The sequence below is a fragment of the Rhizobium sp. KNZ14-9A genome (assembly GCF_056755015.1).
Genome location: NZ_JBPGXB010000002.1, coordinates 508851 through 564188, shown reverse-complemented (window position 1 = coordinate 564188; position 55338 = coordinate 508851). Strand labels below are relative to the sequence as shown.

At 60.1% G+C, this 55338-nt stretch carries 59 protein-coding genes and 1 pseudogene (2 of these 60 running past the window's edge); 34 read left to right on the top strand and 26 right to left on the bottom strand.

The window, feature by feature from the left end:
• Positions 1–687, bottom strand: partial view of a LysR family transcriptional regulator gene (locus ACR9ZQ_RS08880; RefSeq protein WP_113325105.1) — the 5' portion only. 219 nt of this gene lie to the left of the window's left edge; the window shows 687 of its 906 coding nt (coding positions 1–687); it begins with the start codon at positions 685–687; its stop codon lies off the left edge, out of view.
• Positions 688–797: 110 nt separating this feature from the next.
• Here ACR9ZQ_RS08880 and ACR9ZQ_RS08875 point away from each other — a divergent pair, with 110 nt between their 5' ends.
• Positions 798–1790, top strand: a complete 993-nt coding sequence (locus tag ACR9ZQ_RS08875) for an aldo/keto reductase (RefSeq protein WP_481427569.1) — start codon at positions 798–800, stop codon at positions 1788–1790.
• Positions 1791–1842: 52 nt separating this feature from the next.
• On the opposite strand, the gene ypfJ is transcribed toward ACR9ZQ_RS08875, so the two are convergent.
• Positions 1843–2775 (bottom strand): KPN_02809 family neutral zinc metallopeptidase, encoded by a 933-nt coding sequence (gene ypfJ, locus ACR9ZQ_RS08870; protein ID WP_481427568.1) that lies wholly within the window; start codon positions 2773–2775, stop codon positions 1843–1845.
• Between the two features lie 85 nt (positions 2776–2860).
• Positions 2861–3349, bottom strand: a complete 489-nt coding sequence (locus tag ACR9ZQ_RS08865; RefSeq protein WP_439016009.1) for a DUF2306 domain-containing protein — start codon at positions 3347–3349, stop codon at positions 2861–2863.
• A gap of 85 nt (positions 3350–3434) precedes the next feature.
• Here ACR9ZQ_RS08865 and ACR9ZQ_RS08860 point away from each other — a divergent pair, with 85 nt between their 5' ends.
• The 4 genes from ACR9ZQ_RS08860 to ACR9ZQ_RS08845 all read left to right on the top strand — a co-directional run bounded on the left by ACR9ZQ_RS08860 (position 3435) and on the right by ACR9ZQ_RS08845 (position 10279).
• Positions 3435–4205, top strand: a complete 771-nt coding sequence (locus tag ACR9ZQ_RS08860) for a LytTR family DNA-binding domain-containing protein (RefSeq protein ID WP_481427567.1) — start codon at positions 3435–3437, stop codon at positions 4203–4205.
• Positions 4206–4282: 77 nt separating this feature from the next.
• A complete protein-coding gene (locus tag ACR9ZQ_RS08855) occupies positions 4283–5311 on the top strand; it encodes a zinc-dependent alcohol dehydrogenase family protein (protein ID WP_481427566.1) in 1029 nt (342 codons plus the stop codon).
• A gap of 171 nt (positions 5312–5482) precedes the next feature.
• Positions 5483–8968 carry a carbamoyl-phosphate synthase large subunit gene (carB, locus tag ACR9ZQ_RS08850; RefSeq protein WP_310387058.1) on the top strand — a complete coding sequence of 1162 codons (3486 nt, stop codon included), beginning with the start codon at positions 5483–5485 and terminating at the stop codon, positions 8966–8968.
• A gap of 120 nt (positions 8969–9088) precedes the next feature.
• A complete protein-coding gene (locus ACR9ZQ_RS08845) occupies positions 9089–10279 on the top strand; it encodes a T6SS phospholipase effector Tle1-like catalytic domain-containing protein (protein WP_310387055.1) in 1191 nt (396 codons plus the stop codon).
• 22 nt (positions 10280–10301) lie between these two features.
• Here ACR9ZQ_RS08845 and ACR9ZQ_RS08840 read toward each other — a convergent pair whose 3' ends face one another.
• Positions 10302–11747, bottom strand: coding sequence for a UdgX family uracil-DNA binding protein (locus tag ACR9ZQ_RS08840; RefSeq protein WP_481429288.1), 1446 nt, complete (start codon positions 11745–11747; stop codon positions 10302–10304).
• Positions 11747–12979 carry a putative DNA modification/repair radical SAM protein gene (locus ACR9ZQ_RS08835; protein WP_481427565.1) on the bottom strand — a complete coding sequence of 411 codons (1233 nt, stop codon included), beginning with the start codon at positions 12977–12979 and terminating at the stop codon, positions 11747–11749. Before ACR9ZQ_RS08835 ends, ACR9ZQ_RS08840 begins: the two co-directional genes overlap by 1 nt.
• 249 nt (positions 12980–13228) lie before the next feature.
• Here ACR9ZQ_RS08835 and greA point away from each other — a divergent pair, with 249 nt between their 5' ends.
• Genes greA through ACR9ZQ_RS08820 form a run of 3 tightly spaced genes read left to right on the top strand, consistent with a single transcriptional unit; the run spans position 13229 to position 15623 of the window.
• On the top strand, positions 13229–13705 hold the full coding sequence (greA, locus tag ACR9ZQ_RS08830) for a transcription elongation factor GreA (RefSeq protein WP_113325123.1): 477 nt from the start codon (positions 13229–13231) through the stop codon (positions 13703–13705).
• Between the two features lie 31 nt (positions 13706–13736).
• A complete protein-coding gene (locus tag ACR9ZQ_RS08825; protein WP_310387050.1) occupies positions 13737–14786 on the top strand; it encodes a glycosyltransferase family 4 protein in 1050 nt (349 codons plus the stop codon).
• A gap of 45 nt (positions 14787–14831) precedes the next feature.
• Positions 14832–15623, top strand: a complete 792-nt coding sequence (locus tag ACR9ZQ_RS08820; protein WP_310387048.1) for a hypothetical protein — start codon at positions 14832–14834, stop codon at positions 15621–15623.
• Positions 15624–15726: 103 nt separating this feature from the next.
• On the opposite strand, the gene ACR9ZQ_RS08815 is transcribed toward ACR9ZQ_RS08820, so the two are convergent.
• Positions 15727–16194 (bottom strand): Lrp/AsnC family transcriptional regulator, encoded by a 468-nt coding sequence (locus ACR9ZQ_RS08815; RefSeq protein WP_007824299.1) that lies wholly within the window; start codon positions 16192–16194, stop codon positions 15727–15729.
• A gap of 67 nt (positions 16195–16261) precedes the next feature.
• The gene (locus ACR9ZQ_RS08810; protein WP_310387043.1) at positions 16262–16426 is read right to left on the bottom strand and encodes a hypothetical protein; all 165 of its coding nucleotides are present in this window, start codon (positions 16424–16426) and stop codon (positions 16262–16264) included.
• Between ACR9ZQ_RS08810 and trxB the strand changes: the two genes are divergently transcribed.
• Positions 16425–17399 carry a thioredoxin-disulfide reductase gene (gene trxB, locus ACR9ZQ_RS08805; protein WP_481427564.1) on the top strand — a complete coding sequence of 325 codons (975 nt, stop codon included), beginning with the start codon at positions 16425–16427 and terminating at the stop codon, positions 17397–17399. The two genes, ACR9ZQ_RS08810 and trxB, sit on opposite strands and share 2 nt — an antisense overlap.
• A gap of 22 nt (positions 17400–17421) precedes the next feature.
• Positions 17422–18318: a LysR family transcriptional regulator VtlR gene (locus ACR9ZQ_RS08800; protein ID WP_112543602.1), complete on the top strand. Its 897-nt coding sequence runs from the start codon at positions 17422–17424 to the stop codon at positions 18316–18318.
• Between the two features lie 28 nt (positions 18319–18346).
• Here the strand turns inward: ACR9ZQ_RS08800 and ACR9ZQ_RS08795 are convergent, their stop codons facing one another.
• Positions 18347–18721, bottom strand: a complete 375-nt coding sequence (locus tag ACR9ZQ_RS08795) for a hypothetical protein (protein WP_477920056.1) — start codon at positions 18719–18721, stop codon at positions 18347–18349.
• 154 nt (positions 18722–18875) lie between these two features.
• Here ACR9ZQ_RS08795 and ACR9ZQ_RS08790 point away from each other — a divergent pair, with 154 nt between their 5' ends.
• The 4 genes from ACR9ZQ_RS08790 (at position 18876) to ACR9ZQ_RS08775 (ending at position 22358) form a co-directional block, all read left to right on the top strand.
• Entirely contained in the window at positions 18876–19169 is a 294-nt protein-coding gene (locus ACR9ZQ_RS08790; protein ID WP_113325116.1) for an ArsR/SmtB family transcription factor, read from the top strand.
• A 2-nt stretch (positions 19170–19171) separates the two neighbouring features.
• The gene (locus ACR9ZQ_RS08785) at positions 19172–20338 is read left to right on the top strand and encodes an MFS transporter (RefSeq protein WP_481427563.1); all 1167 of its coding nucleotides are present in this window, start codon (positions 19172–19174) and stop codon (positions 20336–20338) included.
• A gap of 24 nt (positions 20339–20362) precedes the next feature.
• Positions 20363–21487 carry an alkene reductase gene (locus ACR9ZQ_RS08780; RefSeq protein WP_439016023.1) on the top strand — a complete coding sequence of 375 codons (1125 nt, stop codon included), beginning with the start codon at positions 20363–20365 and terminating at the stop codon, positions 21485–21487.
• 73 nt (positions 21488–21560) lie between these two features.
• Positions 21561–22358, top strand: coding sequence for an aminoglycoside phosphotransferase family protein (locus ACR9ZQ_RS08775; protein WP_481427562.1), 798 nt, complete (start codon positions 21561–21563; stop codon positions 22356–22358).
• Here ACR9ZQ_RS08775 and ACR9ZQ_RS08770 read toward each other — a convergent pair.
• Positions 22355–23380: an NAD(P)H-binding protein gene (locus ACR9ZQ_RS08770; RefSeq protein ID WP_481427561.1), complete on the bottom strand. Its 1026-nt coding sequence runs from the start codon at positions 23378–23380 to the stop codon at positions 22355–22357. The two genes, ACR9ZQ_RS08775 and ACR9ZQ_RS08770, sit on opposite strands and share 4 nt — an antisense overlap.
• A gap of 89 nt (positions 23381–23469) precedes the next feature.
• Between ACR9ZQ_RS08770 and ACR9ZQ_RS08765 the strand changes: the two genes are divergently transcribed.
• Positions 23470–24378 carry a LysR family transcriptional regulator gene (locus tag ACR9ZQ_RS08765; protein ID WP_439016027.1) on the top strand — a complete coding sequence of 303 codons (909 nt, stop codon included), beginning with the start codon at positions 23470–23472 and terminating at the stop codon, positions 24376–24378.
• 36 nt (positions 24379–24414) lie between these two features.
• Here the strand turns inward: ACR9ZQ_RS08765 and ACR9ZQ_RS08760 are convergent, their stop codons facing one another.
• Entirely contained in the window at positions 24415–24696 is a 282-nt protein-coding gene (locus ACR9ZQ_RS08760; RefSeq protein ID WP_132653681.1) for a DUF2188 domain-containing protein, read from the bottom strand.
• Positions 24697–24935: 239 nt separating this feature from the next.
• Here ACR9ZQ_RS08760 and ACR9ZQ_RS08755 point away from each other — a divergent pair, with 239 nt between their 5' ends.
• Positions 24936–26030: a calcium:cation antiporter gene (locus ACR9ZQ_RS08755; protein WP_481427560.1), complete on the top strand. Its 1095-nt coding sequence runs from the start codon at positions 24936–24938 to the stop codon at positions 26028–26030.
• Between the two features lie 125 nt (positions 26031–26155).
• Here the strand turns inward: ACR9ZQ_RS08755 and ACR9ZQ_RS08750 are convergent, their stop codons facing one another.
• Positions 26156–27358 carry a pyridoxal phosphate-dependent aminotransferase gene (locus ACR9ZQ_RS08750; RefSeq protein ID WP_481427559.1) on the bottom strand — a complete coding sequence of 401 codons (1203 nt, stop codon included), beginning with the start codon at positions 27356–27358 and terminating at the stop codon, positions 26156–26158.
• Positions 27359–27743: 385 nt separating this feature from the next.
• On the opposite strand from ACR9ZQ_RS08750, the gene ACR9ZQ_RS08745 reads away from it, so the two are divergent.
• The 3 genes from ACR9ZQ_RS08745 (at position 27744) to ACR9ZQ_RS08735 (ending at position 29633) form a co-directional block, all read left to right on the top strand.
• Entirely contained in the window at positions 27744–28043 is a 300-nt protein-coding gene (locus ACR9ZQ_RS08745) for a hypothetical protein (RefSeq protein ID WP_481427558.1), read from the top strand.
• Positions 28033–28368, top strand: a complete 336-nt coding sequence (locus tag ACR9ZQ_RS08740; RefSeq protein ID WP_113322079.1) for a sortase — start codon at positions 28033–28035, stop codon at positions 28366–28368. Before ACR9ZQ_RS08745 ends, ACR9ZQ_RS08740 begins: the two co-directional genes overlap by 11 nt.
• Positions 28369–28478: 110 nt before the next feature.
• Positions 28479–29633: a PQQ-dependent sugar dehydrogenase gene (locus tag ACR9ZQ_RS08735; RefSeq protein ID WP_481427557.1), complete on the top strand. Its 1155-nt coding sequence runs from the start codon at positions 28479–28481 to the stop codon at positions 29631–29633.
• Here the strand turns inward: ACR9ZQ_RS08735 and ACR9ZQ_RS08730 are convergent.
• Together ACR9ZQ_RS08730 and ACR9ZQ_RS08725 are read right to left on the bottom strand one after the other, a co-directional pair.
• Positions 29630–30079: a hypothetical protein gene (locus ACR9ZQ_RS08730; RefSeq protein ID WP_442206968.1), complete on the bottom strand. Its 450-nt coding sequence runs from the start codon at positions 30077–30079 to the stop codon at positions 29630–29632. The two genes, ACR9ZQ_RS08735 and ACR9ZQ_RS08730, sit on opposite strands and share 4 nt — an antisense overlap.
• A complete protein-coding gene (locus ACR9ZQ_RS08725) occupies positions 30052–30615 on the bottom strand; it encodes a DUF1176 domain-containing protein (protein WP_481427556.1) in 564 nt (187 codons plus the stop codon). Before ACR9ZQ_RS08725 ends, ACR9ZQ_RS08730 begins: the two co-directional genes overlap by 28 nt.
• Positions 30616–30725: 110 nt before the next feature.
• On the opposite strand from ACR9ZQ_RS08725, the gene ACR9ZQ_RS08720 reads away from it, so the two are divergent.
• The 3 genes from ACR9ZQ_RS08720 (at position 30726) to ACR9ZQ_RS08710 (ending at position 32921) form a co-directional block, all read left to right on the top strand.
• Positions 30726–31616 (top strand): DMT family transporter, encoded by an 891-nt coding sequence (locus ACR9ZQ_RS08720; RefSeq protein WP_481427555.1) that lies wholly within the window; start codon positions 30726–30728, stop codon positions 31614–31616.
• A 489-nt stretch (positions 31617–32105) separates the two neighbouring features.
• Positions 32106–32321: a cold-shock protein gene (locus ACR9ZQ_RS08715; protein WP_007824341.1), complete on the top strand. Its 216-nt coding sequence runs from the start codon at positions 32106–32108 to the stop codon at positions 32319–32321.
• A gap of 144 nt (positions 32322–32465) precedes the next feature.
• On the top strand, positions 32466–32921 hold the full coding sequence (locus ACR9ZQ_RS08710) for a BA14K family protein (protein ID WP_481427554.1): 456 nt from the start codon (positions 32466–32468) through the stop codon (positions 32919–32921).
• 63 nt (positions 32922–32984) lie between these two features.
• Here ACR9ZQ_RS08710 and ACR9ZQ_RS08705 read toward each other — a convergent pair whose 3' ends face one another.
• The gene (locus tag ACR9ZQ_RS08705; protein ID WP_481427553.1) at positions 32985–33857 is read right to left on the bottom strand and encodes an oxidoreductase; all 873 of its coding nucleotides are present in this window, start codon (positions 33855–33857) and stop codon (positions 32985–32987) included.
• A 97-nt stretch (positions 33858–33954) separates the two neighbouring features.
• Between ACR9ZQ_RS08705 and ACR9ZQ_RS08700 the strand changes: the two genes are divergently transcribed.
• Positions 33955–34335 (top strand): winged helix-turn-helix transcriptional regulator, encoded by a 381-nt coding sequence (locus ACR9ZQ_RS08700; protein ID WP_442206972.1) that lies wholly within the window; start codon positions 33955–33957, stop codon positions 34333–34335.
• On the opposite strand, the gene ACR9ZQ_RS08695 is transcribed toward ACR9ZQ_RS08700, so the two are convergent.
• From ACR9ZQ_RS08695 to ACR9ZQ_RS08680, 4 genes are all read right to left on the bottom strand, one after another.
• Entirely contained in the window at positions 34332–35708 is a 1377-nt protein-coding gene (locus tag ACR9ZQ_RS08695; protein ID WP_481427552.1) for an ATP-binding protein, read from the bottom strand. The two genes, ACR9ZQ_RS08700 and ACR9ZQ_RS08695, sit on opposite strands and share 4 nt — an antisense overlap.
• A gap of 25 nt (positions 35709–35733) precedes the next feature.
• The gene (locus ACR9ZQ_RS08690) at positions 35734–36435 is read right to left on the bottom strand and encodes a response regulator (protein ID WP_007824352.1); all 702 of its coding nucleotides are present in this window, start codon (positions 36433–36435) and stop codon (positions 35734–35736) included.
• Entirely contained in the window at positions 36436–36927 is a 492-nt protein-coding gene (locus ACR9ZQ_RS08685; RefSeq protein WP_310386998.1) for a MarR family winged helix-turn-helix transcriptional regulator, read from the bottom strand. It abuts the gene before it with no gap.
• 132 nt (positions 36928–37059) lie between these two features.
• Positions 37060–37317, bottom strand: a complete 258-nt coding sequence (locus tag ACR9ZQ_RS08680) for a hypothetical protein (RefSeq protein WP_481427551.1) — start codon at positions 37315–37317, stop codon at positions 37060–37062.
• Between ACR9ZQ_RS08680 and ACR9ZQ_RS08675 the strand changes: the two are divergent.
• Positions 37282–37554 (top strand): annotated as a pseudogene (locus ACR9ZQ_RS08675) (aminotransferase class IV); the annotation flags it as partial. The gene ACR9ZQ_RS08680 and the pseudogene ACR9ZQ_RS08675 overlap by 36 nt on opposite strands.
• Before the next feature lie 106 nt (positions 37555–37660).
• On the opposite strand, the gene ACR9ZQ_RS08670 reads toward ACR9ZQ_RS08675, so the two are convergent.
• On the bottom strand, positions 37661–37927 hold the full coding sequence (locus ACR9ZQ_RS08670; protein WP_113323654.1) for a hypothetical protein: 267 nt from the start codon (positions 37925–37927) through the stop codon (positions 37661–37663).
• Positions 37928–38102: 175 nt separating this feature from the next.
• Entirely contained in the window at positions 38103–38720 is a 618-nt protein-coding gene (locus ACR9ZQ_RS08665; RefSeq protein WP_113323653.1) for a DUF1236 domain-containing protein, read from the bottom strand.
• 278 nt (positions 38721–38998) lie between these two features.
• On the opposite strand from ACR9ZQ_RS08665, the gene ACR9ZQ_RS08660 reads away from it, so the two are divergent.
• A complete protein-coding gene (locus tag ACR9ZQ_RS08660; RefSeq protein WP_310386993.1) occupies positions 38999–39643 on the top strand; it encodes an MBL fold metallo-hydrolase in 645 nt (214 codons plus the stop codon).
• Between the two features lie 11 nt (positions 39644–39654).
• Positions 39655–40215: a DUF1349 domain-containing protein gene (locus ACR9ZQ_RS08655; protein WP_481429287.1), complete on the top strand. Its 561-nt coding sequence runs from the start codon at positions 39655–39657 to the stop codon at positions 40213–40215.
• Positions 40216–40312: 97 nt separating this feature from the next.
• Here the strand turns inward: ACR9ZQ_RS08655 and ACR9ZQ_RS08650 are convergent, their stop codons facing one another.
• From ACR9ZQ_RS08650 to ACR9ZQ_RS08635, 4 genes are all read right to left on the bottom strand, one after another.
• A complete protein-coding gene (locus tag ACR9ZQ_RS08650) occupies positions 40313–40654 on the bottom strand; it encodes a tRNA-binding protein (protein ID WP_439016043.1) in 342 nt (113 codons plus the stop codon).
• An 11-nt stretch (positions 40655–40665) separates the two neighbouring features.
• Positions 40666–41493 (bottom strand): pyrroline-5-carboxylate reductase, encoded by an 828-nt coding sequence (proC, locus tag ACR9ZQ_RS08645; RefSeq protein ID WP_481427550.1) that lies wholly within the window; start codon positions 41491–41493, stop codon positions 40666–40668.
• A 3-nt stretch (positions 41494–41496) separates the two neighbouring features.
• Positions 41497–41997, bottom strand: a complete 501-nt coding sequence (locus ACR9ZQ_RS08640) for a type III secretion system chaperone family protein (protein WP_113323648.1) — start codon at positions 41995–41997, stop codon at positions 41497–41499.
• A gap of 401 nt (positions 41998–42398) precedes the next feature.
• Positions 42399–42659, bottom strand: coding sequence for an accessory factor UbiK family protein (locus ACR9ZQ_RS08635; protein WP_113185736.1), 261 nt, complete (start codon positions 42657–42659; stop codon positions 42399–42401).
• A gap of 192 nt (positions 42660–42851) precedes the next feature.
• On the opposite strand from ACR9ZQ_RS08635, the gene lgt reads away from it, so the two are divergent.
• The 6 genes from lgt (at position 42852) to ACR9ZQ_RS08605 (ending at position 48868) form a co-directional block, all read left to right on the top strand.
• Complete coding sequence (gene lgt, locus ACR9ZQ_RS08630; protein ID WP_481427549.1) at positions 42852–43703, top strand: prolipoprotein diacylglyceryl transferase; 852 nt, start codon at positions 42852–42854, stop codon at positions 43701–43703.
• Between the two features lie 19 nt (positions 43704–43722).
• Entirely contained in the window at positions 43723–44823 is a 1101-nt protein-coding gene (locus tag ACR9ZQ_RS08625; RefSeq protein WP_439016046.1) for a class I SAM-dependent methyltransferase, read from the top strand.
• A 107-nt stretch (positions 44824–44930) separates the two neighbouring features.
• On the top strand, positions 44931–45725 hold the full coding sequence (pgeF, locus tag ACR9ZQ_RS08620; RefSeq protein WP_481427548.1) for a peptidoglycan editing factor PgeF: 795 nt from the start codon (positions 44931–44933) through the stop codon (positions 45723–45725).
• A 5-nt stretch (positions 45726–45730) separates the two neighbouring features.
• On the top strand, positions 45731–46882 hold the full coding sequence (locus ACR9ZQ_RS08615; protein WP_481427547.1) for a M24 family metallopeptidase: 1152 nt from the start codon (positions 45731–45733) through the stop codon (positions 46880–46882).
• A 102-nt stretch (positions 46883–46984) separates the two neighbouring features.
• On the top strand, positions 46985–47830 hold the full coding sequence (locus tag ACR9ZQ_RS08610) for a hypothetical protein (protein ID WP_481427546.1): 846 nt from the start codon (positions 46985–46987) through the stop codon (positions 47828–47830).
• Between the two features lie 105 nt (positions 47831–47935).
• The gene (locus ACR9ZQ_RS08605) at positions 47936–48868 is read left to right on the top strand and encodes a ribose-phosphate pyrophosphokinase (protein ID WP_007824382.1); all 933 of its coding nucleotides are present in this window, start codon (positions 47936–47938) and stop codon (positions 48866–48868) included.
• A 318-nt stretch (positions 48869–49186) separates the two neighbouring features.
• Here the strand turns inward: ACR9ZQ_RS08605 and ACR9ZQ_RS08600 are convergent, their stop codons facing one another.
• Positions 49187–50728: a hypothetical protein gene (locus tag ACR9ZQ_RS08600; RefSeq protein ID WP_481427545.1), complete on the bottom strand. Its 1542-nt coding sequence runs from the start codon at positions 50726–50728 to the stop codon at positions 49187–49189.
• A 168-nt stretch (positions 50729–50896) separates the two neighbouring features.
• Positions 50897–53686 carry a bifunctional diguanylate cyclase/phosphodiesterase gene (locus tag ACR9ZQ_RS08595; protein ID WP_310386968.1) on the bottom strand — a complete coding sequence of 930 codons (2790 nt, stop codon included), beginning with the start codon at positions 53684–53686 and terminating at the stop codon, positions 50897–50899.
• Positions 53687–54100: 414 nt separating this feature from the next.
• On the opposite strand from ACR9ZQ_RS08595, the gene ACR9ZQ_RS08590 reads away from it, so the two are divergent.
• Both ACR9ZQ_RS08590 and ACR9ZQ_RS08585 read left to right on the top strand, forming a co-directional pair.
• On the top strand, positions 54101–54712 hold the full coding sequence (locus ACR9ZQ_RS08590) for a 50S ribosomal protein L25/general stress protein Ctc (RefSeq protein ID WP_113324366.1): 612 nt from the start codon (positions 54101–54103) through the stop codon (positions 54710–54712).
• A gap of 186 nt (positions 54713–54898) precedes the next feature.
• On the top strand, positions 54899–55338 hold the start of the coding sequence (locus tag ACR9ZQ_RS08585; protein ID WP_113324367.1) for an EAL domain-containing protein. 1918 nt of this gene lie beyond the right edge of the window; only the first 440 of its 2358 coding nucleotides appear in the window; the start codon lies at positions 54899–54901; its stop codon lies off the right edge, out of view.

The window sequence follows — 55338 nt, the reverse complement described above, 5'->3', positions numbered from 1 at the left end:
CTCCACAGCATTGGCGATGATGGGACCGGATGGCGTAATCACGAGCACTTCGTCACCCCGTTCGAATTCCCAGGCAAGCGAAGCGCCGCTGATGAAGCGATGGCGGATGCAGCTATGCTCCAGCAGATCCCGCGGATGTTGTGGCATGCCCCACTTTTCCAGATAGGCGGGAGCAGCCGCCGTCACATAGCGCTGCCGGCGCGGACCGATCGGCACGGCAATCATGTCGCGCTCCAACCGCTCGTCATAACGAATGCCGGCATCGAAGCCGGCGGCCAGCACATCGATGAATGTATCTTCGGCAATGATCTCCAGCGTGATCTGCGGGTAGAGCGCCAGAAACCGCACGGCGAGATCGGCCATGAAGAGCTTTACGACGATACCAGGCACGTTGAGCCTGAGCGTGCCCGCCGGACTGTCACGAAAACTGTCGAGCTGACCGAGCGCGGCCGCCACTTCCGCAAGCGCCGGCGAAAGCCTCTCGAGCAATCGCTGGCCCGCCGCCGTCAGCGTGACGGAGCGCGTCGTACGATTGAGAAGCCTGACACCGAGCCGCTCTTCGAGGCGCCGCAGGGAGTCGCTCAGCGACGACGCAGAAACCTCGCGCTTGCGGGCTGCAGAGCGGAAGCTGCGCTCTCTTGCAATTGCGGCAAAGGCATCCAGATCACTGAGGGGAAGGTCGTCCATTGTGCATTTTCCCGTACAGCCCGTTCGAGACTATCCGGATTATCGCACAAAATCGGCTGCGGTAAAACAGCATCCGAAGACGCCGTCGGGCGCCGCTGAAGGAGAAGAAAATGCAGACCTATCGTTTGGGAAAAACCGGTCCAGAAGTCTCGGCTATCGGCCTTGGCTGCATGGGCATGTCGGGCATGTACGGTCCGTCTGATCGCGCTGAAAGCATTGCGACCATCCACGCAGCGCTCGATGCCGGCGTCAACCTGCTCGACACAGGCGACTTCTATGGCATGGGCCATAATGAAATGCTGATCGGTCAGGCGCTCAAGGGCCGCAAGCGCGAAGACGCCATCATCAGCGTCAAGTTCGGCGCCTTGCGTGATCCCGCCAATGGCTGGAACGGCTACGACGCCCGCCCGATCGCCGTGAAGAACTTCCTTGCCTATACGCTGCAGCGCCTAGGCGTCGATTATATCGACATCTACCGCCCTGCCCGCCTCGATCCGAATGTGCCGATCGAGGAGACGGTCGGCGCGATATCAGATCTCATCAAGGCTGGTTACGTCCGCCATGTCGGGCTGTCCGAAGTCGGCGCCGATACGATCCGCCGGGCCGCTGCCGTCGTACCGATTGCCGACCTGCAGATCGAATATTCGCTGATCTCCCGCGGCATCGAAGGTGAGATCCTGCCCGCGACCCGTGAGCTCGGCATCTCCATCACCGCCTATGGCGTGCTGTCGCGCGGCCTCATCAGCGGCCACTGGCAGAAAGGCCAGCAGGGCGCGGGCGATTTCCGGGCCGTCAGTCCGCGCTTCCAGGAAGGCAATATCGATGAAAACCTTGCTTTGGTGGAAGAACTCCGGAAGATCGCCACCCTCAAGGGCGCCTCGGTCGCACAAGTCGCGATCGCCTGGGTAACGGCACAGGGCAAGGATATCGTACCGCTGGTCGGCGCCCGCCGCCGCGACCGGCTGACGGAAGCGCTCGGCTCCCGCGCAGTGGAACTCACCGCAGACGATCTCTCCGCCATTGAACGCGCCGTGCCGAAGGGGGCCGCCAAGGGCGCCCGTTATCCTGAAGCTCAGCTCAAGCACATGGACAGCGAAAAGTAAGCTGCCCGGCTGACCGGCACCCTGCCTTCGGGCAGGGTGCCGAATATCCTGATCAGATCGGGTTGGAGAAAGTATCGCAGGCCGAAAGCTGTCCGCTATCGAAGCCACGCTTGAACCAGCGCATGCGCTGCGCCGACGTGCCGTGGTTGAAACTCTCAGGCACGACATAGCCCTGCGAACGCTTCTGCAGCGTATCGTCGCCGATCTGCTGCGCAGCGTTCAACGCCTCCTCCAGATCGCCGGCGTCGAGAATGCCTTTCTGCTGCGTATACTTGCCCCAGATGCCGGCAAAGCAATCTGCCTGCAGTTCGACGCGGACCGACATCTTGTTGGCATCGGCCTCGCTCATGCTCTGGCGCGCCTGATTGAACTTCGGCAGGATGCCGAGCAGGTTCTGCACGTGATGGCCGACCTCATGGGCGACCACATAGGCCTCGGCGAAATCGCCTGACGCGCCGAACTGATCGGAAAGTTGCTGGAAGAAAGCCGTGTCGAGATAAACTTTGTGATCACCGGGGCAATAGAAGGGACCGGTCGCGGCCGAGGCGAAACCGCAGGCTGATTGCGTCTGGCCAGAGAAGAGAACCAGCCGCGGTTCTTCATAATCCTTGCCCTGCGACTGGAAGATGCCGTGCCAGGTATCTTCGGTTTCGGCGAGAACAGTGCGCACGAAGGCGGTCATCTCGTCATTGGCAGGCGCTTGTGGGGAAGACTCGCTCTGCGAATATCCGGAATCGCCCATCGAGCCGCCGCCGCCATCCATCACCTGCATCAGGTCGATCCCCATCGCCTTGAAGATCAGGTAGATGACCACGAGAAAGATGATCGTGCCAATGCTGAGCCCGCCACCCCGCCGGCCAACGCCGCCGCCTGATGGAAAGCTGAAGCCGCCGCCACGGCCGAAGGGATTGCGTCCCATGCCACCGGATGGATCGCTACGGCGATCCTCGATATTGTCGGACTGACGCCGGCCTTTCCATTCCATGATCGATCTCCCCGGCGATGCGCCTCATGCATGCTCACAGGAGTCAGTTATATATCCGCCGCGAGGACGAATTCCAGCCGCTTCCTCACGCGACCCGGCTGCGGCGCGGACGAAACCCGATGGCCGCGCCGATCGCAGCGGTGACCAGCCCAAGCAGCGCCAGGGCCAGCCAGCTATTGCCGGAGAATGTGACCGCATGCATCAGCCGGCCCGGCAGCAGTGTCGCAAGGCCGGCAACGACGATGCCGCCAAAATACATGCCCGATACGATCCGCCGATGTGTACGGATATCATGCCGCCGCGCGGCAAGAACCGCCCGCCAGCTTCCGGCCAGCACGAGGACGGAAAGAAGATGGATTGGGCTGAAGCCATAGACGAGATTGATCTGGTGGATGAAGAAGCTCGACAGAGCCGTCACCACCATCAGCACCATCCAGATTTTGCCGAGCAGACGATGCCGTGGCGTGCCCTTCGGCCACGCGAGCAGATAGGCGCCGAGGATAGCCGCCGGCACCACGGCGGCAACGTGGACCTGAATGGCAACAGGGGCATTAAGCAGAGGTTCCAGGGTCATGAGCGGCTCCGGTTGAATTCGTCCCCCGTTTCCGGCATGACTGCATTCCTCTCAACAAACATGGCGTAGACGGCGGGAAAACTTCGTGGATCACCCATCCTTGCAATCCACGCTTCGCGAATTGCAGGTCTTCTGGCGCGCGCCGCGCTTCTGGGGAACCTTCCTCGCCATCGTCCTGATCTTCGCGATCACCGGCCCCTATGGGACGATGGAAAGCATGGCGGCCGGCGAGCGCTTAGCCTACTGGCTGATCCTGCACGCCGTCGCCTGGTCCATCGCCATCCTGTTTTCGGTTCTTGCCGATGCGCTGCTGCGCAAGGTGCTGGACCGCATGTTCTGGCGCATGATGATCGGCTCACTGGTCGCAGCCCTGCCGATCGGCTTTGCAATCGGCCTCGTCGACTATGCCTTCACTGGCAATCCGGCCGCGCTTGGCAGCAGCTTCGCAAGGGCGCTCTTCGCGCTGCCGCTCTGCGCCCTCTTCTGCTTTTTGACCTACCTCGCCATGCATCGGCAGATCGAGCAGGCAACGGCGCAAACACCTCCGGGAGCCTCCGTCCTCGACCGGCTGAAGCCGCAGAACCGCGGCGCCCTGCTCCGCCTATCCGTGCAGGACCATTATACCGAGGTTGTCACCAGCCGCGGCCGCGAGCTGGTGCTCCTGCGCTTTTCCGATGCGCTGCGCGAGATCGGAGAAACGCCAGGGCTTCAGGTGCACAGGTCGCATTGGGTGGCCGATGCCCATGTCGAATCCCTGAAACGCGATAACGGCAAGATCCTGATCCTCACCCGTGACGGCACGCAGATCCCGGTCAGCCGGAGTTTTGCCGAGGAAGCCCGCAAACGCTTCGGCTGAAGAAATGCCGGCAAATGCTTGACGCGACTCCTGCTTTCCCGCTTCCTGATGATGAGGAGACCTGGAGGAGAATGCCGATGAAAGCGGTGCGCCTGGAAGCGACCGGAAAGCTGTTTATGCGCGAGGTCGAAAAGCCCGTTGCCGGACCCGGCGACCTGCTGGTGCGCGTGGAAGCCTGCGGCATCTGCGGCACCGATCGGCATCTTTTCCTCGGTGAGTTCCCCTCCCACCCACCGGTGACGCTCGGCCACGAATTCGCGGGCATCATCGAAGCGGTAGGCCCCGAGGTCACCGGCTTCCACCCCGGGATGCGGGTCACGGGCGATCCCAATATCGCGTGCGGGCGCTGCGAGGAATGCCACAACAGCCGCGTCAATCTCTGCCGGAACCTGCAGGCGATCGGGATCCATAAAGACGGCGGTTTTGCCGATTATGTCATCCTTCCGCAGAAACAGGCCTTCGCCCTGCCGCTTGCCCTCGATCCCCTGCACGGCGCCTTTTGCGAGCCACTCGCCTGCTGCCTGCACGGCGTCGATCTCGCCAACATCAAGACAGGCGCTTCCGTGATCGTGCTTGGCGGCGGTGTGATCGGCCTGCTTACCGTCCAGCTTGCCCGGCTAGCCGGTGCGACACGCATTCTTCTGGTCACCCGCAATGCCGAGAAACGCGCGCTCGCCGAAAGCTTAGGCGCCACCGCGAGCTTCGATCCATCACGGGCTGATGCAGTCAGCGGCATTACCGGAGAAGGTGGATTGCTGCCCGGCGGCGCCGATGTCGTCTTCGAATGTGCTGGCGTGCCGGAAACCATGATGCAGGCTCCCAGACTCGCAAGACGCGGCGGCACTGCCGTCATCCTCGGCGTCATGCCGCAAGGCGCAAAGATTGAGATCGAGCCCTTCGACCTGCTGCTTCGCGAAGTGAACCTCGTCAGCTCTTTCCTCAACCCTTTCACGCACGGGCGCGCCGCCGATCTCATCGCCTCAGGCGCAATCAAGGTGGAGCCGCTGATTTCGCGTCGGATCACACTCGAACAGGCGCCTGAAGCGATCGCCAATCCGGCGCTTGGCGGCGAGATTCGCACGCTCGTCGTGCCCGGCGGGCAATAGGCTTCCAAAGGCCGGTCCGAATTCCTGTCGATTCCATGATTTATGGGGTTCCGTTTGCAAAAACATTTGCCTATAAGCCGCTTCTAGCCTGAAAAGACCTCAATGCGCGACCCGACCCGGTGACCTCCCACCCTGGCCGGCTTTTTGCGCAGCTAGAAATGGATATCGCCCATGCCGAAGCGCCAAGACATCAAATCGATCCTCATCATCGGCGCGGGACCGATCGTCATTGGCCAGGCTTGCGAATTCGACTATTCCGGCACCCAGGCCTGCAAGGCGCTGAAGGAGGAAGGCTACCGCGTCATCCTCGTCAACTCCAACCCGGCAACGATCATGACCGATCCGGGCCTCGCCGACGCAACCTATGTCGAGCCGATCACGCCTGAAGTCGTCGCCAAGATCATCGCCAAGGAGCGCCCCGACGCGCTGCTGCCGACCATGGGCGGCCAGACGGCACTGAATACCGCTCTCTCGCTGAAGCGCATGGGCGTACTCGACCGCTACAATGTCGAGATGATCGGCGCAAAACCTGCCGCCATCGACATGGCTGAGGACCGCGCGCTGTTCCGCGAGGCGATGGCCCGCATCGGCCTTGAAACGCCGCGCTCGATGCTGGCCAACGCCACCGACATCAAGGACGCAGACCGCAAGACGCATGAAGCCGAGCGCACCAAGCTGCGCGAGAGCCTCTCCGGCCCCGATCTCGACAAGGCGCTCGACGAGCTGGAAAACCAGTGGAACCTCGGCGAGAGCGACCGCAAGCAGCGCTATATGAGCCATGCCATGGCAATCGCCGCCCAGGCGATCGACCATGTTGGCCTGCCCGCCATCATCCGCCCGTCCTTCACGCTCGGCGGCACCGGCGGCGGCATTGCCTATAACCGCTCGGAATTCTTCGAAATCGTCGGCAGCGGCCTCGATGCCTCGCCGACCACCGAAGTGTTGGTCGAAGAATCCGTCCTCGGCTGGAAAGAGTATGAGATGGAGGTCGTCCGCGACAAGGCGGACAACTGCATCATCATCTGCTCCATCGAAAACATCGATCCGATGGGTGTCCATACCGGCGACTCGATCACCGTTGCTCCGGCGCTGACGCTGACGGACAAGGAATACCAGATCATGCGCAACGCCTCGATCGCGGTGCTGCGCGAGATCGGCGTCGAAACCGGCGGCTCGAACGTGCAGTTCGCCGTCAACCCGAAGGACGGCCGCCTCGTCGTCATCGAAATGAACCCGCGCGTGTCGCGCTCGTCGGCGCTGGCCTCCAAGGCGACTGGCTTCCCGATCGCCAAGATCGCCGCCAAGCTCGCGATCGGCTATACGCTCGACGAGCTGGAGAACGACATTACCGGCGGCGCGACGCCGGCCTCGTTCGAACCGTCGATCGACTATGTCGTCACCAAGATCCCGCGTTTCGCCTTCGAAAAATTCCCGGGCGCATCCCCGGTTCTCACCACAGCCATGAAATCGGTCGGTGAAGTCATGGCGATTGGCCGTACCTTCGCGGAATCGCTGCAGAAAGCACTGCGGGGCCTCGAAACGGGCCTGACCGGCCTCGACGAGATCGAAATCCCGGACTCCGAAGAAGGCGAATCTAGCCACAACGCCATCCGCGCCGCGATCGGCACGCCGACGCCGGACCGCCTGCGTATGGTCGCCCAGGCGCTGCGCATGGGCCTCAGCATCGAAGAGGTTCATGAAGGCTGCAAGATCGACCCGTGGTTCATCGCCCAGCTCAAGAACATCGTCGAGATGGAAGCCCGCATCCGCGAGCACGGCCTGCCTGATGATGCAACCAACCTGCGCATGCTGAAGGCCATGGGCTTCTCCGACGCCCGCCTCGCCACCCTGACCGGCAAGCGCCCGAAGGAAGTGGCCGAGCTGCGCAACGCGCTCAACGTCCGCCCAGTCTTCAAGCGCATCGACACCTGTGCCGCCGAATTCGCCTCGCCGACCGCCTACATGTACTCGACCTATGAAACGCCTTTCGTCGGCGCTGCGCGCTCCGAGGCGCTGGTCTCCGACCGCAAGAAGGTGGTCATCCTCGGTGGCGGCCCGAACCGTATCGGCCAGGGTATCGAGTTCGACTATTGCTGCTGCCATGCCGCTTTCGCGCTGAAGGATGCCGGCTATGAAGCAATCATGATCAACTGCAACCCGGAAACGGTTTCCACCGACTACGACACCTCCGATCGCCTCTATTTCGAGCCGCTGACGGCCGAAGACGTGATCGAAATTCTGCGCGCAGAGCAGGAAAAGGGTGAAGTCGTCGGCGTCATCGTCCAGTTCGGCGGCCAGACCCCGCTGAAGCTCGCAGAAGCGCTCGAAAAGAACGGCATCCCGATCCTCGGCACCGCGCCCGACATGATCGACCTTGCCGAAGACCGCGACCGCTTCCAGAAGCTTCTGATGAAGCTCGATCTCAATCAGCCGAACAATGGCATCGCCTACTCGGTCGAGCAGGCCCGCCTCGTCGCCGCCGAAATCGGCTTCCCGCTGGTCGTGCGCCCGTCCTACGTGCTTGGCGGCCGCGCCATGCAGATCCTGCATTCCGAAGGCCAGCTGCAGACGTACCTGCTCGACACGGTTCCGGAACTGGTACCCGAGGATATCAAGCAACGCTACCCGAACGACAAGACCGGCCAGATCAACACCCTGCTCGGCAAGAACCCGCTGCTGTTCGACAGCTATCTCAGCCACGCCATAGAGGTGGACGTCGACTGCCTGTCCGACGGCACAGACGTCTATGTCGCCGGCATCATGGAACACATCGAGGAAGCCGGCATCCATTCCGGCGATAGCGCCTGCTCGCTGCCGCCGCGCACGCTCTCGCGCGAGATGCTCGACGAGCTGGAGCGCCAGGCGAAAGCCATGGCAAAGGCCCTCAATGTCGGCGGCTTGATGAACGTCCAGTTCGCCATCAAGGACGGCACGGTCTACGTGCTCGAAGTCAATCCGCGTGCTTCGCGCACGGTGCCTTTCGTCGCCAAGACCATCGGCGCGCCGATCGCCAAGATCGCCGCCCGCGTCATGGCCGGCGAGAAGCTGGATGCGACCTTTGCGGCTTACGGCGAGAAGCCCGATCCGCGTGCCCTGAAGCACATCGCCGTCAAGGAAGCAGTCTTCCCCTTCGCCCGTTTCCCGGGCGTCGATACGCTGCTCGGACCGGAAATGCGCTCGACCGGCGAAGTCATCGGCCTCGATACCGATTTCGCGCTGGCCTTCGCCAAGTCACAGCTCGGCGCCGGCGTCGAACTGCCGCGTGAAGGCACGGTCTTCGTTTCCGTGCGCGACGAAGACAAGCCGCGCGTTCTGCCGGCGATCCGCATCCTCGTCGAACAGGGCTTCAAGGTTCTCGCGACCGGCGGCACCGCCCGCTTCCTCGCTGAAAACGGCATCACCGCCGCGAAGATCAACAAGGTTCTCGAGGGACGTCCGCATATCGAAGACGCCATCCGCAACCGCCAGGTCCAGCTCGTCATCAACACGACCGACGGCAACAAGGCGATCTCGGATTCGAAGTCGCTGCGCCGCGCCACGCTGATGCAGAAGGTGCCCTATTACACCACGATGGCCGGCGCCGAAGCTGCCGCCCAGGCCATCAAGGCACTCAAGGCCGGCAATCTCGAAGTCCGCCCGCTGCAGAGCTACTTCTGATCCCGCGAAGAGGCATAGCCTCTTCGCGCTCGCGTCCTCGGCTCGTCAAAACTGCGACCCAAAATTGCAGACATGGATACTTGGTGTTAGCCTGCTCCCCGGCCGTATCGGGGAAGCAGCATGTCGAAGAATATCGTCATCCTGTTCGACGGCACGTCGAACGAGATAACTGCAGACCGCACCAATATTTTACGTCTGTTCGGAACGCTGAAGCGCTCCGACGAACAGATCGTCTATTACGACCCCGGCGTCGGCACGCTGGGTGCGTCAGACGCCTGGTCGCCCTTCTACCGCAAGTCTATCGAGGTCTGGGGCCTTACCACTGGTTGGGGTCTCGATGAAAACGTCAAAGGCGCCTACCGCTTCCTCGTCGAAAATTACGATGCCGGCACGCCCGACGATCACGGCGGCCATCCCGACAGGGATCGCATCTATATTTTCGGCTTCAGCCGCGGCGCCTATACGGCCCGCGTTCTCGCAGGTTTCATCCATGCTTTTGGGCTGTGTAGCAGATATCACCTGAACCTGCTCGATTACTCTTACAGAACCTATAAGGGCATTCCCGAACAGGAGCAGCGCGCCGATGGCGGGGATCCCTCATCGGCCTTCAAGAGCATGCGGCTCTACGAGCGCATGCTGCGCAACGACCGCCCGCCGATCAAGCTGCTCGGTCTCTTCGACACCGTCGCCTCTGTCATCGAAAAGGGCAAAGGACGCATTCAGTTCAAGACCCATCCCTTTACCCGAAAGAATCCCAGCGTCGAATATGTGCGCCATGCCATGGCGATCGACGAGCGAAGAACCATGTTCCAGCCGGAATTGTGGACGCCCGATCAGGATTATCGCGGTAATCCCTTCAAACCCGCAACCGCAAAACAGGACTTCAAGGAGGTCTGGTTTGCAGGTGTCCACGGCGATATCGGCGGCGGTTACCCGGAAGCCGAGAGCGCTCAGATCAAGATACCGCTTGACTGGATGATCCGTGAAACGGGGCCTGCAGGCCTGCTCTACGTTTCGCGTACGATCAACAACATCGTTCTTGGCAAGAGCGACAAGTACTATGTCGAGCTCAATGCGGCCGCACCGCTGCATGACTCGATGAGCGTAGGCTGGAAACTGCTCGAATATATTCCGCGGCGCGTGCCGGAAAACTCCTGGCGCAAGCGCGGCGACAGAAGGGGCATTTATCTGCCCCGCGAAGACAGGCGTTTCATCCCCGATGGCGCAAACCTGCATGAATCCGTGAGGGAGCGCATGGTGACCGGATATAACCCGCCGAACCTGCCGAAAGATCCCGTCTTCGTCCCCTGACGCATTGAATCGAATTCTGCATTCACGCAGCCAGGCCCTTGATCAGATTCATATCTTGCCGGAAGCGGGTCAGCTCTTGTGCCCTCCTCTCCTCGTCCGGAATTCGCAGCAGATAGGAGGGATGCACCGTGACGAAGAGCAACCGCCCCTCCTCCATCGCGATCGGGCGTCCGCGCAGATCCTCCAGCTTCCGCTTTTCGCCGGTCAGCGAATAGAGCGCCGTCGCGCCCATCGCCACGATCAATTTCGGCTTTACGAGATTGAGTTCCAGCTTCAGCCACCAGCGGCAATGCTGCACCTCGCCGAGATTGGGCTTCTGGTGGATACGCCGCTTGCCACGCGGCTCGTATTTGAAATGCTTGACGGCATTGGTGACATAGAGCCTCGACCGATCGATGCCGGCCTGCGCGATCGCTTCGTCGAAAACCTTACCCGCCGGCCCGACAAAGGGTCGACCTGCGAGATCCTCCTGATCGCCTGGTTGCTCGCCGACGAACATGATCTCGGCATCATCTGGCCCTTCGCCGAAGACGGTCTGCGTCGCCTTCGCATGCAGCGGGCATTGGCTGCAGACGGCGGCGGCCTCGCGCAATGCCTCCAGCGTTCCCGCAGGGGCCATCTGCGGGGCCGGCATGCGGGCTGCCGCCTCCTGGATCTTATTGTGATAGGGAAGCGGCATGGTCGCCTCGCGCTCGGCCATGGCGAGCACTTTTGCTTCGGCCTCGGCGATCAGGCCAGGGATGAGATCGGCTTCCGGCAGGTTCTTCCAGTATTTCTTCGGCATCTCTGCCTGCATGGCCTTCACCTTCAGCCGCGCCGGATTGAAGATGCTGGCATAATAGATGCGCCAGAGATCATCGGTCGCGTCACTGATGTCAGGCTTCTCGCAGGCCACATTGCTTGTCGTCAGCCGCTCGCCGTCCCAGGCAGCCGAACCCTTCGGCGTCGCGATCAGCCAGTCCATGTCGGTGAAGCGGCGTTGGAAGAAGGGCGCCTTGCGCGCGACGATATAATGATCCGGCTCGAACCAGGCTATGAATTTTCGCCGCCCGCCGGCAGGTGCCGCCACCTCCTTGAAGCGCACGAAGGCCGTCATCTTGTGGGCGTCGCGATGCAGGCTCTTCTGCATCAGCAGAGCACGCGACACCTCTTCATCGGACGCCAGATCCAGCAGGTTCCGGTTTTCCTGCAATCGCCAGAGCAGGCTATAGAGCAGCGAAAAACGCCTGGCATCGCTATGGCAGATCACGGCCTCGGCTAACGCCATGAAAGCCGGCGAAACGCTCATCGGCTTGGCGTCGGCAGGAGGATCAGGCGGCAAGGCGTCACGCTGGAAGGCAAAGCCCGGTTCGCTGCTCTTTTCATGCCAGTCGATCTCTTCTGGCAGAATCCCAGCTGCGGCAAAGGCGCGAGCGGCCTTGCGCCATTCCTCGAAATTGCCCCTACCCTCCAGAACCACCCGGCGCATCATAGCAGCGACAACTGTTCGGGTTTTGGCTCGAACATCGCGCGCAAGTCCGGCCGGTCGACAAGACGATGCGGCGTCCAGCCCTCGGCAGTGATGAAGGCCTGCACCTTGCGGATCGACACGCCGAGCCGCGGCAAGTCTTCAAGCCGCAGACGGCGTTGCCGCCGCTCAGTCAGGATCGCCTTTACCGTCTTGGTGCCGAGGCCCGGCACACGCAGCAGCTTCTCGCGATCGGCGCGGTTGACATCGACGGGGAAGTCCTCGCGATGGCCGAGTGCCCAGGCGAGCTTGGGATCGAGATTGAGATCCAGCATGCCGCCCTGCTGTGTCGAGGTGATTTCGTCGATGCCGAAACCATAGAAACGATAGAGCCAGTCCGCCTGATAGAGCCGGTGCTCGCGCATCAGCGGCGGCTTGATGAGCGGCAGGTTCTTCGAACTGTCGGGGATCGGGCTGAAGGCGGAATAATAGACGCGTTTGAGACCATAGCTGCTGTAGAGCTGGCCGCTGGTCGATAGGATCGTCGCATCATTGGCGCCGTCGGCGCCGACAATCATCTGTGTACTCTGGCCGGCCGGTACGAAGCGCTTGCGCCTCTTGGTCTGCAGCGTCGGCTCTTCCGCAGCCTCGATCTTCAGCCTGAGATCGCCCATCGACCGGCGGATACTGGCCGGCTTCTTCTCCGGCGCAAAACGGTTGATGCCGCTATCGGTTGGCAGTTCGATATTGAGCGACAGGCGATCGGCATAGAGCCCCGCCTCCTCGATCAGATGCGCGGAGGCCTCCGGAATGGATTTCAGATGGACGTAGCCGCGAAATTGATGCGTGACCCGCAACTCCCGCACGATGCGCACCATTTCCTCCATCGTGTGGTCGGACGAGCGGATGATGCCGGAGGAGAGAAACAATCCCTCGATATAGTTGCGCCGGTAGAATTCCAGCGTCAGCCAGACCACTTCTTCCGGTGTGAAGCGGGCGCGCTCGACATTGCTGGACGAGCGGTTGATGCAATAGGCGCAATCATAGATGCAGAAATTGGTGAGCAGGATCTTCAGAAGCGAGATGCATCGCCCATCCGGCGCATAGGCATGGCAAATGCCCGAGCCTTCGGTGGAGCCGAGCCCTCCAGAGGCAGCCGAATCCCGTTTGACTGTGCCGCTGGAGGCGCAGGAAGCATCATATTTGGCGGCATCGGAGAGGATCGCCAACCGTTCTTTAAGCGATTTCTTCATCGCAATGTTCACTAAATGTTCACGGCGGCAAAATCAAGACTAAGAAATGAGCCTCCATCCAACTTCCCTTCAAAAGCAGGCACTTCTGCGGGAAGCGGAAAGCTTCGGTAAGAATTTTATGGAAATCGCGCGTGCCGATCTGCTATAAGCAACGAACTAAGATTGTAGCACGGTTCCGAAGTTCCCTTCGGGACCTGTTTTCTTTTGTGTCTGCGAGAACTGCAGATGCGGGGAGAGAAGGACGAAAAAATGGTTGATAAGGTACCGATGACACAGGGTGGTTTCGTCAAGCTGCAGGAAGAACTGCGCTGGCGCCAGCAGGAGGAGCGCCCGCGAATCATCGAGGCAATCGCGGAAGCACGCGCCCATGGCGACCTTTCCGAAAATGCCGAGTACCATGCCGCCAAGGAAGCGCAGAGCCACAATGAGGGCCGCGTCGCCGAGCTCGAAGACCTGACGGCGCGCGCCGAAGTCATCGATCTCTCCAAGATGTCGGGCGACAAGATCAAGTTCGGCGCCAAGGTGAAGCTCGTCGACGAGGACACCGAAGAGGAAAAGACCTACCAGATCGTCGGCGATCAGGAAGCCGACGTGAAGCAAGGCCGTATCTCGATCTCCTCCCCGATCGCCCGCGCGCTGATCGGCAAGGAAGTCGGCGACTCCATCGAAGTCAACGCTCCCGGCGGTTCGAAGGCCTACGAAATCCTCTCCGTTTCCTGGGGCTGATCGCCCGCGCCTCCCTCTTCAAGAGCAGCCAGTGCCGGATATCAGTGACGTCGAGATCATCGCGCCCAACCTGAAACGCCGGCTCTCCGGCGTCACGTCGACGATCGTCCAGCTTATCCCCTGCCAGATCCGGCTGGGGATCAGGATCGCGGCTCTCGGCCCCGGCCTTCCGCCAGAACTTCCGCGCCTGAAATGGCCGCAGCTTGCTGGCCTCTGGCGTCCGCCCGCGGGACGGCGTCACCGGGTCTGGCACGCGCGCCGCAACAATGAGATGGCGGCCGGCATCTTCATGCGGCAGGTGCTGCGCATGCCGCTGAAGCTCGTCTTCACCTCGGCCGCCCAGCGCCGCCACACCTCCTATACGCGCTGGCTGATCCGCCAGATGGATGCTGTCATCGCCACCAGCAGCCGCTCCGGCTCCTTCCTCAAGGTGCCGCACACGGTCATCCAGCACGGCGTCGATCTCACGCTCTTCCATCCCCCCGAAGGGTCTGTCGACACGATCGCTGCCACCGGCCTGCCCGGCCGCTATCTCATTGGCTGCTTCGGCCGCGTGCGACATCAGAAAGGCACCGATCTTTTCGTGCAGGCGATGATCGCGCTGCTGCCGCGACATCCGGATTGGACGGCCGTGATTTCCGGTCGCGTCACCCCGGAACACACTGCATTCGCCGACAAGCTGAAAACCGACATCGCCGCAGCCGGCCTGACCGACCGCATCGTCTTCATTGGCGAAGTGCCAGATATCAAGGTCTGGTATCGCCGCCTGACGCTCTATGTCGCCCCCTCCCGTAATGAAGGCTTCGGCCTGACGCCGCTGGAAGCCATGGCGTCGAAGACACCTGTCGTCGCCTCCGATGCCGGCGCCTATGCCGAAATGATCGTAGCAGGCGAAAACGGCGTCATCGTACCACCCGGCGACGGCAGCGCACTGACGGCAGCCATCGCCACCTATCTCGCCGATCCTGCGCTGACCGTAGCACAGGGCGAAACGGCGCTCCGGCATGTGCGTGAAAATTTCGCGCTGGAAAAGGAAGCAACGGCGATCAACCGGATTTACCAGCAGCTTCTCGACGCTTAAGCCGAACCCAAGTGACAGACATATCAGGAAGGCAAAGTCTCGGAGATGTCGACCGCAAACAATAACGATCTGGTCAACGTGCTCTGCATGAAGTGGGGAACGCTCTACGGCCCCGAATATGTCAACAATCTCTATCGCGGCGTCAAAAGGCACCTGAAGCGCCCGCATCGTTTCGTCTGTTTCACCGACAATACGGAGGGCCTCGAGGCGGGAATTGAAACCTTCCCCCTACCCGAGCTCGGCCTGCCGGCGGGCTCCAAGGATCGCCGCTGGCAGAAGCTTGCGCTCTTCCGCCGCGAGCTTGCCGATCTCGAGGGCATTGCCCTCTTCCTCGATCTCGACCTCGTCATCGTCGATGATCTGGAACCGCTCTTCCAGCATCCTGGAGAGTTCCTCATCATCCGCGATGACGATCTCTTCCGCGCCAAGCCGCTGCGCAAACTCAATCCCGCTCGCGAGAAGTTCCTGGGCTCGGTCGGCAACAGTTCGGTCTTCCGCTACGAAATCGGCGCCCACGCTTATATTCTGGATACCTATGTCGCCGATCCGGTGGCGGCCATGTCCAAATACGAGATCTCCCAGCAGTTCCAGAGTGCACAGCTCGAGGCGCATGGACATCTGCAATACTGGCCGCGCGAATGGTGCGTGAGCTTCAAGAATGCCTGCGTGCCGCGCCACATCAAGAGCTTCTGGCGCGATCCTGAGCGGCCGCCGGAGGCCAAGATCGTCGTCTTTGCCGGTAGCCCGAAAATGAGTGAGGTTTTTGAAGGCGGCGGACAGAAATGGTATCGCCGCATCGGCAATACCGATTGGCTGAGCAATGCTTGGCGAGGCTAAAGCATGTCGCGCAAAAGTGTGTAGCGGTTTTGCGGCAACGACATGCGAAAACAAGAGTCTAAAGCGTGGCAAGCGGATCTGGAAGATCGCGACACGCCTTAGATTACAGTTCGACGAGCCCGAGCTTCTTCACCTGGCGGATCGTCAGCATGGTGCGAACGGTATCGACATGCTCGTTGGCCGTCAGCACCTCGATGACGAAGTCCTGGAAGCGGGTCAGGTTCTGGGCCACGCAATGCAGCAGGAAATCGCTGTCGCCGGAAACCATCCAGGCCTGGCGCACCAGCGGCCATTCGGTGGTGGCAGCGGCAAAGGCCTTCAGATTGGCTTCGGACTGGTGCTTGAGGCCGACCATGCAGAAGGCGACGAGATCGAGCCCGAGCTTCGGGCTGTTCAGCATCGCGTGATAGCCTTCGATGACACCCGCCTCTTCGAGCTTGCGCACCCGGCGCAGGCAGGGCGGCGCTGAAATTCCCACCCGGTCGGCAAGTTCCACATTGGTCATGCGGCCGTCGGCCTGCAGTTCCCGCAATATCTTTATGTCGATAACGTCAAGTTCAGCGCGAACCACGCTTAGGCCTTTCTTTAATTCCCCGCGGGCAGCTTCTATATAAAGCGACGGAATACGCAAGAAAGTTTCAGTCAGATGACGGAATCTTGCACAGCGCCTGCATTTGCCTTGTTGGTAATGCAAGGCTGCCCTTGAATAAAAGCATTGGTCGTTCATAAATGGCGAAGGGATCGCGAAACGGCCTTATTCGCCTCTTAGCCGCCGCATCCTGCCAGTCGAAAGGAAATTCCATGTCTGCCCGCCATACAAAGGTGCTCATTATCGGTTCCGGACCTGCCGGCTATACGGCAGCGGTCTATGCCGCGCGCGCCATGCTAAAACCGGTTTTGATCGCCGGTCTGGAACAGGGCGGCCAGCTCATGATCACCACCGATGTCGAGAACTATCCGGGCTTTGCCGATCCTATCCAGGGCCCCTGGCTGATGGACCAGATGCTGCAGCAGGCTCAGCATGTCGGCGCCGAGATCGTCAACGACCTCGTGACCGAAGTCGACCTCAACCAGCGCCCCTTCGTTGCCCGCACCGATAGCGGCCAGGTCTGGACTGCCGATACGCTTGTTATTGCGACCGGCGCCAAGGCCAAGTGGCTCGGCATCGAAAGCGAGCAGCATTTCCAGGGCTTTGGCGTGTCTGCCTGCGCCACCTGCGACGGATTTTTCTACCGCAACAAGGATGTGATCGTGGTCGGCGGCGGCAACAGCGCCGTCGAAGAAGCGCTCTATCTGTCGAACATCGCGAAGTCGGTCACCGTCGTGCACCGCCGCGACAGCTTCCGTGCAGAAAAAATCCTGCAGGAACGTCTCTTCTCCAAGGAGAACGTCAAGATTTTCTGGAATACCGAAGTCGCCGAAATCACGGGCACGCCGGCAAAGCCCCCAATGCCGCCGTCCGTTTCCGGTGCTCGCCTGCGCGACACCCGCACCGGCGCCATCACCGATGTCGTCGTTGACGGCGTCTTCGTGGCGATCGGTCACGCGCCGGCAACCGAACTTTTCAAGGGCAAGCTGAAGCTGAAGGACAGTGGCTATCTCTGGACCGCACCGGATTCGACTGCGACCAGCCTGGAGGGAGTCTATGCCGCAGGCGACGTGACGGACGATACGTTCCGCCAGGCGGTCACCGCCGCAGGCATGGGATGCATGGCCGCCCTCGAGGCAGAACGTTATCTGACGGGCCACATGCCCGTTGCCGTAGCAGCGGAGTAACAGTGGCATGAGGGGCGGGGGAATGCCATTGGACTGGGACAAGCTGCGTATTTTCCACGCAGCTGCCGAAGCCGGATCGTTTACGCATGCGGCTGACAAGCTGCATCTGTCCCAGTCGGCCATCAGCCGTCAGGTCAGCGCGCTCGAGCAGGATGTGGGCACCAAGCTCTTCCACCGCCACGCACGCGGCCTGATCCTGACCGAACAGGGCGAACTGCTTTACCGCACCGCCCATGATGTGCTGCTGAAGCTCGAAACCGTGAAGATGCAACTGACCGAGACGACGGAAACGCCGTCCGGCAAGCTGCGCGTCACCACGACAGTCGGCCTCGGCCAGGGATGGCTGACCGACAAGATCCAGGAATTCCTGCAGCTCTATCCCGATGTGCAGATCCAGCTCATCCTCGACAACGAGGAAGTGGATGTGAACATGCGCCATGCCGATTGCGCTATCCGCCTTCGCCAGCCGCAGCAGTCGGACCTCATCCAGCGTAAGCTCTTCACCGTGCATATGCACGTCTATGCGGCCCCCTCCTACATCAACCGCCACGGCGAGCCGCAGACGATCGAGGATCTCGACAATCACCGCATCATCACTTTCGGGGAGCCTGCGCCGAACTACCTGCTCGACGTCAACTGGCTGGAAATCGCCGGTCGCTCGTCGGACAACAAGCGCATTCCGCATCTGCAGATCAACAGCCAGACCTCGATCAAGCGGGCCTGCCTGCTCGGCATCGGCATCGCCTGCCTGCCGGATTATATCGTCGGTCGCGACCCCGGTCTGATCCAGCTGGCAATCAATGCCGACGTCCCCTCCTTCGATACCTATTTCTGCTATCCGGACGAGATCAAGAACGCCGCCAAGCTGAAAGCCTTCCGCGATTTCATCGTCAGCAAGGCCCGCAACTGGAACTTCTGATTTCCATTTTTATGGAACGAATTTCAAATCATGCAACCCACGCATGACTGACATGCACAAAAAAGGGTTGTTGTTTGCTCATTAAAGCACCATATCGCACATAGCTGATGCACACGGTGGCTTTTCCTCCCAGTTCCACCGCATTAGCTGTTCCCCTCTGGAGGTTTTTGACCTTCACACTTATAAGGGCCCTGGTTTTCCGGTGGCCCTCTTTTTTTGCCCGAATTTTTGTCGGTAGATACCGCAATGCGGAAAAATTTGTGCAGTGCATAGCAGACATGCACAAAAATGTATTGAAAGCTGCACAAAGAACCACCATATCGCTCATAGCTGATGCATTTGGTGGCTTCTCTCCCAGTGCCACCGCGTTGGCTGTTCCCCTCTGGAGGTTTTTGACCTTCACACTTAAAAGGGCCCTGGTTTTCCGGTGGCCCTCTTTTTTTGCTTAAAACTTAAGCAAGCCGGAAAAACCGTCAGCTCACGCCTCCGTGATTTGCATATCGAAAATCACCGATCCATATATCGGGAAAATCCGATTTATACTTCGATGAACGACGATGGACAAAGACGAGATTCTCAAGGCATTGGCCAACCCTGCCCGGATGGACATCCTCAACTGGTTGAAGAATCCGGAAGAGCACTTCCCGACGCAGGAACACCCGTTTGAAATGGGCGTCTGCGCCAGCCAGTTCGAACGCTGCGGCCTTTCCCAATCCACAGTTTCCGCCCATCTCGGCACGCTTCACCGCGCCGGCCTCGTCACCAGCAAGCGCGTCGGCCAGTGGATCTTCTACAAGCGTAACGAAGAAACGATCGCTGCCTTCCTCCAGCAGCTAACGCAGGATCTTTAATCATGCCCCTTGCCCTGCTCGTTCTTGCCTTGAGCTCATTTGCGATAGGCACCACCGAATTCGTCATCATGGGCCTTCTGCCCGAAGTCGCAGCCGACCTCTCTGTCACGATCCCTGAGGCCGGCTGGCTGGTTACGGGTTATGCGCTGGCCGTCGCGCTCGGTGCCCCCATCATGGCGGTCTCGACCGCCAAGCTGAAGCGCCGCTCGGCACTCATCATGCTGATGGCCTTCTTCATTGCCGGCAACCTGCTCTGCGCCATCGCTCCGAATTATTGGGTGCTGATGGTGGCACGCATCGTCACCGCCCTCTGCCACGGCGCCTTCTTCGGCATCGGCTCGGTCGTCGCCGCCAATCTCGTCAGCGAAGACCGCAAGGCACGCGCCGTCGCCTTGATGTTTACCGGCCTGACGCTCGCAAACGTGCTCGGCGTGCCGCTCGGCACCGCCATCGGCCAGGCCTTCGGCTGGCGCTCCACCTTCTGGGTCGTTACCGCCATCGGCATCGTCACCATTGCCGGCCTGATCGCCATCCTGCCCAGGGATAAGCAGGAAGAGCAGAGCAGCATTCTGCGTGAGATCGCCGCCTTGCGGAATGGCCGCCTCTGGATGGCGCTCTCGGTTACCGTCTTCTTCTCGGCCTCGATGTTCACGCTCTTCACCTACATCGCTCCGCTGCTGCGCGACGTGACGGGCATCTCGCCGGAAGGCGTCACCTGGACCCTGTTCCTGATCGGGGTCGGTCTGACGGTCGGAAACCTGATCGGCGGCAAGCTCGCCGACTGGCGCCTCGGCACAGCCCTTGCCGCCATCTTCGCGGCGATCGCACTGACTTCAGCGATCTTCTTCTATACGAGCCGCTTCTTCATCCCCGCCGAAATCACCCTCTTCCTGTGGGCCGCCGCCACTTTCGCCGCGGTTCCCGCCCTGCAGGTCGGCGTCGTCGGTTTCGGCAAGGAGGCCCCGAACCTGGTCTCGACTATCAATATCGGCGCCTTCAACACCGGCAATGCCCTTGGCGCCTGGGTCGGCGGCATGGTCATCGATGCCGGCCTCGATCTTAATCGCGTTCCCCTCGCCGCAGCCGCCATGGCCCTGATCGGCCTTGCCGCTACGGCGCTCACCTATCTCTCCGGCCGGGCGCAGACTGCCCCCGCTGCTGCCGAGTGATCCCCCAAGCAGAAAGGACCTTCCATGGCCAAGCTTTTCCAGCCGACTCAGATCGGCGATATCGCGCTCAAGAACCATATCGTCATGGCGCCGCTCACGCGTAACCGTTCTCCGGGCGCAGTCCCGAACGACCTCAACGTCGAATATTATCGCCAGCGCGCCACGGCCGGCCTCATCATCACGGAAGCGACCGCCATCACGCATCAGGGCCAGGGCTATGCCAACGTTCCCGGCCTTTATAGCAAGGAAGCCCTTGATGGCTGGAAGCGCGTGACGGACGCCGTTCATGCCAAAGGCGGCAAGATCATCGTGCAGATGTGGCATGTCGGTCGCATCTCCCACACGACGCTGCAGCCGAACGGCGGCAAGCCGGTGTCCTCGACCAACCGTATCGCCAAGGCAAAGACCTATCTGGTCAACGCTGACGGTAGCGGCGCCTTTGCCGATACGTCCGAGCCTCGCGCGCTCGAAGCCTCCGAAATTCCGGGCATCATCGAGGATTATCGCAAGGCTGCCCGCGCTGCGATCGATGCCGGCTTCGACGGTGTCGAAATCCACGGCGCCAACGGCTATCTGCTCGACCAGTTCATGCGCGACGGCGTCAACGACCGCACCGACGAATATGGCGGCTCGATCGAAAACCGCACGCGGTTCACCTTCCAGGTGGTCGAGGCCGTAACCAAGGAAATCGGCGCTCGCCGTACCGCAATCCGCATTTCGCCGGTCACGCCGTCGGGTGAGTCCTACGATTCCAATCCGCAGGCGCTCTTCACGCATGTCGTTGAAGGTCTCGCCAAGTACGACCTTACCTATATCCATGTCGTAGAAGGCCAGACCGGTGGCGAGCGCGACTATCGCCAGGGCGACAACCCGTCTTTCAATTACAAGGCGCTGCGCGCCGCCTATGAGAAGGCTGGTGGCAAGGCTGCCTGGATGGTCAACAATGGCTATATCAGAGATATGGCGATCGAAGCCGTCGAAAACGGCACGGCCGATCTCGTCGCCTTCGGCAAACCTTTCATCTCCAATCCCGATCTCGTCGAACGGCTGGAAAAGAACCTGCCACTCAACCCGCCGGACCAGTCTACCTTCTACGGCGGCAGCGCAAAGGGCTATGTCGATTATCCGGCCCTGGAAAAGGTCGCCTGATCGTCTTGGACAAACAGAAATCCCGCCATCCGGCAGGGTTTCCATTTCAGGCTATTGCCGCTAGCTTGCGCCGATGTTCTCTCCCTATCTCGAACGCTGGTCGCTGACTGCTGACGGCGAACCCATCATCACCCATTCAAGCCACCTCCTGCCGGTCATCTGGCAAAACAAGCCGGCCATGCTGAAAGTCGCGACCCACAGCAGCGAACGCGAAGGCGCGCTGTTGATGAAGTGGTGGGACGGCGATGGCGCTGCCCGTGTCTATGCCCAGGAAGATGATGCAGTTCTGCTGGAGCGCGCGACGGATAAACGCTCGCTGCTGCACATGGCAATGAACGGCGAGGACGACGAGGCAAGCCGCATCATGGTGCGCACGGCGGCAAAGCTGCACGCGCCCCGCCCTACTCCTCTCCATGACTCCACACCGCTAAAGCGCTGGTTCCGCGATCTGGAGCCGGTCGCCCTCACCCATGGCGCCACCTTTGCCGACTGCTGGAAAACGGCGAGCGCTTTGCTGGCCGAGCCACAGCAGTTCAGCATTCTTCACGGCGACATTCACCACCGCAATATCCTCGACTTCGGCGAACGGGGCTGGTTGGCGATCGATCCCAAGCGTCTCTGGGGCGAACGTGGCTTTGACTTTGCCAATATTTTCGCCAATGAAGACCTGCCGACGATAACGGATCCCGCTCGTCTGAAGCGTCAGCTTGCGATCGTCTCCAAGGAGGCCGATATCGAGCCGACCCGCCTGCTCAAATGGATAGCCGCCTATTCCGGTCTTTCCGCCGCCTGGTTCCTCGAAGATGATGACCACGTGTCGGCAGAAAAGCCTCTGACTGTCGCCCGCATCGCGCTCGCTGAACTGGCCTAACCCGCCTTCCCGACATGAGAGAGAGGTGCCGTGGTCGTTGCTCCATTCGGCTCCGACAGGGAGCCCTGTGCAATGAGCGAGGCCCACACTGCCTCGTCTATCGGCGTGTGCGGCTCGGTTCCGAGTTCGGCGACCAGCTTGTCGTTCCTCATGCGCAGCGTCACCTTCCAGAGGTAGCGCATCTCCTTCAGTTCATGCATCACCGTCATGAAGGGAGCGAGCAACGGCACGATGAACCAGGGAAAGCGACCGATCTTCGCCGCACCGCCGGCAACACGCCGGACCGCCTCCGCCATTTGCCGGCCATCGCCATCCCAGAAACCGTTCATGTGATAGCAGGCGAAAGCCGGAAGGCGCTCGGCACGCTCGACGAGCTGCACCATCGTCTCGGCGACATCGGGCAGATAGGCCCATTGGTGACCGATGCCCGGCCTAGCCGGATTCTTGATCGTACCAACAGGTTTGCCCGGCGTGGCAAAAGCAGCGGAGAACCAGCTATTGCTGGTAGCGCCCGGCCCGAAGAAGTCGCCGGCGCGGACGATGATGACGCCGGTGCCACTCTCGGAAGCAGCCTTCAGGCGCTTCTCCATCTCGACGCGGATCTTGCCCTTCTTCGTCACCGGGTGCTGCGGACTATCCTCCGTCACAACAGGAAACGCATCCGGCCCGAAATTATAGACGGTGCCTGGCAGCACGATGCGGGCGCCGACGGCACGAGCTGCGGCAATCGTATTATCCAGCATCGGCAGAACCAGCTTCGCCCAATCGCGATAACCGGGCGGATTGACCGCATGCACGATCAGGCTTGCGCCTTCGGCCGCCTTGCGCACATCCGCCGCATTCATCGCGTCTCCCTGTAACCAGTCGAAACCCTGCCCGCTCGCGGATGCTTTCGCGGCGTTGCGGTTGAGCGCTCTGACCTTCCAGCCGCGTGACTGCAGCTTGCGGGCGACCGCACCGCCGACGCCGCCTGTGGCGCCGAGAACCAGCGCCAGTTTCTTGTCCTGATATTCGCTGCTCATGATCGTCTCCTTGTTCGATGAGACGACTATGCCTTCGATCCGGGATAAACAAAATTGACGAAATAAGTTCCGTCGCTATACATAATTATATGAGCACCGAGCCAAGCTGGGATTTCTATCGCTCCTTCCTCACCGTGCTGCGCCAGGGGTCGCTCTCGGCGGCCGCGCGTGAACTGGGGCTGACGCAGCCGACAATCGGCCGCCATATCGCCGCGCTCGAGGAGGCTGTCGGTGCGGAGCTTTTTATCCGCTCTTCGAATGGCCTGCTGCCGACCGATGTGGCGCTCGACCTCCAACCCTATGCCGAAACACTGGCAACGACGGCCGCCGCCTTCCTGCGCACGGCATCCAGCCAGCGCGACAAAGTGGAAGGCACCGTGCGCATCAGCGCCAGCGAGGTCATCGGCGTCGAAGTGCTGCCGCCAATCATCGCCGATCTGCAGGAAGCCTATCCGGGCTTGCAGGTGGAGCTTTCGGCATCGGATGCGCTGGAAGATCTCATGAACCGGGAGGCGGATATTGCTGTGCGTATGGCCGAACCGCAGCAGGATGCACTTCTGGTGCGGCGCATCGGCGATATCCCGCTCGGTTTTCACGCGCATCGCCGCTATTTGGAACGCCACGGCACACCGCAAACCCTCGCCGAGCTTGCCGGTCATCGCATCATCGGCTTCGACAGGCAGACAGCCTATATCCGCATGATGCGAAAGCTCTACCCGGCCGTGGATGAACTCACCGCCACCTTCCGAACCAGCAATCATCTGGCGCACTACACGGCCATTCGCGCCGGTGTGGGAATCGGCATCTGTCAGACCGGGCTGGGCCGTCCCAATTCCGATCTCGTTCACATTCTGGCAGATGAATTCGAAATCCAGCTCGGCACATGGGTCGTCATGCACGAAAGCCTCAAGACCTCGCCGCGCTGCCGTGTCGCCTTCGACGCGCTGGTCAAGGGTCTGCTGAACTATATCAAGTCATGCAGGGAAACGCGCGCCTGACGACGCGCTGAAGGATTTCGGGAAATCGGCTGGAGATCAGGGCTCTGGGGAAACCTCAGGCGAACGGCCCTTGGTAAAGCCGTCCACGACCTCGGTCTCGGGACGATCGCCACCCTCGGCATATTCCTCGTGCCACTTGCCCTGCGCATCCTGCCAGCTGATCTCGGCGGAATCACCGCCAACCTGCTGCTCGGCCGCAACGATACGGGCTGCTTCGAGCGCTTCGGAGTGGGTCGGAAATGCCTCGGAATAGACGTCTCCAAGCTTGTAGGCCCAGCCGCCGTCATGCGGTACGACTTCGTAGACCACCTTGACCATGCATGTGTCTCCTCTTCTTCTCGTTGCGCATCCGTAGGCTCCCGGATCATGTCCGGTTCAGCGCGGGCCGCTTGAGAAGATTTCCAGGACGCCGCGATCTGGGTTCCGGCTGCCGTATGAAAAGCAGTATTTCATTAATCGTCACAGACTGCAAATTTCATCAGTGGGGAGTCTGCTTGCATAGAAAAATCACCGGCTTAGATTCCCCGAGGGAATCAAAATCGGCGCTGGTGGTAGAAATGGCATTGCATCTTAAGGAAGAAAAATTCCTGATCGTGGCGGTCATTGTCGCGGTCATCACCTACTTGCTGGAACATTCGGTCACGGAGGCCGGCCGAGGCATGGCGCTTCTCGCCGCCGCCGCGCTGATTGCAACCATCGTGCTCGCCTCCATGCGCGTCGCCCATCACGCGGAACTGCTGGCCGTCAAGGTTGGCGACCCCTACGGCACGATGATCCTGACGCTCTCGGCCGTCGCTGTCGAAGTCATCATCCTTGGCATCATGATGAGCGGCGAGGAAACGTCGCCGACGCTTGTGCGCGACACGATCTATTCGGCTCTCATGCTCGATATCAACGGCATCCTCGGCCTTGCTGCCCTGCTCGGTGGCCTGAAACATGGCGAGCAGCCCTATAACGACAATTCCGGAAAGACCTATGGCGTGATGATCCTGACCGCCATGGGCATCTCGATGATCGTCCCGGAATTCGTGCCCGCCGACAAGTGGCACTATTATTCCGGCTTCACCATCATAGCCATGATCGCGCTCTACGGCCTTTTCCTGCGCATGCAGGTCGGCCAGCACAGCTACTTCTTCTCCTACAGCTATCCGCGCTCGGAACGGCAGAAGGAACATCCCGAGGAACATGAAGGAGAGGGATCGGTCGCAACCTCGATCACCATCATCCTCATCGGCGTCATCATCATCGGCGCGCTTGCCGAATTCATGTCAGGCTTCATGAGCGAAGGCCTGCGCGATACCGGCGCTCCTGTTGCCGTGACTGCCATCGTGGTTGCCGCCATCTCCGCCGCACCGGAAATTTTGACGGCCTTGAGGGCGGCGCTCCGCAACCGTATGCAGGCAACCGTCAACATCGCCATGGGCGCGTCTCTCTCGACGGTCATCCTCACGGTACCGGTCATGGAAGCCATCGCGCTCTATACCGGCCAGCCCTTCATCATGGCCATGTCGCCGGTTCAGACGGTCATGGTGGCGATCACGCTGATTGCCGCCGCCATCAACCTCAATGACGGCGAGACGAATGCCATCGAAGGCATGACCCATTTCATCCTCTTCGCCACCTTCATCATGCTGACGGCGATCGGACTTTGAATCTGAAATCAGCGACTTAACGCGACGAGCGGAATCATTTTTGCAGCGCGTTAAATCAGAACATCAGACAAACAAAAAGCCCGCCATCTCTGGCGGACTTTTTTAATGCGGCTGATAGCCGATGATTACTTGCAGGCGCCGCAGAAGCGCTGGATGCGGCGGCACGCTTCTTCCAGAAGCTCTTCCGAGGTCGCATAGGAGATACGGAAGTTCGGGCCGAGGCCGAAGGCAGAGCCGTGAACGACGGCAACGCCTTCCGATTCCAGGAGTTCGGAAACGAAATCCTCGTCCGTCTCGATGACTTTGCCGGACGGGGCTGTCTTGCCGATAAGCCCGGCGCAGGACGGATAGACGTAGAAGGCGCCTTCCGGCACCGGGCAGACGATGCCCCTGGCCTGGTTCAGCATGGAAACAACGAGATCACGGCGGCCTTCGAAGATCTTCTTGTTCTCTGGGATGAAGTCCTGCGTGCCGTTCAGCGCTTCGACAGCCGCCCACTGGGCAATCGAGGTCGCACCCGATGTCTGCTGCCCCTGGATCATGTCCATAGCCTTGATCAGCTGGATCGGGCCTGCCGCATAACCAATACGCCAGCCGGTCATCGCATAGGCCTTGGAGACGCCGTTCATCGTCAGCGTGCGGTCGTAGAGCTTCGGCTCGACTTCGACGGGCGTGACGAATTTGAAGTCACCATAGGTCAGGTGCTCGTACATGTCGTCCGTAAGTACCCAGACATGCGGATGCTTCATCAGCACGTCCGTCAGCGCCCTCAGCTCGTCATGCGTATAGGCAGCGCCCGTCGGGTTGGACGGCGAATTGAAGATGAACCACTTGGTCTTCGGCGTGATCGCCTTTTCGAGATCGGCAGGCTGGAGCTTGAAATTATGCTCCTGGGTGGCCGAAACGAAAACTGGTGTGCCGCCGCAGAGCGCCACCATCTCGGGATAGGACACCCAGTAAGGCGCAGGGATGACGACTTCATCGCCGGGGTTCAGCGTCGCCATGAAGGCGTTGAACAGGATCTGCTTGCCGCCGGTGCCGACGATCGTCTGCTCCCAGGAATATTCCAGACCGTTCTCGCGCTTGAATTTGGCGGCGATCGCCTTGCGTAGCTCGGGGATACCGGACACCGGCGTGTATTTCGTCTCGCCGCGATTGATCGCGTCGATGGCGGCTATCTTGATATTCTCCGGCGTATCGAAATCGGGCTCGCCTGCGCCGAGACCGATGACGTCGCGTCCTTTGGCTTTCAGCTCGCGCGCTTTCTGAGAAACGGCGATGGTGGCTGAAGGCTTCACGCGGGAAAGGGCATCGGCAAGGAAGGCCATGATATCGGTCCTACAAGGTTGAAACGGGCAGAAGGCCGGGACCGGAGTTCTGCGCTAAGCTCTATGTCCAATGTGTGACATCATTTCAAGCGCAAAGGCGTGATGGCGGCAATGATTCTTATTGATCGATTGCCGCACCTGCCTCTGGAATTTTGAACCAAGCTTCGAAGAGACGCCGCAAGGGGCGGATCCAGGCTCACAGGAAGTTGAATCAGTTTCTGAAGTCGTCCCTGTTTTATTCCTTAAAATCAAGGTTATCGCCCGTTTACCATTTGCCACGAATAAGCCGCAACAAATGCCGCGGCATGCCGCAATTCGGTCGTGAGAGCGCCGAGATCAAACCGCTACTCTATCACCATCCGACATTGGTTATTGAGGGTATGCCATGTTTCTGGAAGACGAGCACGCAGCGGGACGTCTGCGCGCAAGCCGGGTTTCTCTGTCGCTGATGGTGGCGGTCATCGCGTTTGCAGGCTGTGTCGTCGCGGCGTTCGGCCTCTTTTCAGTCGCCGAAGCAGGACCGGCCATGGCTTCCAGTTCGCTCCACGCTTCCTATGCCGACCAAAAGATTGCCGATGGCGTAGCAGTGCTTTTCGCCGCGTTGGTCGCCGCAAACGGGCTCGCCATCTGGCTGCGTCGCATTAAGGGCCTTGTCATCTGGGGAGGCCGGAGCGATGCCCGCTAAGCCGCAGCGTTCCAGCTGGACCGAGGAAGCGGACACGTTCGAGCCGCTGCCGACCTACATGGAGCTGGCAATGGCCGCCGCGTCTGCCCACGAGGCACCGCCTGCACCGCTAAGACCCCGTCTCCCCGGGCTTTCGATCGTCGAGAAACTGGTCGCCGTCGGTATCGTTTGCCTCGCCTTCTACGGCATGGCGCTGATCGGCTGCGGACTTTTCCTGAAAGCTGAAGCAAAGCGCACCGGCTACTACATCACACAGCGGATAATGAGCGCGGAATTGCAACAGGCCGATTTCGATACCCGTTTCCCTCCCCGCGTGATCAACTGACCTGCTCTCATTCAATCCGAGAACACAAAACCGTTATGGAGCGCCGACTACGGTTGAAGCGCACCATGCCCCGCGCCACCTTCCCCTTAAACTGACGACGGGGGATTATGATGGACGCCATTTCGACTTTCCGTTTCGTCGCGCTGCTGGCAGGAGCCGCTGCTTTTGCAGGTCCAGCCCTTGCCCAGATTGGAGACATCGTCAGGACGCAGGAAGTTTCGGTTCGTGTCGAGAAACTCGCCGAAGGGCTGGAGCATCCCTGGGCAGTCGAGGTCCTGCCTGATGGCGGCTATATCGTCACGGAGCGCCCGGGGCGGCTGCGCATCATCCGCGACGGCAAGGTTTCCGATCCGATCGATGGCGTGCCAAAGGTGAGCGCCCGCGGCCAGGGCGGCTTAATGGATGTCGCGCTTGCCCCGGATTTCGCCACCAGCCGAAAGCTCTACCTGACCGCCGCAACTGCCAGCGACCGAGGCTCCGGCACCGAGGTTTTCAGCGCCACACTATCGTCAGATGAAAAGAGCCTCAAAAACGTCACGCCCATTTTCACCATGCGGCACTTTACCCGCGGGAACATCCAGTACGGCTCACGTATCGCGATCGCCCCCGACGGCTCACTGTTCATCAGCGTCGGCGACCGCGGTGACCGCGACCGCTCGCAGGACTGGAAGGATGACGCCGGCTCCATAGTCCACCTCAATGCCGATGGCAGCATTCCCGCCGACAATCCCTTCAAGGATAGCAGCAAAGCCCTGCCGGAAATCTGGTCCAAGGGCCATCGCAATCCGCAGGGCATCACCTTCGACAGTGCCGACGGCAAGCTCTACACCGTCGAGCATGGCGCACGCGGCGGCGACGAGATCAACAATCCTGAACCCGGCAAGAATTACGGCTGGCCCATCATCACCTATGGCCGCGACTATTCCGGCGCCAAGATCGGCGAAGGCACCGCCAAGGAAGGCCTGGAGCAGCCCCTGCACTATTGGGATCCGTCGATCGCCCCAGGCGCTCTCGTCGTCTATCGTGGCAAGATGTTTCCGGAATGGAACGGCAATTTCATCGTCGCCGCCCTGAAGTTCCAGTTGTTGTCGCGCATGCAGCGGGATGCAAGCGGCGCCTTCACTGCCGAAGAGCGCATGTTCGAAGGCGATTACGGCCGCATCCGCGATGTGATCGTCGCCCCCGATGGCGCATTGCTGATGGTGACCGATGAGAATGACGGCGAATTGCTTCGGGTTTCCCGCGCCCCAGATCGGGCCGGCTAAAGCGAGTTCCGCAATTCCTTGCGGATCATGAATTTCAGCCCTGACCATGTTTCGTTGACGGCGCAGACCTTGACGTCGACGAGGCCTGTCGGCAGCAAAATCTCGCGCAACGCGTCCTCCGTGATGCTTGTCGCCACCTTCGAGCTCTTCTTCGGCCAGGATATCCAGACCATGCCATCGGGCCTGATCACACGGAATAACGCCGCCGCCATCTCTTCCAACGCCACACGATGTGTTTCGAAGACGTGGATATAATCGAATTGCCGATCGGGGGCCTTCGGAAAGACTCGTTCGACCGTAGCGAAACCCTCGAACCGGCTGATCTCGGCCAACCCATCGGGAACATTGATGAGCAAGGCCGTCTGTCCCGGTTTGAGCCCCAGCTTCCTTGCGAGCGGCGTGCCGGAATATCCTGCCGTCATTGGCGCTTCCACACGAGCGGCCATGTTGCCGGACCGCCATCGGCCGTTGCATCGCACTCTTCCTTGATGCGCACTTCCTCGAGAACAAGGAAATCCGTGTTCTCAGGCTCTGCGACGCGCCACGCATAATAGCTGCCGCAATCGCCCATGCCACGCCCCTTCACGAAGGAAGTGAAACGCCTCTCCATCGCATCGTAGCGGATGTTGAAACCCGTATCGCCTGTCGTTTCTGAAAACTTCAGCGGAAAGACCGTTCGAGAAATCTGGCTGCCCTGACCGCCATAGATCGCGGAAGGCATGTTGTAGGCACCGGCCGGGCCGCAGGGCACGATGATCAGCCTCATCCCCTTCTCCTGAGTGACTTCGAAGGCGTCGCCATAGGCAAGGCGCCGCTCTTCGATATGGCAGTCGCCATCATCAGGCTCGATATCCGCCCGCACGGACTCCGGCAGATCGGCAAAGAGCGAAATCAGACGGACGGACGAGGAAGCCTCGGCTGAAGCGCTCTCAAGCCCCGCCAGAACGACTGCTGTCGCGACGGCAATCAGTTGCCCCCTCATCTGCATGTCCTCCGAACCATATGGGGAATCCTCATCCTTGCCGAAAAGAAATGCAACTGCTAACCCGCTGAACATAACTCCCAGACGCTTCCCCAACATCGAGGGTGAAAATGACGCGCATTCAGGCGAACCTCCTTCTATTGCTTGCAGCCGCCATCTGGGGCGGAGGCTTCGTCGCCCAGTCGACGGCAATGAAGGCGATCGGTCCCTTCTGGTTCATCGGCCTGCGCTTCGCCATCGCTGCACTTGCCACCCTGCCGTTCACGCTCTTCGAAGCCCGCAGGGCAAAGATCGCAACCAGCCGCAGACATCTCGGTCTATATCTTTTGATCGGACTGGCGCTCTTCGGCGGCGCGTCGACACAGCAGGTCGGCCTGCAGACGACGACCGTCACCAATTCCAGCTTCATCACCGGCCTCTATGTGATCTTCGTGCCGCTGATTGCCGTCTTCTTCCTGCGCCGCTCGCCGCACTGGATCATCTGGCCGGGCGCCATCATGGCCGTGTCAGGCATTTACCTGCTCTCCGGCGGCCAACTCTCGGCCCTTACGATCGGCGACCTGCTGACTGTCGTCTGTGCCATCTTCTGGTCGGTCCAGATCACGCTTGCCGGAACGACGGTTGGGGAAACGGGTCGGCCACTTGCCCTGTCCAGCGCCCAGTTTGCGGTCACGGCAGTCTGCGCGCTCATCATCGCGGCCATTTTCGAACCGATCAGCCTGTCAGATATCCGCGCGGCAGCACCCGAAATCCTCTATGTCGGCATCTTCTCCTCGGGCGTCGCCTTCGTGCTGCAGGTCGTCGCCCAGCGCTACACCACGCCGTCACAGGCGGCGATCTTCCTGTCCGCCGAAGCACTGTTCGGTGCCACGCTCGCTGCACTTCTTTTGGGCGAGAGCATGCCGCCGCTCGGCTATATCGGTTGTGCGCTGATGTTTATCGCTATGCTTGTAGTCGAGCTCGTGCCCGAAATGACCCGCCGACGTTCGCAAACGGCCTGAACACGCGTCCATTTGTGGGGCGTTTAGTGCCATCTGAAATTTTTTTTTAGCAGGTGTTAAGACGCGCTAGCGTTGCATTTTTGGTAAAATCTGCCCGGAACTTATATTGCAGACGATATAAAACGTTAATCATTTGCTCCCGACGGAGGATTTTTTGCGTTTTTGCGAAAACAGGTCATATTTGCGGGTGTGTTCTTAGGGACACGTTAAAAAACTTTTGCTTGCCAAAATCCTTCAAACGCAGCAATCTTCGCGCGTTCGGGCATTTTGCGAGCATGGGAAGTCCTTAAGAATTTGCGAGCCGGAAACGCTAATATTCCGGTCAGCCGGTCCCAAAAAACAGCAGGCGTTAAGTCCTGTCTGGAACCGGCGGAGGTAGAGGGGACCTTTTTCTCACATTTCAAGATCTGCCTGCCAGCGTCTTCGCAAGAAGGCAATAGCGTAATGCTGCCCGTGTGGATGGCGGGCGGAGACAAAAGGACCTGAGGCATGGCCGAGACTGGCACTGTAAAATTCTTCAATACCGACAAGGGCTTCGGCTTTATCAAGCCGGACAAAGGTGGCGCCGATATCTTCGTTCACATTTCTGCCGTTCAGGCTTCCGGTCTGGCCGGTCTGACGGAAAACCAGAAAGTAAGCTTCGACACGGAGCCGGATCGCCGCGGCAAGGGCCCGAAGGCCGTCAATCTGCAGATTTCAGGCTGAACCCTCGCATTGGCGTGGAATTCGAGTTGAAGCCCGGCAGCGATGCCGGGTTTTGTCGTTCAGACTCCATTCAGCATGACGCCGTTAGTTTCAAAACCATTGAGAAGGGACCGCTTCCGGTTCCTGATACCGGGATTTTACGCCATGAACAGGCTTGCAAAGACCATTCTTCTGACCGCAACCGCTGCCGCCCTCACCCTTTCGGCCATCGGCGAAGCCTCTGCAGGCGATCGCTACTGGCGTCACGGCCGCGACCACGGCAACGATGCGCTGGTCGGTGGTGCTGTCGGCCTTGCCACTGGCCTGATTGTCGGCTCCGCCATCGCCAATGCCAATAATGGCCCGGTCTATGAAGAGCGCCGCTACATCGACCCGCCGGTCTATGAGCCGGAATATGCTCCGCCCCCGGTTTACCGCGCGCGTCCGGTCTACTCCGAGCCGGTCTACGGCCGCCCTGTCTATGGTCGCCCAGTCGGCGCCACGGAACCCTGGAGCGCTCAATGGCAGCGCTATTGCTCTTATCGCTACCGCAGCTTCGATCCGCAGAGCGGCACCTATGTCGGCAATGACGGTCGCGAACACTTCTGCGTCGCAAGCTGATAGGCTGAAGATATTCTGACGAAAAGCGCCGCCACAATGCGGCGCTTTTCTTTTGTCCACACCTCAGCCGGCCTTCTTCTCCCAGGGCATGGGCTTGGCACCTCCGTCCTGTTCAAAATCGGTCGACTGGCTGACGACACGCCAGGTGCGATCGGCTTCCATTCGCGCAGCATCCGCCTTCTCCACGGCCGCGGCTGCGTCGCTGCCGAGCAGCAGGCGCAGTGGTGGGGTATCGAGCGAGGCAATGTGCAGGGCCACGGCGGCCGCCTTGGCCGGATCGCCTGGTTGGCGGCCATTATAGTTGCGCTGATATTCCGCCATGGCGCCGACCGTTGCGGCATATTCCGGACGTCCCCCGTAGATCGCCGTTGATGAACCGGCAAAATCCGTCCGGAAACCGCCGGGCTCGATGACCGTCACCTTGATGCCGAGCGGCCCGACTTCCTTGGAAAGCACTTCGGAAAAACCCTCGACACCCCATTTCGCTGCCGCGTAAGGCGCACGCCCGACAGGCCCGATCCTGCCGCCCACGGACGAGAACTGAATGATGTGGCCCGCCCCCTGCCCGCGCATCACCGGGATCGCCGCCTTGGTCATGATGATTGTGCCAAAGAGATTGGTCTCGATCTGCGTCCTGAATTCCGCAAGGCTCGTATCCTCGATCGGCGCGACATTGCCGTAGCCGGCATTGTTGACCAGCACATCGAGTTGGCCGAATGTTTCGACCGCAGTCTTCACCGCAGACTCGGCTGCCGCCTCATCCGTCACGTCGAGCGGCAGCGCCAGAACGCGTGGCCCATACGCTTCGACGAGATCGGCAAGCTGGCCCGGATTGCGCGCCGTCGCGACCAGCTTGTCACCGGCCTCAAGCACGGCCTGTGCGAGCGCCCGGCCGAGACCACGCGAACTTCCTGTAATCAACCAAACCTTCGACATGGAAAACTCCTTTTCGGTTCCCTGTCCATTTAAGATCTATTGTTTCCTTTAGAAAGAAGGTACCTTGGAGATCTATACACACCTGAAAGTAACTGTAATGAGAGACGACATCTTCGACTTCTGCCGCAATATGAGCGACGAGCAGGATGCACGCGCCCGGCAGATGCTGGAACGCGCCGCCGCCAAATGGCCGCTGCGCGTCCTGCATGTGCTTTCTGAGGCCGATGGCCCCTTGCGGTTTTCAAGGGTGCTGGAGCGGGTGGAGGATATCAGCCAGAAGGTGCTGACACAGACATTACGCACACTCGAAAGCGACGGCCTCGTCATCCGCACACTCTATCCGCAGGTGCCTCCGCGCGTGGAATACGAGTTGACGCCACTCGGCCGCGAACTGCTGACCCAGGTCGTCTCGCTCTGGCGCTGGATCGTCATTCACCTGAATGAATTCGACGCCCCCAAACCGGCTGCAAAAAGCTAGGCCGGAAGACGCACAGTCGCTCTCAGCCCACCGAGCGGGCTGTCGCCAAGCGTGATATTGCCGCCGTGGCTGCGGGCGATATCCCGCACGATGGCAAGCCCGAGACCGGTGCCCGAAGCATCGAGATTACGTGCGCTATCCAGCCGGAAGAACGGCTTGAACACATCCTCCCGGTACTTCTCCGGGATGCCGGGACCATTGTCATCGAAGACAATCGTCAGCCACTTCGCGCCATGCTTGGCCTCGATATGGAGCGTGTCGGCATAGCGCCTTGCATTCGAGGCAAGATTGGTCACCAGCCGCAGGAAGGCATTGGGGCGCACCGAGATATGATCCTCGCCCTCGATGGAATAGGTCAACACCTTGCCATGCAGCTCGAAATCGATCTCGAGCTTCTCAAAGATCTCGCTGAGCTTCAGCTCGCCGACATCCTCCTCCACCTCACCCTTGGCAAAGGCCATATAGGCCTCCAGCATGGTCTGCATATCGTTGACGTCTTCGTTGAGCCCGGCAAGATCAGGGTTGTCCCCGGCGAGCGCCAGCTGCAGCTTGAAGCGCGTCAGGATGGTTCTGAGGTCGTGGCTGACGCCTGAGAGCATCGCGGTGCGCTGCTCCATCTGCCGCTCGATACGCTCACGCATGAGAATGAAAGCAAGGCCGGCCCGGCGAACTTCGTCAGCGCCGCGCGGATAGAAACTATCGGCCTTCTGTCCCTTGCCGAAATTTTCCGCCGCCCGCGCCAGATTGAGGATCGGCCGGATCTGGCCGCGCAGGAACAGGATTGAGATGGCGATCAGCACGAGTGACGCGCCGACCATCCAGAGAATGAAAATATGCGTGTTCGATGCATAGGCCTGGCTGCGTTTGGTGATCACACGCAGGATGCGGTTGTCGAGCTTGATACGGATCTCGATGAGGTTGGAATTGCCGACCGTATCGATCCAGAACGGCCGATGGATTTCTTCGGTGATCTCGTCGCTCAGAATGCCGTCGAGGATCGAGAAGAACGGCTTTTCACGCGGCGGCGGCAGATCTCCATCCGGCTCGATTGAAATCTGTAGGTTGAGCTGGTCGCGGGCAATGCGGGTTATATCGCTGTAATCATCACCCTGCGGATAGGTGTCGATGACCTCGATGATAGCAGCAATATCGCGGGTCACGGCGAGCGACAGCCGCTCCGTCACCATCTGCCAATGACGTTCCATGAAGACCGCTGCGACGACCGACTGCAGAAGCACCATCGGAATGATGATGATGAGCAGCGAACGCGTATAAAGGCCCGTCGGCAATCGCCGGCGCAGCCAGCGCACGAACCAGCGCCAGCCGGGTGCAGGAGAGCGGTCTTCCCGCCGCAAGCTGTCGAATGTCACCATTTGCGCCGGTCCCGAACCCGTCGTTTCAGTCGATGCTCAGCCTGTATCCGATACCGCGCACTGTCTGCAGCCAGACCGGATTGGCAGGATCATCCTCGATCTTGCGGCGCAGACGGTTGATCTGCACGTCGATGGTACGTTCGCCGACTTCCGCATCGTCTCCGATGAGCTCGTGCCGCGGGATCGTGTCGCCGGCCCGGCGGGCAAAAAGCAGCATGATTTCCTGCTCGCGGTCCGTCAGGCGGATCACTTCAGCCGCCTTCTTCAATTCCTTGCGCGTCAGTGAGAAGGTGTAAGGCCCGAACATGATCTGCTCGATCTTCGGGGTATCGCCGCCGCTGTTGCGCCGCAGGATATTGTTGACGCGCAGGACGAGTTCGCGTGGATCGAAAGGCTTGGGAAGATAATCATCTGCGCCGGCTTCAAGCCCGGCAATACGGCTGTCGGATTCGGCAAGCGCCGTCAGCATGATGATCGGCACGTTCTTCACGGCCCTGAGCCCGCGTGTCACCTCGATGCCGGATTCGCCCGGCATCATCACGTCCATGATGATGAGGTCGAAATCGAGCCCTGCCAGCTTGCGCTGCGCCTCCGCCCCATCAGAAGCAATGGTCACGCGAAAACCGTTTTCCGTCAGGTAGCGGTTCAGCAACGCGCGGATACGGGTATCGTCGTCGACGACGAGAAGATGCGCCGCGTCATCGGAAATGCCTGTCTTGACCGCCATTCAATCCGCCTTCTGTCTGTCTCGCATGCCTCTGAGGAATGCCTTTACGCCCTCTCGCGCCTCCGAGGTAGCTCCCTCGAATGCCCGTTCAATACGGCGTGATTGCGGCTCGGCGAGCGCCAGTGCCAACTCCCTGCCCGATTTGGTGGGATAGAGCTTGCGCTGTCGGCGATCCTCCGGGCCTGCTACCTGCCGAATATAGCCTGAATCGATCAGTTGTTTCAGCACTCTTGCAAGGCTCTGCTTGGTGATCTTCAGCGTATCGAGCAGATCGGCGACCGTCATGCCCGGATTTCGGTTGACGAAGTGCACGACGCGGTGATGCGCCCGCCCAAAACCGCTCTTTTCGAGAATGGCGTCGGGATCGGATACGAAGTCGCGATAAGCGAAGAAGAACAGCTCGATGATCTCGAAATCGATGATCCCGACATCTTCCATCGGCGTGGCCAGCGGCTCAGGTTTGCCTGCTTTCGAGCTGGTCTGTCGTGGCACTCGGCATTTCCTCTCTCTTGGCGTGAGCCTTGCGGAACTTTCGCAAAATATGTCAGCTTTATTGACGTAATTTGCGTTGCCGCTAGCTTCCCCGAACGTTGCAGGCCCCGCGGACTGTTCTTTCCCCGGAAACTAAAGCCCGCCCGGCAAATCTCCAACGCAACGCGCAATTTCCCCTTGCGTCAGTGGATAGAACGTAATGGGGACAACAATCAACAGACATGGCGCAAACGCGCCGGAGGAGGCAAGGATGGCTTCAGTTCTCTGAAGCTTACGTGCGGCCGATCGCACGACGCGCGGGAGTGAGATGATGAGCGTTTCCGCGCAGGCGAACCGCATCAACGTGGCGAGGATGCCAATATCGTCTTCGTCGAGGATGGCGTCATTCACACGCCGACCCCGGATTGCTTCCTGAACGGCATCACTCACCGGACGGTGACTGAACTCGCCAAACGCCGTGGCATTGAAGTCGACGAACGGGCCTTCTTCCCGGAAGAGCTGAGCAGCTTCTCCGGGCGCTGCCAGACCGGTTCGACAGCGGACGTTACTCCCGTGTCTGAAATCGGCCCGTATTGCGTCACGCCGGCGACGATCGCCGAAACGCTGATGAATGATTACATGAAGGAATCTATTCGGCCGCCGCTATCGCCGCCGAATAAACCATCCACCGATCATGCCGACCCGGCCAGGCGCGTGCGTTTGCCGACCGTTTCGTTGTCCAGCGTCCGAACCTTCAGCGTGCCTTGGCCATAACCAGCCCGGCGACCGACGAAAGGATGCCGCCGCCGATCAGTCCGCCAATGCCGTCAGCGATCAGCCCGGTCATTGCTGCTTCCCCGCCGACCATGCTGAGCAGCATGCCGCCGCCAATGCCGCCGATGGCGCCCGCAATCGTGCGGGCAACGACATTGATCGCCTGCTGTTTCAGCGCGGCGCTTGCGACATTGCCGCCGACTGCCCCTGCAACCAGTTGTGTGATGAGCGGAAGTAGCGCTTCCATGATTTTCTCCTCTGGCGATCTCCCCGATCGCCGACTTATGCCATCACCGGATGGCATGTTAGAATATTATCATGTTTACGAGGAGAAGTAGAGAATTCTGACAACCCATGCGAGAGCTCTGCGGATCCTTCATGGAAAGGAGAAAGGCGGCAGCATGGCCGCCTTTCTCATGAGCTTATTGATAGACATAGACGATGCGGCGCGTGCCCGGGTCAACCAGCACCGGCCGATCGTTGATGCGGACATAGCGATACTGGTAATCCGGAATCGTCTCGAATGTCACATCGGCGGGCACTTCGGCACCGACGACCACATCACCGCCAAGCCGCACGGCCTGCCCCGGCGTGGTGTCGATATAGGTGCGGACTTCCTCCGGCGGCGTAATCGCCTCGACCGAGCCGACCGGACCGATCAGCTCATCACCGGGCGCGGGCATTGGCTCCGCCGGCACGACGCTGGAGGTCGTCTCATAGGTCACCACAGGCACGCCGAGATCATCGCGATGCTGCTCGACGATGACAGGCGAGCCGCCCTGATCAACCTGCAGATATTCGGCATAGACCCAGCCGCGCACGCCGTTTACATCGACCCGGCACCAGCGGCTGCCTTCGATGCAGCCGTCGAGCACGGCAGTCGAGCCGCGCGTGGCAAGGCCGACGGAGGGATATTGCGGGCCAGGCCCGGAGCGGATGTTCAGGTCGTTGATGGACGTCGCCACCATCTCCGCCTGAGCAAGGCCGGCACTCGCAGCCAGAAAGGCGCCGGCCAGCAGAAGGTTTCTCTTCAGGGTCATTCTAGGTCTCCTTGTTGCGATGGGCTGAGAACGCACGGGTTGCGTGGTTGTTCCGCCGCGGCCGGCGCGGCTGAAGAATGGCATAAAGAAGGCCGAAGCAAGCATCTGAAATCGCTTCAAAAATTCACTTGTAGGCAGCGCAGCGCCGCTCTCCGCAAGCCGATAAATTCCTGTTGCAGCCTGTCTTTTTCGCGTGAGCCGGCCGAAAATTCAGGCTGCCTTCGGCTGCGTTTGCGCCTATAGAGACAGGCAATTGAAAGACGCGAAGCGAGGCATTCATGGGCATGCTCCAGGCCGGCATCATTCCGGTAACCCCCTTCCAGCAGAACTGCACCATTCTCTTCGACCCCGATACGAAGGAAGGCGTGGTCGTCGATCCCGGCGGCGACGTCTCTGTCATTTCGGGCGTGATCGAAGAGCAGGGCTTCAAGATCAAGGAAATCTGGCTCACCCACGGTCATCTGGACCACGCCGGCGGCGCCAAGGAGCTCAAGGAAAAGCTCGGTGTCGATATCGTCGGCCCGCATGAGGACGACCTGCCGCTCCTGCAGCGCATAGAAACCCAGGCCGAGAAATATGGCATACAGGGCCTGCAGAACGTCACGCCCGACCGCTGGCTGAAGGATGGCGACAAGATCTCCTTCGGCTCTCACGAATTCGAAGTCTATCACACGCCGGGCCATGCGCCGGGCCATGTCATCTATTTCAACCGCGCCCAGAAGTTCGCCCATCTCGGCGATGTACTCTTCAACGGCTCGATCGGCCGTACCGACCTGCCCGGTGGCAATCATCGCCAGCTTCTCGATTCCATCAGGGACAAAGTGCTGCCACTCGGCGACGATGTCGGCTTCATCTGCGGCCATGGACCGGGCAGCCGCATCGGTGACGAACGCCGTGAAAACCCCTTCCTGCGGGAGATCTGAACGTGAAACATATGAGCTGGCTGAACCCGCCACCATTCTTCGAGGAACGTGACGGCGCGCTCCATGTCCGCTCCGGCGAAAGGACCGATTTCTGGCAGGGCACCTATTACGGCTTCCACCGCGACGACGGCCACTTTCTGCATGAAAGCCGCAAGGGTGACTTCACCGCCGAGGTCACCTTCTCCGGCAATTATGAAGCGCTCTACGATCAGGCCGGCCTGATGATCCGTGCCGACGAGAAGCACTGGGTGAAATGCGGCATCGAATATACCGATGGGGCCAGGCATTTCAGCACAGTGGTCACCAACGGCAATTCCGACTGGTCGGCCTTCCGCATCGGCCATGACTTCGATGCCATCTCGGTCCGCGCCACCCGCAACGGCGACGCCCTGTTCATTCAGTACAGCACGGACACCATGGACGAATGGCGCATGGCCCGCCTCGCCTGGTTCGATCCCGCTTTCAAAGAGGTGCTGGTCGGTCCCGTCTTCTGCTCACCGCAACGCGCCGGCTTCGAAGCCGTCTTCCACGATTTCACATTGAACGACCCGCTCTCGCGCGAGATCCACTGAGCCTGCTTGCCGAGGTCAACCGCAAATGCGCTTCGCGCTTCGGCGAAGACCAGATCATTTATGCAATAGCAAAACGCAGCTGACCGGTCTGGCCGGCCTACATCAGCTTCTGGCCGTTCGGCACCGGCCGCTCGACAGCCGCAAGGACGATATCACCCTTCTCATCGGCAAAACCGAGTGTCAGCACTTCCGAGCGGAACGGGCCAATCTGGCGCGGCGGAAAGTTGACGACGGCGAGCACTTGTCGCCCGACGAGCCGTTCCGGCGAGTAATGAACCGTGATCTGCGCCGAAGATTTCTTGACGCCGATCTCGGAGCCGAAATCGATGAGCAGCTTGATCGCCGGCTTGCGTGCTTCCGGAAAGGGATTTGCCTCGATGATGGTCCCGATACGGATATCCACGCGCGCGAAATCAGCAAAAGTGATCTCTTCAGCCATCACAGTCTTTCTCAGCCGGCGAGCTCTTCGGCGCGCTTGCGGGCAGCCGCAAGCGCCTCGTCGAACAACGGCTGCATGCCATCTTCAGCCATCAATACGGAAAGTGCGGCCGCGGTCGTGCCGCCTGGAGAGGTGACATTCTGGCGCAGGCGCGCAGCGTCGTCGGGGGACTGGTGCAGCAGCTCACCAGCCCCCGCGACTGTTTCCCGCGCAAGACGCATGGCAAGGTCCGCCTGCAGGCCAAGTTTACGGCCCGCTTCTGCCATACATTCGACGAGATAAAACACATAAGCAGGCCCGCTGCCCGACAGCGCCGTCACCGAATCGATATCGGATTCGGAAGGCACCCATTCGACAGGGCCGGACACACGAAGAAGAGCATTGACGCCATCGCGCTGTTCAGCGCTGACACGCGCATTGGCATAGGCGCCGGTCACACCGCGCCCGACCATGGCAGGCGTGTTCGGCATGGCGCGCACCATGGCCGCCTCGCCGAGATGCTTTTCAAGGAAGGCGAGCGTCTTGCCGGCAGCGACCGAAACCACCACCGTCTGAGGCCCGACCACGCTTTTGACCGCCGGAAGCACGGCTTCCATTACCTGCGGCTTCACGGCAAGGAACAGGACCCCGGCCTTGAGACCGGCGGGAGCGGCCGTGACATGGGAGGCACCCGCATCGGCAATGGTCGCCAGCATCGCCGGCGATGGGCCGGGATCGACCACGACCACGGCGGAACCCGGAACGCCGCTCTTCAGCCAGCCGGAAAGCATCGCTCCGCCCATATTGCCGGCACCGATGAGAACGACCGGATTGGCAGCGGAAAAGGCATTCGCAGGCATGTTTTACGCCTCACCGACGGTTTCAAAGAGGACCGCTTCCATCGCCTTATTGGCTTCCATACCGGACCAGACGACGAACTGGAAAGCTTGAAAATAAGCTTCGCAGGTATCGAGCGCGCTGGAAAGCAGAACTTCCACCTGACGGTTCGTGGGCTCGGCACCGCCGGCAAGCAGCAGCGATTGGCGGAAGATGACGACATCTTCCTGGCGCCACAGGTCGAAATGACCCATCAGCACCTGGCCGTTGATCGCCGAGAGCAGCTTCACCACCTCGTTGACCCTGATTTCGGGAACCTTGATGTCGAAGGCGCAGCCAAGATGCAGCGCTTCGAATTCCTCCATCCACGAGAAGGAGACGTGATAGTCGGCCCAGCGACCTTCGACCGTCATCGCGATCTCGTCTTCGCCGGAGCGCTCGAAGGCCCAGTCATTGTTTGAAGCCACGTACTCGATCATGTCGACCGGGTTCGACTGGCGTTCGACTTCCAATTCCATAAGGCTCATGCAGCACCTTCTTGACCGGAATGAATGCGGCCTAACTTCGTGAAAAACACAAAACGAGACACACGCAATACCGGAAACAACCACTGGGGATGATCGCTGAACCGCTGCCAGACTAACGCAGTGAACCTGCCCGGAGCTTACCAATTCGCTTCGAATCATCATTTAAAATCAGTGTATAATGCCCCTTGCACCCTGCCAGCCCCCTTCACGGAAATTTGGCCTGGCCTGCTGTGGAAAGCACTTATGGAATCAAATTCAGCGGGGGAGGTAAAAGACTCTGCCCATTGGCTTTTTTGGCAGTGTCCACAGGTGAAAAATCACACCCGATTTTTTTATCCAAGATGCGGCATGTAACATATGGGCCACGCCGCACCTTATACAGCATCTTCTTTAAGCTGAGATCACTTGCCCTTTGCAGCGAGCTTGGCCTCGAGCGCAGCGATGCGGGCTGCGAGCGCCTCGTTTTCGTCACGGGCCTTGATCGCCATTTCACGCACGGCTTCGAATTCCTCGCGCTTGACGACATCCATGCTGTTCAGCCAGCGCTCGGCATGAGCGTTGAAGGCGGTCTCGACCTCCTTGCGCACACCCTGCGCGGCACCTGCCGCATCGGTCATCAGCTTGGCGAATTCATCCATGATGCGGTTCGTTCCGGTCGTCATGGCGTATTTCTCCCTTCGCACGACGTGAATGTCTGGCCTTGCGGCCACCGAAATGGAGGTAGGGCTTCGCCGTTAAGGATGCAAGCGCTTTGCACGGGATAAGCCCTTGCGCACGGGGCCGTGACGAACAATGCACTTGACCGCCAAAGATCGCAGCGCCATGTTCCGCGCATCTCAACGGGTGGGAAAACCTTGCCGATAGCTGCTGATCTTCTTGCTATAATGCCTTTCCCTAATATCGACCCGATCGCTTTTTCGATCGGCCCGCTGGCGATTTATTGGTATGGCCTGGCCTATGTCGCCGGCATCCTGCTCGGCTGGGCCTATGCCCGCCGCATTGCGGCAAACAATGCACTCTGGCCAAACAATACCTCGCCCATATCAAGGGCCCAGCTCGACGACTTCATCGTCTGGGCAGCCCTCGGCATCGTTCTCGGCGGCCGCATCGGCTACATTTTCTTCTACGATCTCGGAGCCATCATCGAAAATCCGATCCGCGCCGTGCAGATCTGGAACGGCGGCATGTCCTTCCATGGCGGCCTGACCGGCACGACGATTGCCATGATCCTCTTTGCCCGCCGCAACCGCATCCCGATCTGGAACCTCTTCGATATCGTTGCGACGGTGGTGCCCTGTGGCCTGTTCTTCGGCCGTATCGCCAATTTCATCAACGGCGAGCTCTGGGGCAGGCTGACGGACGTGCCCTGGGCAGTCGTCTTCCCGACTGGCGGCCCCTTCGCCCGCCATCCGAGCCAGCTCTACGAAGCCGGCCTCGAAGGTATCGTCCTGCTGCTCGTTCTTGCCGCCCTCGTCTACGGCGCCAAGGCCCTGAAGAGCCCCGGGCTCATCACCGGCGTCTTCGTCTGCGGCTACGCGCTCTCGCGCATCTTCGTGGAATTCTTCCGCGAGCCGGATGCGCAGCTCGGCTACCTGCTCGGCACAAACTGGCTGACGATGGGCATAGTCCTGTCCCTCCCGATGATCCTGCTCGGCCTTTGGGCGATCTTCCGCGCCCGCCGCCAGGCTGCTGCCCTGCAGCACTGAAGCTCCCGGAACGACCGCCATGACCACCGCATTAAGCGAAAAGATCAAGACGATCATCCAGGCAAACGGGCCGCTCAGCGTCACCGACTATTTTTCGCTCTGCCTTGCCGATCCCGAACACGGCTATTACCGCACCCGCGAGCCCTTCGGCCGTTCGGGCGATTTCGTCACCGCACCTGAGGTCAGCCAGCTCTTCGGCGAAATGATCGGCGTCTTCGTCGTCCACGCCTGGCAGCGCCACGCAACGCCTGCAGGCGTCCGCCTCGTCGAGATCGGGCCCGGCCGCGGTACGATGATGGCGGACATGTTGCGCGTGATTTCGCGCATCGCCCCGCCGCTCTTCGACAACATGACGATCCATCTCGTCGAAACCAGCGAACGCCTGCGCGATATCCAGAGCCAGACGCTGGAAGCCTATGAAGGCAAGATCAGCTGGCATGCTGGCTTCGACGAAGTGCCCCCCGGCTTCACATTGATCGTCGCCAACGAACTCTTCGACGCGATCCCGATCCGCCAGTTCATCCGCACCTCGACCGGCTTTCGTGAACGCATGGTCGGCCTCGACGCCGATGGCGAGCTGATGTTTGCGGCCGGCGTCGCCGGCCTCGATCCAACGCTGCTGCCGGAACCCGCGCAAAACGTGCCGGCCGGCACCCTGTTCGAGATTTCGCCTGCCCGCCAGGCGGTCATGAGCGCCATCTGCGAAAGGCTGCGGATCTTCAGCGGCACGGCGCTTGCGATCGACTACGGACATCTCGTCACCGGTTTCGGCGATACGCTGCAGGCCGTGCGAATGCACGAATTCGATCCGCCGCTTGCCCATCCCGGCGAAGCGGATCTGACCAGCCATGTCGATTTCCAGCAGCTTGCCGAAACGGCAGCGTCTGCCGGCGTCCACATTAACGGCGCACTGCACCAGGGTGACTTCCTGACCGGCCTCGGCATTCTCGAGCGCGCCGCAGCCCTCGGTCGCGACCGCGAGCCGAATACGCAGCAGATCATCCAGAGCGCGGTCGATCGGCTCGCCGGTGCAGGTGAAGGCCGCATGGGCGAACTCTTCAAGGTGCTCGCCGTCTCCTATCCGGCGATCGACCTGATGCCGTTCCGTCCGGTGGATTGACAGCCAGCCTTACGCTCGCCAACATCCGCCGCAAAATGACACCGCTTCGCCGGACAATGTCCGGCCAGGATGACGTCGATCCCTCTCCAAAAGTCCCGGAATATCAGATGACAGACGCGGCCTCTCCCGCACCGATCGAAAGCGCGCTGCTGAACGAAGCGACCGGCGGCGCGATCCGCCATGGCTATTTCACCCGCGCAGGCGGCATTTCGCAGGGCATCTATCGCGGCCTCAATGTCGGCCTTGGTTCGAATGACAAGCGCAAAAATGTGCAGGAGAACCGCAGACGCGTCGCCGCCTGGTTCGACCTGCCGGTAGAGCGACTGGCAACCGTCCATCAGGTCCATTCGCCTGACGTCGTCATCATCGGGCCGGACTATGACGGCGACCGGCCGCCGGCAGATGCCATGGTCACCGCAACGCCGGGCATTGTGCTTGGTGTGCTTGCAGCCGATTGCGGCCCGATCCTGTTCGCCGATCCTGAAAACCGCGTCATCGGTGCGGCCCATGCCGGTTGGAAGGGCGCATTGATCGGCGTGCTTGAAAACACCATCGATGCCATGGAAGCCCTTGGTGCCGACAGGGCCAATATCGTCGCCTGCCTCGGCCCCTCGATCAGCCAGGCAAGCTATGAGGTCGGCCCGGAATTCGTCGAGCGCTTCCTTGCCTATGATCCGGCCTATGAGCGTTACTTCATCCCCTCCCCGACAGCGGGTCACGCCATGTTCGACCTGCCGGGACTGACCGTCGATCGGCTGAAAAACGCGGGCGTGCGTGCCGAAAGCCTCGGTCTCTGCACTTATCCCGATAGCGAGCGCTTTTTTTCCTATCGGCGGACCACACATAAAAAGGAGCCGGATTACGGCCGCCAGATTTCGGCGATCAGCATCAGGGAGATGTAAGCAGCATGGCACTTCATTTCGAACGGGCTGAATTCGCAAGCCGGCTTGCCCGCCTGACGGACAAGATGAAGGAAGAAAAGCTCGATGCCCTGCTGCTCTTTGCGCAGGAAAGCATGTACTGGCTGACCGGCTACGACACGTTCGGCTACTGCTTCTTTCAGACGCTGGTCGTCAAGGCTGACGGCACAATGACGCTCCTCACCCGCTCGGCCGACCTGCGTCAGGCCCGGCACACCTCCGTTATCGAGGACATCCATGTCTGGGTCGATCGCGTCAATGCCGATCCGACGATGGACCTCAAGAACCTGCTGGTCGAAATGGACCTACTCGGCACCCGCATCGGTGTCGAGTACGACACGCACGGCATGACCGGCCGCGTCGCCCGGCTGCTCGACGCGCAACTGACGACCTTCGGCCAGATCAGTGACGCTTCCTACCTCGTCAGCCGGCTGCGCCTCATCAAGAGCCCGACCGAGGTTGCCTATGTCGAGCATGCCGCCGTGCTGGCAGACGATGCGCTGGACGCAGCGATCCGCCTGACCAAGCCCGGTGCCGATGAGGCCGATATCCTCGCCGCCATGCAAGGCGCGGTTTTCTCCGGCGGCGGCGACTATCCGGCCAACGAGTTCATCATCGGCTCCGGCGCGGATGCACTGCTCTGCCGTTACAAGGCCGGCCGCCGCAAGCTCGACGCCAATGACCAGCTGACTCTCGAATGGGCCGGTGTTTACGCACATTATCATGCCGCCATGATGCGTACGATCGTCATCGGCGAGCCGACGCATCGCCACCGAGAACTCTACAATGCCTGCCTCGAAACGATCCAGGCGATCGAGACCGTGCTGAAGCCTGGCCATACCTTCGGCGATGTCTTCGACATGCATGCCAGGATCATGGATGAGCGCGGCCTCGCCCGCCATCGCCTGAATGCTTGCGGCTATTCGCTCGGCGCGCGCTTCTCGCCGTCCTGGATGGAGCACCAGATGTTCCATGCCGGCAATCCGCAGCCGATCGAGCCGAGCATGTCGCTCTTCGTGCACATGATCATCGCCGATTCCGACACCGGCACAGCCATGACCCTCGGACAGACCTATCTGACGACAGGTGAAGCCCCTCGTGCACTTTCGCGCCATCCGCTGGATTTCATCGGGGTCTAACCTCCGCAATCACCGGCAAGAATCCGGAATTGACAGACAGGTCCCCCCACCCCCATAAATTCGCACGGGGCTGACGCGAATGTGGGAAGGACGAACCGAGGGATGACGCGAGTTGCGACTGCACCCACGCTCCTGATCTGTCTTGCCTTGCTTTCTGCTTGCAACACGACCGATGCATTGACGCTCACGCCGCCGATGGAAATCGGCGACTCTTCGATGAGTCAGCGCTCATCCACACCGGTGACGCAGAGCGAAGCCGAGCGTATGGCCGGAGCGCCGCAACGGACCTTCCCGGCGGCACCCCGCCGGAACGGCTATACGCCAGCCTACAGCGAGCAGACCTCTCCGACCCAGCCGAACTACCAAGCGCAGGCCTACCGGCCCGGCACCGGCGCTCCGCCGACGACTATGCAGGCCCAGGCCGATGCGCTTTCCCGTGACGGCTCTTCGCCCGCTGCCTCCGGACCGATCGAAGGCCAATCACTGGCGCCACCATCCGCCGCCACCGAGCAACCGGCACCGCAGCAGCCGACGCAGACAGCAGCGCTTGATCCTTCGGTTTCATCATCAACCTCGGTACGCGGCAATACAGTGCGCTTCCTGCCCATCATCGGTGCGCCCGTACAAGCTGTCACCCCGCTGTCCCGCCAGCTTGGCGCGGAGGCCCGCGCTCATGGCCTTGCCATCAAAAGCTCCAACGACACCAGCAGCGACTATATTCTTAAGGGTTACCTCTCCGCTTTCAGCGACGAGGGCAAGGTCACCGTGGTTTATGTCTGGGACGTGCTTGACAATGCCGGCGCCCGCCTGCACCGCATTCAGGGACAGGAAAGCGTGCCGACGGCCGCGACCGATCCCTGGGCCGGCGTGCCCGCCTCCGTGATGCAGCAGATCGCCTCAAAGACGATCACCGAGTTCACATCCTGGCGGCAAAGCGAGGGCGGTTAGTCACAAGCTTTTTATAAATATAAAAGTATGTGACGCCTTAGCCCTTGCATTCACCGGGAAGCTGGCTAAAAAGCGCGGCTATCAGCGCATAACAGGCGGACCAAGATGAAGGTTTTCGCAGGCAATTCGAACCGGCAACTCGCCGAAGCGATCTGCAACTATCTCAATGTTCCCTTAGGGAAAGCCAGTGTCCGAAGGTTTGCCGATCAGGAAATCTTCGTGGAGATCCAGGAAAATGTGCGCGGTGAGGACGTTTTCCTCGTGCAGCCGACCGCCTTTCCCGCCAATGACCACCTGATGGAACTGCTGATCATGATCGACGCGATGCGTCGCTCGTCAGCGCGCCGCATCACTGCCGTTCTCCCTTATTTCGGGTATGCCCGTCAGGACCGCCGCGCCTCCGGCCGCACGCCGATCTCCGCCAAGCTGGTTGCAAACCTCATTACCGAAGCCGGCGCCGACCGCGTCATGACGCTTGATCTCCATGCCGGGCAGATCCAGGGCTTCTTCGATATACCCACAGACAATCTCTTCGCTCTTCCCGTGCTGACGCGAGACATCAAGAGCCACTATGACCTCAGCAACGTCATGGTCGTCTCGCCTGACGTCGGCGGCGTGGTGCGCGCCCGCGCGCTCGCCAAACGGCTGGACTGTCTTCTGGCCATCGTCGACAAACGTCGCGATCGGCCGGGTGAATCCGAAGTCATGAACATTATCGGCGACATCACCGGCAAGGACTGCCTGCTGATCGATGACATCGTCGATTCCGGCGGCACGCTCTGTAACGCGGCCGATGCGATGCTCGCCAAGGGTGCATCCAGCGTCACCGCCTATATCACCCACGGCGTCCTCTCCGGCGGCGCGGTCACCCGCGTCACCTCCTCGAAGCTGCGCGAACTCGTCATCACGGATTCTATCCAGCCGACCACGGCCGTGCTCTCGGCCCACAATATCCGCGTCGTGACGACTGCACCACTGATCGGCGAAGCCATCAGCCGCACGGCCCAGGAAGAATCCGTCTCCAGCCTCTTCGACTAAAAGAGCCGGCATTCGACCGGCTCTTTTGATCTTCGAACTGCAGTTCTCTGACATTTACCGCTGACCCGTGCTGTCCTCTCAAAGATTGACCATCAACAGTCACTGCGCCGTCCGCGCACCATTGCCGTCCGAACTGTTGGTGTTAGCAAAGCCTTTGGACATCATCATCCCAAAGCCGACCTCGCTGAGATCAGGTGCCTTTCTTGTGAACTCCTGAACGGTGGCAATCGATTTGCCGACCAATTTGCATGTGACACCAGACGCAAAAAAGCCGGCACGAGGCCGGCTCCTTTCGTTTCAGGCTGCAGTTCAGAGCACTTATTGCGGCTGACCCTGCTCCGGTTCCTGCCCCTGCCCCTGGTCTGGCTCCAGCCCCTGATCTTGATCCTGATCCGGTTCCTCGGCATCCGGCCCCTTGATCTGCTGGCCGTTGATCGCCACGGAACCGTCGCCGGCGACATTGATATCCCAGCGCGAGCGGCCATCCGGGTCCGTCTTGGCAAAGCCCTTGGCCATCATCATGCCGAAGGAGACCTGCTGGAGGTTCGGATCGCTCTTGGCAAGCTCCTGGATGGCGGCGATCGACTTGTCGAGATCCCGCGCCAGGATCGAAGCTTGGAGCGAATAATCCTTCTGCGTATCGACGCGGCCCTGCAGCTTGCCAGTGACGTCAATATCGTAGACATCCGAGACCGCTATGAACTTCGGCAGGTCGACGACGACGACGCCGTCGTGGAAGAGCTTCTCGGCAGCCAGCTTGCCGCTTTCTTCCGAATTGTTGCCCGACGAGAAATCGATCTTCATGAACTCATCGCCGAAAGCGGCGAAATCCATGTCCGGCACGGCGATCTGCATATCGATACTCTTCGGCAGGAAGGCATGGTAGCTCGCCGGCACGACCGGGCTGTCGAGCGTGACCTCCTGGGCATTCATCCCGAAGGCAAATCGGACCGCATCGCTCGGCCCGTCGACCGAGAAATTATAGCCGAAGGCCTTGGCGCCGCCACTTCCGGCGACGGTGCCGACCGCCAGATTATTTACCGTGATCGTTTCGTTGGCGGAGGAGAACAGCGGAAAGGATGCCTTGAGGACGGACTTCAGCCTTTCGCCGTCTTCCTTGCTGAGCTCCTTCTCATCCACATGGTCAAGGATAAAGAAGACGATATCGCGAATTTCCTTCGCCGGCAGGCTGGCCACATCGGCATTGAAGTCGATCGAATCCGCCTTGATGGTGACCGGCGGCGTCTGCGCGCTGGTAACCGTCTCCGACAGCGCGGTAAACGCACCACTCGCCTTGAAGTCCAGCCGGCCATTGCCGCTGGCGCTGTCAGTCGAATCGAGCCTGTAATTCATGCCGGCAAAGCTCGCATCGACCTGATCGGCGTCGGACTTCGACGTGAGGCGGATATCGCTGGCCTTGAAATCGCCGGAACGCAGATAGGCGATCGCCGGATCGAAGACACCGTTATAGACCATCGAGGCAATGGAATAAGTGAAATCGGTGCTCTTGTCGTCTGGTCCCTTGACGTTGCCGGAGATGTTGAAGCTGTTGTTGCCTTCGAGATTCCAGAGCCCGCTGTCGAGCGGTGTGGCGAAGACCGACCAGGGCGTCAGCCCGTTCACCACGTACTTGGTCGTATCCACTTTCGAAAGCAGCTTGGCAAGATCGTAGATAACCTCATAGCGGGTACCCGCCGGGTTGACGGTCACAAAACCACTCTTGGCGAAATCCTCGGGCAGGAAGCCCGTCAGGCTGTCGCGAAGCTTGTTCGCTCCATCCTGATTGATCTCAGCCCCTTGCGCCGCCCCGAACAGCGATAGGGCAACAAGGCTCGTTGTCGTGACAAGTTTGAGACGCATTCACACTCTCCTCAGCCGCTTTGAATGCGGCCATAGGAAGATCGGATATCTTCCGGTGTCAACCCGGCACGTTTGGACAAATGTTATTTTGCGACCACGGCTGAGAGTGAACGTATCCTGCCGGGCACTACCGCACGCGAAGGCCCTCGATTCTGATCTCGCCCTGCGTCAGGCCGCAGTGTTGAGGGTAACCGATTGTTGTTCCATTCGCGCCGGGCGACCGAAATAGTAGCCCTGGGCCTCGTCACAGCCTTCGGATGTCAATAGTTCGAGTTGGCTCAACGTTTCGACCCCTTCAGCAAGCACAGGGATCGACAGGCCGCGTCCCAGCGCCAGGATGGAGCGAATGACCGCCTTTGCTTCCTGACTGCTCTCGACTTCGTTCATGAAGCTGCGATCGAGCTTGATCTTGTCGAAGGGGAACGAGCGAAGGGTCTCGAGCGACGAATAGCCTGTTCCGAAATCGTCGATGGCGATCGCAACGCCCTGCTGCTTGAGCGCACGCATTGCAAGCAGCGCCTTGCTTTTGTCGACGATGATCGATGACTCGGTTATTTCAAGTTCGAGCCGCGATGCTGGCAGGCCCGTTTCCTGGAGGACGGACCGAACCAGTTCGGCGATGTTTGCATGGGCGATCTGGATGGGCGAAATATTGACGGCGATCTTGATGTCGTCCTTCCAGCTGACCGCTTCCCTGCATGCCTCGCGAAGGACCCATTCTCCGATAGGCATGATTGCACCGCATTCCTCGGCGATCGGAATGAAATCGACGGGCGGAATATTTCCGCGTTCAGGATGGTTCCACCTGAGCAGCACTTCGTAGCCGGTCGTCTTGCCGGTCGCGACCGACTTCTGCACCTGATAGTGAAGGTACATCTGGTCGCGCTCGATTGCGACCCAGAGGTCACGCGCCAGCCTTCTCCTGTCGCGCGACACTTCGTCCATGGACTCCTCATAGAAGCAGACATTGCGCCCGACCTCGTGTTTTGCGCGATACATGGCCAGATCTGCGTTTGCGAGAAGCGTTTCGGCGTTTTCGCCGGCGTCGGGGTAAAGTGCGACACCAACGCTTGCGCCGGGGACGATGTGATGCCCTTCGAAATCCATCTTCTCCATGAGCGTGGCTTCCAGCCGCGCAATGAAGTCGTCTAGCTCTGCCCTGTCATTGAAGCGCTTCACAGCCGCGAACTCATCGCCGCCAAGCCGGGCGACAAGTTCCTCGTCACGCAGTATCCCGTTCAATCGTGCAGCCAATGTGCTCAACACGAAATCTCCAGCCACATGGCCCATCTGGTCATTGATCTCTTTGAATTTATCCAGATCGATGCCAATCACCGCAACCTTGGTCGACAGCCTTTTGGCAATTGTCAGCTGATGTGAAAGATAGTCATTGAAGGTGGGACGGTTCGGCAGACCGGTCAAAGCATCGTGCTTGGCCATGAACGCGATTTTCTCTTCGCGCGCCAGCCGGTCGGTAATGTCTTCGAATGTCGTAACCCAGCCACCATCCGCGAGAACATTAAACGTCGCAAGAATTGACCGGCCGCTCGTCGTCTGATGCACAAGGGTCTTCTGGCCGGAGCGCATGGTCGCCATATGCCTGCGATAGTGATCGGCCGCCTTCGAATCCGCAGCATCACTATCGCCAAAAACGATCTGATAGCCGCTGCGAACGATCTCGGAATAGGCAAGACCCGGGCGAATGAAATTCTCAGGGAATCCGAAGAGCTGGCTATACCTGGCGTTTGCGAGGATCAGCCGCTCATTGCGGTCAAACATCGAGATACCCTGGCTCATGTTCTCTAGTGCCAGATCGAGGTTCCTCGATACTTCTTTGATGCGATCCCCGTCGATCTTTGCCTGCGTGATATCGCGGGTAATCTTCACGTATCCGATGAGATCATGGCCATCGTCATACACGGGTTGGATGACGACATGTGCCCAGAACGAGGATCCGTCCTTGCGAAAACGCAGCCCCTCTGCCTCAAATCTGCCGTTGGCGAGAGCGGATTCGAGCGCTCTCTGCGGAAGGCCATTCTGCTGATCCTCCGCGGAGTAGAACCGGGCGAAGTTCTGGCCGACGATATCAGCGGCGCTATAGCCCTTCGCGCGTTCCGCCCCCGTATTCCAGTTCGTCACGACGCCTGAAGGATCGAGCATGTAGATTGCGTAATCCGTCACGCCCTGCAGGAGCAGCTCAAACCTGGTCTCGCTTGCACTTGCCTGCTTGGCGGCGCGAAACGCAATGATCGATGCCGAAATGCCCGAGGCCAGCATTGAGATCGATACGACGAGAATGGTCACCAGAAGGAACGGCTTCGAAAGCGCCTGCGGCTCGATCGCGTTTGCGCCCCCTTCGATAATCGTCAGCGCGCCCATCGCGGTGAAATGCATCAAAACGATGCCGAGCGACAGCGCAGACGCCGCCGCAAGAATGCTCCAGTTCGAACCCTTCCAGTTCTTTGTGAGCGTAAATCCCCAGGTCGCCATGGCAGCCGATATGATCAGCGCAGCGATAACGAGATGTCGATCCCAGACGATGGCCCCCGGAACCTGCAGACCGGCCATGCCGACGAAATGCATGGCTGCGACGCCGACGCCAAAGACAAGGCCTGCAGCAATATTGGCCTGAGAACCCGGAAGCGACACCGCGGCAAGGCCTGCCACAAAGGTAGAGGCAAAAGCCGCACCGAGCGAAATAAGCGTCAGATCGCGATCATAACCGACGACGATGCCCGGATCATAGGCGAGCATGGCGACGAAATGCGTTGACCAGATGCCGAAGCCGCCTGCCGCCCCCGCCACGGAGAGCCAGATCCAGCGTGGCACGCCGTTTGACCTGCCAGCACTTCTCAGGAACAGGATCGTTCCGAGATTGGACACAAGGCATAGTACGGCAGCCAGAAGAACCAGCGTAAAGTCGTGTTGGTATGTCAGGCAGTATACGATCGCAAACATGAGAAAACCCATTCTTTTCAAGCCTGACATCGGTCTTGCCGTGTTAAAGAAGGGATAATCCGGCGCCTTCACAGGTAAAGTGGAACCTTCTGTTCGACTTTGTGATTAACGCCCGAACAACGAAGGCTTATCAGCGGTTTTTGGAATTACTTGCAAAACACCAGGGATTGCATTTCGCGATCTTTCGGGTGTAGCGCCGATGAGGCGCGATCAGCGATACGGCCACCGGCATTGGTCCTCTTGACAGAGCCTGTCACCGCTTGCGTTTGCGTGACACTTATATTATAGGCCACGCGTCCGCGTAGACACCCTTGGAGGCAACGCGGATGAGGATGGGCTTGCCCGCCTCCGGTCCGACGGCACAAGGCTTCAAGCTCGCCGCGGACTCTCCAAATAACCTCGAAAGGACTAGCCATGAGCCACGAAACTTACGAGCTCAAGGCCGAGGCGCGCGAACGGGTTGGTAAGGGGTCCGCCCGTGAACTCCGCCGCAACGGCTTTATTCCCGCTGTCATCTATGGTGACAAGCAGGCCCCAGTTTCTATCGCTATCAACACCAATGAGGTGACGAAGCGCATTCATGCCGGTGGCTTCATGACCACCGTTGCGACCATCGACGTCGACGGTAAGAAGTACAAGGTTCTGCCGAAGGACTATCAGCTCGATCCGGTCCGCGACTTCACGATGCACGTCGATTTCCTGCGCGTATCTGGCAACACCCAGGTTAGCGTTGAAATCCCGGTTCACTTCGTCAACGAAGACAAGTCCCCGGGCCTCAAGGTCGGCGGCGTTCTGAACATCGTGCGTCACGAAGTCGAAGTTCACTGCCCGGCTGACGCGATCCCGGAATTCTTCACGGTTGACCTTTCCGGTCACAAGATCGGCGACAGCATTCATATTTCGGAAGTCACCCTGCCGAAGGGTGTGACGCCCGTCATCACCGATCGCGACTTCACCATCGCGACGATCATTGCTCCGGCTGGCGGCATCGACGAAGCTGCTGCCGAAGGCGAAGCAGAAGCCTGATAGCTTCTACCAATTTGTAAAGCATAAGGCCCGTTTTCCGTGAGGAAGACGGGCTTTTTCATTGCCGAAAAAGGCTTATTTCAGCAACATTTAACACATTTATGGAAGCATGCTCCGGCTGGTTGCGAAGTCCCCGCCCTGCCGCGTGACCGCAGAATATTCCGACCCCGTGGAGCAAACGGAACCATGAATAATTCCGTTGAGAACAGATTTTTTGCGATTGTTTGCGGCGCGCTGCTTGTTTTTGTAGCTCCCCTCTTTGTTCTTTTTCTTTTCCTTTCCTCTGAGCGTGCCGACAAGGAAATACGCGACCATATTTCCGTTCTTCTTGTGGCGAATGCCCAGGCGCTCGCCAAGCCGCTCTGGGATCTCGATGCCGATAGCGTGACCCAGATCAGCGCGACGGTCGTTTCGCAGGGCGCCATCGTCAAGGTGGAGGTCCGCGACCAGTCCGGCGAGCTCGACGTCAGCCAGTCGACCATTCCGAGGTCCTTCGATGGCAAGCTGGTTCAGGTTTCCCGCGCCATCATCTACAACACCGTCGATGGGCCGAAGAACCTCGGCAGCATTTCCGTCTTCTATCCGGCACTCGGCCTGTTTTCCGGCCTGAAGCAGGAAGAGGTCGT

Coding starts and splice junctions, on each gene's coding strand:
- ACR9ZQ_RS08705 (WP_481427553.1), bottom strand. CDS start 33,857: ATGTCGAAGGTTTGGTTGATTACAGGAAGTTCGCGTGGTCTCGGCCGG.
- ACR9ZQ_RS08775 (WP_481427562.1), top strand. CDS start 21,561: ATGTTCTCTCCCTATCTCGAACGCTGGTCGCTGACTGCTGACGGCGAA.
- ACR9ZQ_RS08790 (WP_113325116.1), top strand. CDS start 18,876: ATGGACAAAGACGAGATTCTCAAGGCATTGGCCAACCCTGCCCGGATG.
- ypfJ (WP_481427568.1), bottom strand. CDS start 2,775: ATGGAATGGAAAGGCCGGCGTCAGTCCGACAATATCGAGGATCGCCGT.
- ACR9ZQ_RS08780 (WP_439016023.1), top strand. CDS start 20,363: ATGGCCAAGCTTTTCCAGCCGACTCAGATCGGCGATATCGCGCTCAAG.
- ACR9ZQ_RS08665 (WP_113323653.1), bottom strand. CDS start 38,720: ATGACCCTGAAGAGAAACCTTCTGCTGGCCGGCGCCTTTCTGGCTGCG.
- ACR9ZQ_RS08765 (WP_439016027.1), top strand. CDS start 23,470: ATGAGCACCGAGCCAAGCTGGGATTTCTATCGCTCCTTCCTCACCGTG.
- ACR9ZQ_RS08600 (WP_481427545.1), bottom strand. CDS start 50,728: ATGCGTCTCAAACTTGTCACGACAACGAGCCTTGTTGCCCTATCGCTG.
- ACR9ZQ_RS08660 (WP_310386993.1), top strand. CDS start 38,999: ATGGGCATGCTCCAGGCCGGCATCATTCCGGTAACCCCCTTCCAGCAG.
- ACR9ZQ_RS08635 (WP_113185736.1), bottom strand. CDS start 42,659: ATGACGACCGGAACGAACCGCATCATGGATGAATTCGCCAAGCTGATG.
- proC (WP_481427550.1), bottom strand. CDS start 41,493: ATGCCTGCGAATGCCTTTTCCGCTGCCAATCCGGTCGTTCTCATCGGT.
- ACR9ZQ_RS08865 (WP_439016009.1), bottom strand. CDS start 3,349: ATGACCCTGGAACCTCTGCTTAATGCCCCTGTTGCCATTCAGGTCCAC.
- trxB (WP_481427564.1), top strand. CDS start 16,425: ATGTCTGCCCGCCATACAAAGGTGCTCATTATCGGTTCCGGACCTGCC.
- ACR9ZQ_RS08625 (WP_439016046.1), top strand. CDS start 43,723: ATGACCACCGCATTAAGCGAAAAGATCAAGACGATCATCCAGGCAAAC.
- ACR9ZQ_RS08615 (WP_481427547.1), top strand. CDS start 45,731: ATGGCACTTCATTTCGAACGGGCTGAATTCGCAAGCCGGCTTGCCCGC.
- ACR9ZQ_RS08840 (WP_481429288.1), bottom strand. CDS start 11,747: ATGCGCCGGGTGGTTCTGGAGGGTAGGGGCAATTTCGAGGAATGGCGC.
- ACR9ZQ_RS08650 (WP_439016043.1), bottom strand. CDS start 40,654: ATGGCTGAAGAGATCACTTTTGCTGATTTCGCGCGCGTGGATATCCGT.
- ACR9ZQ_RS08845 (WP_310387055.1), top strand. CDS start 9,089: ATGTCGAAGAATATCGTCATCCTGTTCGACGGCACGTCGAACGAGATA.
- ACR9ZQ_RS08770 (WP_481427561.1), bottom strand. CDS start 23,380: ATGAGCAGCGAATATCAGGACAAGAAACTGGCGCTGGTTCTCGGCGCC.
- ACR9ZQ_RS08605 (WP_007824382.1), top strand. CDS start 47,936: ATGAAGGTTTTCGCAGGCAATTCGAACCGGCAACTCGCCGAAGCGATC.
- ACR9ZQ_RS08820 (WP_310387048.1), top strand. CDS start 14,832: ATGTCGACCGCAAACAATAACGATCTGGTCAACGTGCTCTGCATGAAG.
- ACR9ZQ_RS08655 (WP_481429287.1), top strand. CDS start 39,655: ATGAGCTGGCTGAACCCGCCACCATTCTTCGAGGAACGTGACGGCGCG.
- ACR9ZQ_RS08640 (WP_113323648.1), bottom strand. CDS start 41,997: ATGAGCCTTATGGAATTGGAAGTCGAACGCCAGTCGAACCCGGTCGAC.
- ACR9ZQ_RS08710 (WP_481427554.1), top strand. CDS start 32,466: ATGAACAGGCTTGCAAAGACCATTCTTCTGACCGCAACCGCTGCCGCC.
- ACR9ZQ_RS08810 (WP_310387043.1), bottom strand. CDS start 16,426: ATGGAATTTCCTTTCGACTGGCAGGATGCGGCGGCTAAGAGGCGAATA.
- ACR9ZQ_RS08760 (WP_132653681.1), bottom strand. CDS start 24,696: ATGGTCAAGGTGGTCTACGAAGTCGTACCGCATGACGGCGGCTGGGCC.
- ACR9ZQ_RS08720 (WP_481427555.1), top strand. CDS start 30,726: ATGACGCGCATTCAGGCGAACCTCCTTCTATTGCTTGCAGCCGCCATC.
- ACR9ZQ_RS08740 (WP_113322079.1), top strand. CDS start 28,033: ATGCCCGCTAAGCCGCAGCGTTCCAGCTGGACCGAGGAAGCGGACACG.
- ACR9ZQ_RS08595 (WP_310386968.1), bottom strand. CDS start 53,686: ATGTTTGCGATCGTATACTGCCTGACATACCAACACGACTTTACGCTG.
- ACR9ZQ_RS08730 (WP_442206968.1), bottom strand. CDS start 30,079: ATGGCCGCTCGTGTGGAAGCGCCAATGACGGCAGGATATTCCGGCACG.
- ACR9ZQ_RS08875 (WP_481427569.1), top strand. CDS start 798: ATGCAGACCTATCGTTTGGGAAAAACCGGTCCAGAAGTCTCGGCTATC.
- ACR9ZQ_RS08715 (WP_007824341.1), top strand. CDS start 32,106: ATGGCCGAGACTGGCACTGTAAAATTCTTCAATACCGACAAGGGCTTC.
- ACR9ZQ_RS08610 (WP_481427546.1), top strand. CDS start 46,985: ATGACGCGAGTTGCGACTGCACCCACGCTCCTGATCTGTCTTGCCTTG.
- greA (WP_113325123.1), top strand. CDS start 13,229: ATGGTTGATAAGGTACCGATGACACAGGGTGGTTTCGTCAAGCTGCAG.
- ACR9ZQ_RS08750 (WP_481427559.1), bottom strand. CDS start 27,358: ATGGCCTTCCTTGCCGATGCCCTTTCCCGCGTGAAGCCTTCAGCCACC.
- ACR9ZQ_RS08800 (WP_112543602.1), top strand. CDS start 17,422: ATGCCATTGGACTGGGACAAGCTGCGTATTTTCCACGCAGCTGCCGAA.
- ACR9ZQ_RS08725 (WP_481427556.1), bottom strand. CDS start 30,615: ATGAGGGGGCAACTGATTGCCGTCGCGACAGCAGTCGTTCTGGCGGGG.
- ACR9ZQ_RS08690 (WP_007824352.1), bottom strand. CDS start 36,435: ATGGCGGTCAAGACAGGCATTTCCGATGACGCGGCGCATCTTCTCGTC.
- pgeF (WP_481427548.1), top strand. CDS start 44,931: ATGACAGACGCGGCCTCTCCCGCACCGATCGAAAGCGCGCTGCTGAAC.
- ACR9ZQ_RS08785 (WP_481427563.1), top strand. CDS start 19,172: ATGCCCCTTGCCCTGCTCGTTCTTGCCTTGAGCTCATTTGCGATAGGC.
- ACR9ZQ_RS08745 (WP_481427558.1), top strand. CDS start 27,744: ATGTTTCTGGAAGACGAGCACGCAGCGGGACGTCTGCGCGCAAGCCGG.
- ACR9ZQ_RS08590 (WP_113324366.1), top strand. CDS start 54,101: ATGAGCCACGAAACTTACGAGCTCAAGGCCGAGGCGCGCGAACGGGTT.
- ACR9ZQ_RS08695 (WP_481427552.1), bottom strand. CDS start 35,708: ATGGTGACATTCGACAGCTTGCGGCGGGAAGACCGCTCTCCTGCACCC.
- ACR9ZQ_RS08700 (WP_442206972.1), top strand. CDS start 33,955: ATGAGAGACGACATCTTCGACTTCTGCCGCAATATGAGCGACGAGCAG.
- ACR9ZQ_RS08855 (WP_481427566.1), top strand. CDS start 4,283: ATGAAAGCGGTGCGCCTGGAAGCGACCGGAAAGCTGTTTATGCGCGAG.
- carB (WP_310387058.1), top strand. CDS start 5,483: ATGCCGAAGCGCCAAGACATCAAATCGATCCTCATCATCGGCGCGGGA.
- ACR9ZQ_RS08835 (WP_481427565.1), bottom strand. CDS start 12,979: ATGAAGAAATCGCTTAAAGAACGGTTGGCGATCCTCTCCGATGCCGCC.
- ACR9ZQ_RS08670 (WP_113323654.1), bottom strand. CDS start 37,927: ATGGAAGCGCTACTTCCGCTCATCACACAACTGGTTGCAGGGGCAGTC.
- ACR9ZQ_RS08735 (WP_481427557.1), top strand. CDS start 28,479: ATGGACGCCATTTCGACTTTCCGTTTCGTCGCGCTGCTGGCAGGAGCC.
- ACR9ZQ_RS08755 (WP_481427560.1), top strand. CDS start 24,936: ATGGCATTGCATCTTAAGGAAGAAAAATTCCTGATCGTGGCGGTCATT.